Genomic DNA, 57,671 nt, shown 5'->3' with positions numbered 1-57,671 from the left:
GGTCCTAAATCATTCGTAAAAAAGCTCGTGACTGCATCTAGTTTTTCTCCGTTTGCTCGTAAATCAATCACAGAAGGTAAAATAATGATCATCGAAGCACCACCAGCAAGAATTGATGTGATGAAATAAGGAATCACCGCTTTTTTATATAAAGACCAGTCTGTCAGTGCACGAACAAAGAAGTAACAAAAACTAAAAAGCCCTACCATGAACGCCATATAATAATTTGACACAAACAATAAAAAGTAAACTATAAATAATAAACTAGGCTTTTGTTTATCCATCAATCGTTGAATGCCTAGTAAAACAAGTGGAAGGTAAATCAACGCATCCATCCACATCAACATAATCGAATAAGCCACAGTAAAGCTCATCAACGCATAATAAACACTTAATGAGACCTTTACCCATTGCGGGAGACGGAATGTCTGTTGCGCAAAAATCCAAAAGGTCACACCCATGACACCGATTTTTGTCAGTAAGATAACATACATTGCATCCGGCATGTTAAGGTTATCAAAAAAGAACACTAAAAAACTGAACAGACTATTTATGTAATAACTCATCAATGAGACGAAATTCAATCCCAATGACCCATTCCATGTATAAAAGAACGACTGCTCACCATGGAGGAAATTGTTAAAACCAGAATAAAAATTAACCAGTTGACCAAACGCATCGCTTGCCAAAATCGTTCGATCACTTGTTGGATAAATCCCTAATCGATAATAACTCATCGCCATGATCAAAATGGGTATAAAAAAACTAAGAGCTAATGCTAGACTTTTTTTATTTAAAAAAACTTTTTTTACTTGTTGCTTCATTCATTTCCTCACTTTTCTTTACTTAATCAAACCGAGCCGGTTTAATGGATAATACCTAAAGGTCACGACTCCTTCGATCTTATTTTTATCAATCAATCCCAATTCCCGACTATCTGTTGAATGTCTTCGATTATCTCCTAAAACAAAAAATTGATCCTTAGGAATCGTAGAAAGTCCTTCTAATTGAGCGGCAACTTCCCAACTAACACGAATTTTTAATGTCCCATCTGGTAAATCAACGCCAGAAAGGTGTTCTTCATTTGGTGGGGTTGGATTACTTTCGGCCATCTGAAAATTTAAATAAACCGTATTTTGATCCAACCAAATACGATCTCCAGGTAGTCCAATAACTCTTTTAACATAAGATTCATACTTTTTTTCTCTCGGCTGAAAGGTGATCAATGAATAGCGGGTTGGTTCTGCGTTTTTCATACTAAATAAGCGATCCTTATTACGTAAGGTAGGAAGCATAGATTCACCACTGACTACGTGCGGCTTTATCTTTACTAAAAAAATAATGCTAAGAAGCAACACTAGTAAAAAACTGATGCGCCTTAAAACAATCCCTATGTTTTTCTTCGACCGTGACTCTTGTTTACTCATTTGTTTGACGTCTATCGTAACCATCCTTCTTTCATTTTGACTCATCCTATTAAAATTGTTGAATTTGATGAATAGGGAGTACTCTCATTTCGACAACTCCTACAATCTCTTTTTCGTCGATATAGCCATATTCCCGACTATCCGCCGCATAGGGACGATTGTCACCTAAAACGAGGTACTTTCCTTTCGGTATCGTGGCGATTTTAGGGAACCAATCTTCAGTAAAGGAACTTTTCGCACTCTTTGCCCGTTGAATTTCTGTTTCTAAAAATCGCTCGTAGACTTCAGTATCGTTGATATAAAGCTTATCTTCTTTATAATAGATTGTTTCTTGCGGCATCCCAATGACTCTTCTCACCGATGTTTCCTTGCTTTTAGCATCTTTATATACAATCAGTTTAAACCGTTTTGGCTTTGCTAATTTATTGACAAAAACCCACTCACCATTGTTTAAAGTCGGAATCATAGAATACCCTTTGACTTTGGTAAATGAAAAGGTAAAGACCGATAAAAGAAAAAGTACGATCCCAAGGAAAAATAGACTCAATCCAAATTCTAGTAACATTCGTTTGATACGAGCTTTTCTTTTTTTCTTTTGTCTCTGTTTTCTCTCAAGAAGCCGCTTAGCTTTATTTTTTTTCTTTCTATTTATTGCAGAATTTTTTTTATTTTTAGGGTGTGAGTGATTCGTCATACTACGTTTAGCACTCATATTAAAACCCCTTTGACTGAATTTATTTTTTCTGTTTTAGTGCCGCTTCATCAACGCTAAATTGCTTGAATAACTTGGTTTGTGTCTTCTTGATTCGGTTCAAATCCTCCATATAGGACACAATCGTTTCCTGATTATTTAATTGTTCACTTGTTAAGGAATAGAGATTAGTACCATAATCACGGAGTTGCACATAGTATCGATTAAGTGCCTGTTGCCCCTCTTTAGACAAACTATTAGACGGGGTTGCACTTCCATAAGAAGCCAATAAGGAACTCAATTCCATTAACTTTTCTTTTATTTCATCACCACTTGCACCATTTTGAAGACTGACTAAATTTTTATTTACCTCGTCCGTAATAAAATAGCTTTGTACAATAATATTGCCATCTGTTGAAGAAAGATTCGTCATTTCATAGTGCCGCGCATAAAAACCACTACCTGCAAAAGAAAGACTGATCACTACTAATACGACTGTTCTCCTTAGTTGTGCCTTTTTCTTTTGTTCTACTCTTTTTTTAGCTCTTAGCCAACGTTTCCTTCTTACTTTCTTTTTGGGGCGTTTTCGGTTTAATTCGTTCATCTCTTTGGTTGTTACAAAAAATTGAGCGAAAGAAAAGATACCTAGACAAACACTGATGAAGAAGGCAGAAAAACAGCCAATAAAAACCCAACTTAGTATCGTCATCTTCTAGCTCATCCCCCAGTTATCTTTTCTTTTTTGTCTTTTTACGCTTCTTTTTTTGCTTGTTTGATACAGCTCTAGTCACTAAATAAATGAGTAGGAAAATAACTAAAATCCCGCCAGCAATCATTAAGATCATCTTCCAATTGATTCCTCTATCTTGTATCAAAGAGACATCTTCTGCATTATATTTATCTGCATCTTTTTGCGTGATTTTAAACTCTTCTTGCCACTCCCATTTTTTGTCACCAGCCGTTACACGGATGCGCCCTACATAGTCTCCAGCAATAAAGGATTCTCCATTTAAATTAATTGGAAAAGACATTGCAGAATTTGGAGCCATACGATAATTTTCTTTTTTTGTTTCATATAAAACATCATCTGATCCCTTTTTAAAAATTTGAGCATCAACGGTCATACCTTCTACATATGTGGCTTCAGTATTGGTAAAATCGACTAGAAAAGTATTACGATAATTGGTTAAACCTGCATATATTTTATTGAAAGATAATTCAGGTTGGACTTTTGTATCTGACTCGCTTAACAGCATACCAACAATAAAAGCATACTTATTTACAACTCCCTGAGCGGATTCACTAGCTTTTTTTTCTGCTTCTGTCTCAGATTTTTGTAAATAAATCCCACCTGAAATATACCCATCATATTTCTCCTGTGGCATAGAAATTTCTACCGCGACTTTTTGTGTTACTTTTGGCGGTATCGTCACCTTTTCAGGGACTTTCACAATATCTTTCAAATCATATTTCAAAGAAGGATCGTTTTTTAGCTTCGTCGGACCATATTCAATCACTCCGTTACTATTGGTTTTGGCGCTATGAACTGACAAGTCAACTGAAAGATCTTGATCGGTCATATTGTATAGCTCAATGTCAACGATTTGCTTTTGCTCAGGATTCATCCGCAAATCAAAATATCCTGCATTCCCAACTTGGTTTTCTGGCTTGATGATCTTATAGCTATAGCCGATACTTGATGCATCTTCGTTGGCATATGTAGTTTGTGGTATCAGTATCGTTAAACAAGTTATGTATAATAAAAAATATATACTTCGTTTCAAATATCGTGTCATAATGGTTTCCCTTCTAGTCTTTTAAAAAATAGGTTACCGATCCAGATGGATCGGTAACTCACTTGTTTCTTTTAACAATCAAAAGTCAGTGATTGACTATTTAGCGGCCGTTAATACCCAGGTTACTTCCCCTTTATAGTCGCCTTCAAAGATTGATTTTTCTTTACCAATCGTTAATTTAACGGATTTAGTAGAAGCTTCTTCCCCAGTTGCTGTCAATTTACCAAAGTGGATATATGTTTGCCCTTGACCTTGGTCTTTGTTTACCCCATTATTATCCACTACAATAGCTGGTGCTGCTTCTGCAACTTCCGCAGATGTTTTCACTGCACTTTCAGGTAGAGCGATTTCTTGTGCTACATTTGTTTTACGTCCGATATTTCTATAAAGCAATGTCGCACCATCTAGTTTACGATCTACGCTTTCAGCGCCTTCTTTGACTGTTGTTGTCATTGGTTTCGTGATTTGTGCTGTTAATGTATAGTTATGGTTCAATGTGCTACGGACATCCTTGATTGCAACGTTATTAGCCATTACACCATCTTTTTCTGTATAGTTTTTTGCCCAGAATACACGATCATTTCCATCTGTCACAACCGCATTTTCACCAAAACTTAATGGTGTCACATCTTGGATCCCAAAAACAACTGGTTTAAGTGGACGAGTGATCGTTCCTGATTCGATATCTGTATCTTTTTCACCATTTGAATCCGTCAAACCTGGACGTGTTGTATTTGTATCATCTTCTGTATTACGTGTAAATTGGATATCCATATCACCTTTAAAGGTTGTATCATTTTTAGGCACTTCTGTATCATCCGCTTTTGTGATGCTTGGTAATGCGACTGCAACCCCAACAGCTGCTAATAGTGCAGCACTACATAATTTGTGTGTTAATTTCATTTGTGTTTCCTCCTAGTATTCTTTGTTTTATTTATGGTAGCTCGGAAATAATCCAAGTTAACACCGTTGAGTAAGTTCCTGGCTCTTTTTTTGTGCCGCCAGGAAGTGATAAACGAACTGCTTCGTTCATATAAACAGCTTGATTTTCCTTAGAAACATCAATAACTGGTTTTCCATGTTCATCCAAACGAGGATTTAACGTGGCTGTTTCTTCATTTAGATTATCTTTTGATGCGCCAAAAACCACACTCCAAGTTCCTCCGCCTGTTCCTTTAGATGCTTGTGCTAAGGTATACGTTTCCCCAATATTGTTCAAGCGAATCACCTCTTTGGATACTGAAGGTGAATGGCTTGCTCCATTGAACGTATTGACCCAAGATTTATCAAAGGAAAGAACGGCACCATCAAGCTGACTGCCCGCTTTTTTTTGGTTGGTGAATTGTTGTTCTTGTCGTACTTGTAGACTCCACCCGGTTTGATTTTCTCGATAATCCGACACTTGAATAAATTGCCCTCTAGGAGCAATAGCTCCTTTAAATAGCAACGCATCGGAAGAATAGGTACTATCATTTACGGTAATTTTGTTACGACTAAAATAAAAATTTGGAACAAAATCGATTCGTAAGGCGCCTGTCGTATGACCATAGTCACCCTCAGGTTCCAGCTCTTTACTTGGATTTTCTGGATCTAACACCCCATACTCTGGGTCTATCAGCCCTTTAAACGAAATACCCATATCTCCTTTTTCTGGCGTTTCGGCATAACTCGGACTAACAGGACTGCTCAGCCCAACCGCGACAAAGAGGAACGTAGGGATCCAATGAATTTTTTTCATAGACTCATTGCTCCTTCCCTTTATTTCGATCTCGTTTTCTTAGCAGATACAAGAAAATCACTAAAAGAAGTAAGAGACTTCCACCAATCGAAACACCGTATTTGACTAACTCCCCAGTCGATGGGAACCTGCCCTTAGGCTTGGTTACGTTCTCTGAAGAACTAGAGGGCGGCGGTTGACTACTGCTTGACGTTTCATCATCAAATAAGACAATTTCTCCTTTTGTTGGAACTTCTGCCCCTTCTTGGGCAAATGCAACTCTTCCATTGATCATTACAAGAAAGAGTAAAAGAAGAGAGGAGATGATGAATCTTGTAACATTATTTTCTTTCATTCGTTTCCTCCATCCTTTTATTTTGCATTTTCCAAAGTAATCGTGATTTGTGCTTGGTATTTTCCAAGTGCTTTAATGGCACCTGGTGCAAGATCCAACATGAAGCCGTCCCCTTTAGACCAGCGTTCTTGTGTGATATCATAACGTCCTGAAACTGTATTTAAGTGACTGAAAATCACGCTACTCTCATCCGTCAATGTCAACTCATCTTCTTGATACTTGTACTTGATCGAATCAGGAAGTTTCACTCGTTCATCCTCTAAACTCGTTAAAGGTTGATCGACTTTTGCCTTGAGGTTCCATTTCACTTTATCTGCTCGTGTGTCGGATACAACCAAGGGGTTCCCTATGATTTTAGGGTCTTTAAATTTCACCGCATTGATCGTCGCTTTTTTCGTTTCAAAATCTAACACATCTGGTGCCGATAGAATTTTTAGAGAGCCATTGAATTGATAGCTCACTTTATTTTCACCGTCCACAATCGTCATGATTTCGTTATCCGGTTTTTTCACTAAATCATAATTTTCTTCCTTTAATGTATTCAAAATATCCGTGATCGCTGTGATTTTAGTCAGATCGACAGTTGTATCCAATGCTTTTACATCCGTATACGCTTCATGTAATGGATTCCCATTTTCATCCAAGAAGTTTACGGTTAGTTTTGCATTAACCCGAATTTGAATCGTTGTTGTTTTAATTGTCGTTCCTTTTTTTGCTTGAATCGTAGCTGTATGTGTTTTTGTAGTGTCCGGATCATTCGTCAATGATGTTTCCGTAATGGACAACTCCACCCCTTCACTCAAGCCTGTCGCAACATCCCACGCTATAGCACCGGATTTTTTTAGAATAAAGGATTTCAACTGTTCATCTGTCAAGCCCAAAACTTCTGCTTTTTTGACCGCAATATCTTCGGCTCCGATTATTAATCCAGATGTTGGTGGTGTTCCTTCTACAACCATGACAGGTACTTTGATCACTGTCGTTTGCGAGGGATCCTGTTTATCTGTCATCCGAACTTCTGCATATTGCAGACCAACTTTCGAGGTATCAACAGGTTTGGTTGGATTGACATATTCAAAGGTTGCTGTATGACCTACCATAACAATAGGGTCTTTGATCAATCCCTGAGCTGTCTTACTCCAAACACTGTCTTTTCTGATTGTTTGGGCAATTGGTGTTCCGCCTAATTTGTATACATTGACTTTGATAGAGTAGTCTTGAGAAGGTAAACCATTCATCGGACTGTCTGTTTCATCAACTGCTTGCATCAATGTCTCGTATTTATGAATAGATCCATATTTTTCATTCTCTTGTTTCGGCAAAGTACTTAACGGAATTGTTAAACTGCCATCGAACTCTTTGACATTATTCGATGCAAAAGGAAATCTAGCTTCCTCCCCATTAGGATACGTTACATAAATCGTGCCCTGCTCGTTTACAGTTGGAATTTTACTTAACTTATAATCTGTCTTTAGCTCTTCAGTAGAATCTGAATAAATGTTGAACACTTCCGGATTTGCCTTTAGTTGCATATAAGGGATTTCTTGTCCCGCAAAAACTTCATAACCTGTTTTCAACGCTTCATCAGGAGCAATGTTTTTCCACGGCGCACCTAATTGATATCCCGAATCGACACCTGATGCAATAACTTGTCCTTCACTATAGTTTCTACTTTCAGTACCGTTTGTAAGAAAAGAGTTTCCAAAATAATTTGTGCCTTGTGATACACCAATAAGTGAATAAGCCCCAGCAATATACTTGCTATAATCTGATAGCCAATTTCCTCTACCATCTTTTAGCTTGACTGTAAATCGATTACCTGATGATGGCTGCATATAAAATCCACTATTATTTCTCAGCGCATATATCGGTACACTATCCACATAGTAATCGGTATCTACACTTTCTAACATTGAAAAACTCTTCGTAGTATTCGAAAGGTTATACATATCCAGCTTGACTGAAAAGTTTAAATTACGGCTAATCGATAAATTGTAGACATACATAATATTGTTAGTCTCGTCAACTAACACTTCTTTCAATTCATTTCCTTTACGTAGGAAATATTTAGTGGATATATTTGTAGCTGCTACAGACCAACCTAAGCCAGCTGTTCTCTCCCAAATGGTTCTGTATAATACCTGGTTGTTCACTCCTGGAATAGTAGCTACTCTACCTGTACCAGCAGAGTATACATATCCCCTATTTGATTGATCTTGAATTCTAAATCCTACATCATTTGCGATACTATCCGTTAATCCCCTGTTAAGAAAGCCTATCTTAGACCCATTGATTGGGTTGGTGATTACACCATCAGTAGAATTCAATGGAAGATTTTGCCACTCTTGTATATCAGCTGCCCCAAGGACAGCATCAGGAACAACCAATACACTGATATTTTGTTTCAGTAACTCTGTTCCTAGCACAACTGTTACAACGACTTCATTTTTCCCTCGACTAGAGCTATTGATTGAAGAGCTGGTGATTCTTGCATCTAAATTTTCACCTGTGGTTGTATCCCACGCTTTCAAAGATATTTTTTGTGTTAATATACTGATAATTTGTGGAATTGTTTTCCCTTTTGTTTCACTAACTTTTAGGATTGGTACATCATAACTTACTCCTACTTTTGAACTGACAATCACTGTTTGATTTTCTAATGTTACAGTCACTGGAATTGGAATCACAGTTGAAACTGCTGTATTAGTTTTCTCAGTCATTTTTATATAAGCCCAATGAAACCCCGTATTACTAGAATCAAACTTATTAACAGGTACTGTTGGCGTTCCCGCTTCATCCGCTACCCATTCATAGGTTGCGTTACTGGCGGTTGTCGTACTTAATGTTTGATATTTCGAAAAAATACTAGCAGCATTGGTTCCCATCGCCAAATTTCCCTTTTGTACAATTGTAAAATAATTAGGTGCTTTTATATCAGCACCAAATACCAACACATCTCTTTGAGTTGTTGCCTTTTTTTCTCCTGTTTCTGAACCTAGCGTTACTTCAAATTCTGCTTTATAGGTCCCAACAGATTTAGTAGCAATCGTAGTGCTCAGAACATCTACTGCTACTTCTTCTCCTGTTTCTGTGCTCCAAGCCTTAACATTCGATCTAGTTTTTACTAGTTGTTGCAATTGTTCCGCTGTTTTGTTTTTTACCTCATCTGGATATAAAATAATTTTTCCATTGACATTACTTGTTTGAATGCCTACTTGATTATCTAATAATAAGGTAGTTGATGTATCCGTAATGGTTACTGGAATAGGCACACGTATACTCGATAAACTATAGCTTTCAGTAATTTCCACATAAATTAGTTTAAATCCTGTCTCGGCGCTACTTGGTGTAGCTGGAGAACCATCTGCAGTCACATATTCATAATGAGCACCAAATTGTGGATTTGGGATGACCAATTCTGAAAAAAGTGTCTTACGCCCAGCTTCCGTAGTTAAATTGGGAAAAGGTGTATTTTTAGCTAAAGTGAAAACCTTTGGCGTAGCTTTCAAACCTTCTGGATTTTCAACTGGGTCCAATGCTCTTAAGCTAGAACTAGCTTTGACTAACGAATTTTGCTCATCAACAGATTCCTTATTCGTTTCAGGCTTATTTAGACTTTTTTCACTCTTCTTATCTGGACTCGCTAAGATAGGTGCAACTGGTTTGAACATAATGTTTAGTAGAACGATCCCTAACAATGCTACCCCAATAGTGACACCCACTATTTTCTTTTTTGGGCTATTCATTTTCTTCTCCTTTCTTTAAAATTATGGTATTGATTGAATCATTGAATTTCTTAAGCCACCACCTCCTTGATTCCCTTCAATATTTTATTGATACTTTTAAGATCTTCAAGGTTTCGTTACAAAAGCATAGCCTTTTGTTCGAATGGTTTTGATATAACTTTGACCAAAACTATTTTTGCCTATTTTTGTCCGTATTTTGAAAATACTGTTGGCAATCAAATATTGACGCATTTCATCTGCTTTTTTATCTTGCCCCCAAACTTCTTGATAGAGTTCATCATAGGGGACCGTGCTCCCCTTATTTACCATCAACGTATTTAAAATTTGATATTCTGTATTCGTCAATTGTATTTCTTCATCACCGTTTTTAATGAAACTATTGTTTTTTAAGTTAAGCTTCACCGTTTCATGTATTACTTTTTTAGAATCTACTTTTAATTGAATCACATCTAACAAACGTCTTAATTGAATAAAAGTCACTTCATAGTCCACATCTTCTCTTACTATGCCATCTACTCCTAGCTGCAAATATACTAAATCAATTGTTTTTATTTTATTTTTCGTTAACAATAATAGGTAGCCATCAAACCTACTTCTGACTTTCAGAATCGTTTCATAACTTCCTACAGAATCAGAACTATCTATTTCATCAATCATTAAGATGTTCAAATGCTCAATTTTATACTCAAAATTTTCCAATTGAAGAAACTGAGGATCAAAATTCAATTTTTTCAATGCATTTAAATATGGTTTTTTGGTACTATTTGATGTAGAGAGGATACCGATAGCACACATGATTAGCTCCACCTTTCTATTATGGTTTTCATTAAAAATATTTTTTGCGTTTACTTTATAAAATGGTATTCGTTTAAAGCTAAATCAGTTAATACAGTAACTTTTAATAAATCCATTGCGCTTTGATAAAATCTTAGACAAATCTTTTTGTTTCACTTTAATTATAATTACTTATTTTTATTTACAAATAATATAAAAATATTTTGTTTTAATTCGATATATTAAATGATAAATCATAAAAAAGAGTTTGTGACTCATGTTTTTTTATTAAATATAAAAATTTTTAAGTTGATAAAATGCATACACATCGCTGTTTATCTGAAAATCCAACAAAAAAAGACTGATTTCCAAATCAGTCTACTATTTAACATTTATTTAATATTTTTATTTTTTAACATACTAATTATTTTTCTAATAGTAACTAAAATACTAAAAAGGCATTCTATAGAACTATCCACATTAATTCGTCTGATCGAAACAGCCACACTTACTAAATCTGTTTTAAAGTAGACTTGTATTCTAGTCTATCTTTAATAGCTAAATCATCGAAAAATAATAGTAACTATCTGATTTCCTGACATTTTAATTAAATTTTCTGCTCTATTTCCTTCTCTGTAAAGGAACTATATTTCTTTATCCATTGAATCATAAGTGAAATATGCTCTTGTTGTGGTTGGATAATTTCCCCATGCGGCATGTCATGCAGAACTAGCATATCTAGATTATTCTTTTTTGAAAGATTATCCCTAAAATAGTTTAGAGAAGTTTCTATGTGCACTCGTTGATCATTTGCTCCATGTATTATTAAACTAAGCGAACAAGCTAAGGGTAGATGATGAATGGGAGACGCTTGTTTCAACAACTCATCCGAAGCAAATTGCCCATAATACTCTGTTACAGCACTATCTCCTAAATTTTTGTCACGAGTATAGATTAAGTCTGTAACTGGCGCCAACCCAATCACCTTATCAACGATATCCGCATTCAACAATGAAAGTTGTCCGCCTACCGAATGACCTATTAAAATAATTGACAGGGCTTTAAACCTATCTTTAATTTGAGTTATTGCATTTCGCACATCCTTTAACGGAGTTGGCCATGGCGATTTTTTCCCTCTTCTGTATTCCACATTACAGCAAATAAATCCTTCACTAGCTATTTTTTGTTGTAAAGGTGTTAAGGTCGCATTCGTAAGTTCCGTTCTCCAGTATCCTCCATGTATTAGTACAATAATGGGACCACAAACTTGTTCTTCATTGGGAATCATTAAATCAAAAAAACACTCTTCGCTTGCTGCATAACTAATTTTCTGTGTTTTCATTTTGAATTATCCTCCTACTTTTAGACTTACAAAACCTACAGATAAAGAGTATGAAATGATTTCTATTACAGTATTTAAGGTCTTGTCTCTGATGGCTGAAACGTTTAGTTCGTTTTTCTTTGACTCTAATCAAACTATTCTTTTGGCTTTATTTAATAATAAATCATCAAAACGAGCTCGTGCATCATACTTTTTTTATTAAATATAAAAATTTTTAAGTTACTACCAGACAGAAAGATTCCTATTTAACGTATCAATCCAATAAAAAAATAGTTTGAATTAAATTCAAAAGAAGTCAGTTCAAACCAATACTTAAAGATTAAAATAGTCAGTTCTTATATATTAATATTCACATAAATTTTATCTAAAAAAATAAAAGGGTAAAGCTGAACTTCGCTATTCCCTACTATACAAATCAAAAAAGCCAACTTCCATTACGAAGTTGACTTTTTCAGATTAATATCCAAACTTAATCTTCATCCCATTTGGATCTTGGATTACTACTTGCTCATTTTCCTTCACATACTCAACAGAAGTTTCACCAAGCTGCTTAACAAACAACTCAAACGCTTCTCTAGAAGGCAACTGGAACGTATACCACGCTAAGCCTAACTGATTCTCACCAATTAAAGCTACATGTTCTCCATTCCAAGTATTCGTCCCGATATGATGATGATACTCACCTGCGGCAAAGAATTTCGCACGTCTGCCAAAATTTGATTTTAAAGAAAACCCAAGTTTTTCATAGAACGTCTCCGTCTCCTCTAAATCTGCAACTTGTAAATGAACATGTCCAATTCTTGATCCTGGTGCCATACCTAACCATTGACCATCAGCTTCTGCAACCACAGCATCACCATCTAACTCCTCGGTTACACCAATGATTTCTCCATCTGCTCGAATATCCCATTCTGTCATTGGTTTATCTCGATAGATTTCGATACCATTGCCTTCTGGATCGCTTAGATAGATTGCTTCGCTGTAACCATGATCAGCTGCACCGATTTCAATATTATTTTGTAATAGCCATAACAAGCTATTCCCTAAATCTTTACGCGTTGGTAAGAGAAAAGCGGTATGGTACAATCCTGTTGTTTTATCATTTAGGATAGGATCAACAAGCTCTTCCAGAATCACAATTGCTTCAGAAGAATTCTGTGCACCTAAGAAAGCTGTATTTTGTTCTTTGTTCAATAAAACAAGGCCAATCATTTGTGTATAAAATTCTGTCATTACATCCAGATTTTCCACTTTCAACTTCACTTGTTTTACGATCGTTTCTTTAGGTAATGTGTACACCATACTTTTCTCCCCCATTTGCTTTTAATTAGTTAAATTCTAAGAAACGCGCGCTATCTTCCATGTATTCTTTTTCGCCAGCTTCAGCTTCGATTGAACCGAAAACAAGTTGTGCTCTTAATTTCCATTGACTTGGAATAGACCATTCTTTCGCAACTGCTTCATCGATTACTGGGTTGTAATGTTGTAAGTTTGCACCGATATTTTTTTGTGCTAATGCAGTCCAAACGTTGGCTTGTGTCAACCCACTTGCTTGTTCTGACCATACTGGGAAGTTATCTGCATATAATTCAAATTGTTCTTGTAAGTTTTTAACGATATCCATATCTTCAAAGAAAAGCAATGTACCCGTTCCAGCTGCAAAGCTTTGTAATTTCGCTTGTGTATTTGGGAAAGCTTCTGCAGGTGTTAAAGGTTTCAACGCTTCTTCTGTGATTGACCATAATTTTTTATGCGCATCGCCGAATAAGAAAACCACACGTTGTGTTTGTGAGTTAAAAGATGTTGGGCTTTCTCTAACAATCTCTTTCACTAAAGCTGTAATTTCTTCTTGTGATTGAGGTAGGTTATCTCCTAAAGCGTAGATTGAACGGCGTTTTTTTAATGCTTGAATAAATTCTGTCATGTGTATTGCTCCTTTTCGATTCGAATTAGTTTTTAGATTACTTTCACAGTATATCGTCTTACTAAAAGTAAGTAAAGAGATTTGACTTACTTTTTATAAGTTTTTTCAAAATAAAAGAAAAAAGCCTAAGACAAGAGATTTCTCGCCTTAAACTTTTCTTTTTTTATCTAAAAATCAAAAGTGCTAGCAACGTAATCATTGCTGGAATACCTTGTTTTATTAAAATCGATTTGGATGAAGTCAGTCCACCATATACGGCAGCAACAACCACACAAACGATGAAAAACGTTACCACACTCCAGCTATTCGCCGCGAAAAATGCACCCCATAAAATTCCTGTAGCTAAAAAACCGTTATATAGTCCTTGGTTTTTGAACAAAGTTTGTACTCTTGGATCGGCCAAAAATTCTTTATCTAGACCAAAGCTACGTTGTGCTGCAGGAGACGTTGTCTGAAACATTTCTAGATATAAAATGTAATAATGTTCAACTGCAACGATCACAGCTAGAACTAATGGAATAATCTGCATAAATTTTTTCCTCCTATTTCCAATTTGTAATGTCAGTTGCTGGTAAGCGATAAGACGGATAACCTTCTTCATTTGCTTTACCGATTGAAACAATCATCACTGGATAATAACGTTCTTTATCCATATCTAGCGCTTCAGCAATTTTTTCACGTTCAAAGCCGCCGATAGGATTGGTATCATAACCATAAGCACGGGCAACTAACATTAAGTTCATCGCAGCTAATGCGCCATCAATAATTGCCATTTCTTTTTTATCCTCTGTAGACATTTGCTCAAATAAAGGACTCAGTGCTTCTAATTGGCGCTCCTTCACTTCTGGGGGCATTAGGTTTTGCTCAACAGCCGTACCGTAAATTTTTTCGGCATGTTCAAAGCTATTTAAATCACCAAAAATCACGATCATTGCAGCTGATGTTTCATTTTGCACTTTATTAAAACGAACAAGAGGTGCTAACGCTTCTTTTCCTTCATCACTTTCAACAACAGTAAAGCGCCAAGGCTGCATATTCACTGAAGATGGTGCTTTAACAGTATCATTGATGATTTGTTCCATTTCTTCTCGGCTGATTTTAACTGTCGGATCATAGTTACGAATCGATCTTCTGCCTTTCATAATCGTATCAAAATTATTTTCTTTATATGTGTTTTCCATAATATCCCTCATCTCTCTCTTTCGTTCGATTATTTTCGAACATTAAAAATATATCATTCCCTCCGTGATATGTAAAGTAGTATGTTTATGTTATAATCTGTTTATGAAAAATAAAATAGTCGACAACAACCACGATCCTGTTCTTCAAGCGCTTCAAGCAGTTAGTGATCCAATTCGTTTGAATATCCTTACTTGCTTATTACTTGATGGTGAAAAACGAATTACTTCAGAGAAATATAATATTGTAAAATCCACTTTATCTCACCACATAAAGTTACTGAAGGATGCTCTGCTGATTCAAGAAATTAAAATCGGAACTGCGAAAACCTATGTTTTAAATCAAGAGTACATCCAGCAAGAGTTGCCTGGATTAATAGAATTGATCCGCTTTAGAGCAGGAAACACAACTAAATAGACCATCCTCAACATATTCACCTGTTGGGGATGGTCTATTTTATTTAGTCAGCCATTTTGATAACAATTTTCCCTACAGCATGGTGTGTTTCACTTAATGCATGGGCATCATAAACACCTTGTCTAGAAAAAGGGAAAACTTCTCCGACTACTGAAATCACTTTTCCAGCAGCTATTAAATCAGCAATTTCTTGTAATTGTTTCCCGTTTGTTTGAAGCCAGATACTTTCGGCTTTGATGTTTTTTTCTTTCGCTAACGCTTCGTCTGCAATCCCAACGATCGAAATCAAACGTCCTGTATTTGGTTTTAGAACTGAAAAGCTAGATTTTTGGATATCGCCACCCATTGTATCAAATACTAGATCGATATCAGTTAGAACATCTGCAAAATTTGTTGTATGATAATCGATTATTTCATCTGCACCTAGTTTTTCTAACAACTCATGATTTTTTTCACTTGCTGTTGTAATGACGTAAGCGCCCGCTTGTTTCGCTAGTTGGATTGCATACGTTCCTACACCACCAGCTCCAGCATGAATCAAGACTTTTTCGCCTTTTTGAAGTTTTCCATGATCAAAAAGTGCTTGTAAAGCTGTCAATCCAGCTAAAGGAACAGCTGCGGCTTCTTCAAAAGAAACATTTTCAGGGATTTTCGCTAACAAATCAGCATCAACGATCGTTTCCTCTGCATACGTACCAAAACGTGTGGTTTCTGGACGAGCGAAAACTTTATCGCCAACTTTCCAGTCAGTTACATCGCTACCAACTTCTGTGATAACACCTGCAACGTCCCAGCCTAAAATAATCGGGAATGGCCAGTCAAACATTTGTTTTAAATAGCCTTCTCTTAATTTCCAGTCGATTGGGTTGATGGATGTGGCATGCTCTTTAACAAGCACTTGGTTTGCTTTTAACTCAGGTAAAGTTACGTCTTGTTCCGTTAGTTCTTCTTTACTGCCATATTGATTGATGACTACTGCTTTCATATTTAAAATTCCTCCGTTTTTAACTAAATGTGAACTCAGTATACTCCTTATTTTTTATTTAGGTAAAAAATATGCTTACAAAAAATAAGAATTTAGGACAACAGTGCCGATTTGCGAAGCTTTTTCACTACCGTTTATTCAAATTTTAAGGGGCTGAGCTATAACTCTTCGAGTTATAGCTCAGCCCCTAATACATTAGTTCTTATTCATAACGCAGTGATTCAATCGGATCTAATTTTGCTGCTCTACGTGCTGGTAATGTTCCTGCAAGAAATGCGATTCCCATGATTACCAAAATGATCACAGCTGATGAAGAGGCTGAAAATTGAATCAAGGTAAAGCCTGTTAATGATTTCAAGAAAGAGTCAGCTGCGATTTGGTTGATCAGCGCACCTGCTCCAACTGCTCCTAAGATCCCTAAAAGAGAACCCAGGAAGCCAATCAACGCTGCTTCTACACTAAAAATCGTAAAAACTTTCCCACTGCTAAGTCCCATTGCTTTCATCAAACCGATTTCTCTTGTACGTTCTTGAACTGACATATACAACGTGTTAATGATTCCAAAACTTGCTGCTAATAAGGCAATCGCACCAAACATTGTTAGAACACCTGTAATTGCATTGATCACATTTCTGATCATGCCGATTTGATCTTCTACTGTTTGTCCCATGTAACCCGCTTTATCTAACCGTTCTTTTACATCTGCGATTTCTGTCTTGGTTACATCTTTGCTCATTTCACCCATAATCAAACCATATTGTCCAGTCATTGCTTCTGGTAATCCTGCTTCATTGATTTTTGAAATTTCATCAACAAGAGAGCGATTCAATAATGACATTCCACCTTGGATCAAACTAGTATTACGTACACCAACGATGGTCGCTTCAACTATTTTTTCTTCTCCAGTAGCAGCAGAAGGTGCTGCGATTTTAACGGTTTTACCAATAGCTTCTTCACTTGATTTATAGCCTAAAGATTTCACATATTCTGGCGCTAAATTGAGTTGGAATTTTGAACTATTTTGGTCAAGCTCTTTGCCTGCTTCCAGATCTACATTCAATTCTTCCACCATCGGCATTCCTGAAAAGACATATTTTTCATCGTTCTTTCCTGAAATATAACTTGTCGAAACAGATTTCATTGCTTCTGCGTTTTTGATCCCTTTGATCTTTTTGATTTTCTCAAGATCTTTGCTATCTAAGGCTTCCTGTTGTTGCATTGAGCTTGTTTTTTTGTTTTCATCGTATTTTTCAGGTTCGCCATCTTCACTAGGTCCTCCAGTCATTTTAGGTTGGATTATGATTTGATTTTGACCGCCTACACTGCCGACTTGTTTATCAATATAATCATTGACTCCAATATTAACGCCTGTTGTAAGCGAAATGGTAAATGCCCCAATAAAGATGGCTACTATTGTTAAAATTGTCCGCCCTTTATTCCGCATTAAATTTGAACTGGCTGATTTTAAAATATCACTAAATTTCATCTACTCGTTCCCTCCCACAATTAATCCGTCACGCACATGGATTTGTCGATCACAGCGTGCTGCAAGTTCTGGATCATGTGTGACAATAATCAGTGTGATCCCTTTTTCTTTATTTAAATCAAATAACAACTGTTCAATCTTCTCACCCGTCGTGGAATCTAAGTTTCCTGTAGGTTCATCTGCAAAAATGATTTTAGGGTTGTTCACTAGCGCTCGGGCGATACAAACACGCTGTTTTTGACCACCTGATAAATTATTAGCTTTATTATTGATTTTATCCTCTAATTCAACAGCTTTTAACGCTTCAAGTGCCATTTCTTTTCGTTTGCCATTTGAAATACCGCCAATTTTTAGTGGTAACATGACATTATTTAAGACCGTATCTTTAGAATTCATGAAAAATTGCTGAAACACAAAGCCAAATTGTTTGTTTCTTGTTTTATCTAACTCTTTTTTGCTGATGCTGGTTACATCTTGATTGTTTAATAAAATTTCTCCTGATGTTGGTTTATCTAATAATGCCAAAATATGCATAAATGTTGATTTACCTGACCCACTTTTTCCGATGATCGCAACGGATTCACCTTCTTCAATTTTTAAAGTTACACCTTTTAAGGCATCAAATTTTGATTCATTACGACCGTAGCTTTTTTTTATATTTCTTGCTTCTATTACAGACATGTTTTCCCCTCCATTGATTCTGACGCTTTGTTATATAATATAGTGCTATTTCCCAAGCTTTTCCCCCTATTTTCATTTACTCCTTTCTATTTATTTCTCTTACCATTTTGCGGTAGTTCTCCTCACTTGTCATGGTACCTAAGACCTATATTTTATAGACTTAAGGTTGATAAAAAAACAACACTCATTAGCTGATAGCGCCAACAAGTGTTATTTACAGTGCTTTTTTTATAACAAAATAAAGTTCTACTAGTTCTCATATTTTTTCATCAACAACAATAATTCCAACGTACGATTTACTGCTTTGTATAAATTTATTTTCGCTTCCTTCATCGCTTCATCCAATGATGTGATATGATCAATAATTGGTATGATCACTGAAACGCCTTCTTTACTAAATTGTTTTTGATCGCCTTTAAAACTTCCTACGAATGCAATCACTGGTACATTGTATTTTTTGGCAATTCGTCCGATCCCAACGGGTACTTTCCCTTGAAGGCTCTGATCATCCATCTGACCTTCACCAGTAATAACTAAATCGGCATGTTCAATCGCTTGTTCTAAGTCTGTTTGTTCTGAAATAAACTCAAAACCAGAACGAAATGTTCCATTTAGAAATACCCTGATAGCAAAACCAAGTCCTCCAGCAGCTCCATCTCCAGCAATCAATCGGGCGGTCCTACTTACTACTTCTTGATAATGCTTCATGCCAGATTCATATTGAGCTAACTCGTTTTCAGTTAAGCCTTTTTGGCGGCCAAACATGTAAACAGCACCTGACTCACCTAATAATGGGCTGACAACATCAGAAGCAATCAAAAAAGTGGTTTCAGCTAAGCGTGGGTCTAAATGTTCAACAGAAAAATGAGCGATGTTTGCTAAACTGCTTCCTTTTGCTGGCAATCGTTGTCCAGTTTGATCAAAAAATTCAACCCCCAATGCAATTAGTAAGCCAATTCCACCATCGATTGTCCCCGTTCCCCCCAAACCTATAACAATTGTTTTAGCGCCTAGATTCATTGCAGCCAAAATCAGTTCCCCAGTACCATACGAGGAAGTATTTTGTGGGTGGGTCTTTTCTGTTCCGTCTAAATATTGAATACCAGAAGCTGCAGCCGATTCAATCACAGCTACTCTTTCAGAGTCAAACCAGCCAAAATCGACTGTCACCGATTGCCCATTTAAAGCCTTTACTTGTGCTTGAATTTTCTGACCAGCACTATTTTTTACAATAGCTGCTACCGTTCCTTCACCACCATCTGCGATAGCTACTTCTTTTACAACATGGCCTTGTGCTCTAAATACATCAGCAGTAATTTGGTTCGCTTCAATACTGGATAATGAACCTTTCATGGAATCAATAGCTGTTACAATGTTCATTTTCTCTCCTCCATCTAATTCCCTTATTTTACCATCTTTTAATCCTTAGTATGTACGATTAACTCTATCATTTTTGCACTAAAAAAAGCTAGGAGATAACTCTAAGAGTCTCATCCTAGCCTTTTGGAAACGAAGTGATCATTAGAGCAGAAGCAACCTCTTGCTCCAAACTATTTTTCAAGCATACGATAGCCGATCCCGATTTCTGTTAAAATATATTCTGGTTCAACAGGATTATCTTCGATTTTCTTGCGAATGTTCGACATATTGACTCTAAGTGTTTGGCTTTCATTACTATATGGTCCCCAAACTTTTTGAGAAATATAGGTATGTGTCAGTACTTTTCCAACATTTTCACCAAGAACCTGGATGATTTTGTATTCATTGGGAGTCAGATGGATCACTTGCCCTCTTTTGCTAACGGTGTGGTGTTCTATATCGATACATAAGTCACCATTATTGATTTGCTTCACTTCTATTTGAGCACCAGAATTACTTGCAGCATGCCTCAAAGCAGTTCTGATTCTAGCAAGTAATTCTGGTGTACCAAACGGCTTGGTGATATAGTCGTCGGCTCCTAAATCTAATGCTTCAACCTTATTATTTTCATGATCACGGGCTGAAATAATAATAATTGGCACAGGAGATGTTTCACGAATTTTCTTCAATACTTCAATGCCATCTTGATCAGGCAATCCTAAATCAAGCAAAATCAAGTCTACCGACCACATCCGAAATGTTGATAATCCTTCCAATGCCGAATGAGCTAAATGAATGACATGCTTCTCTTTTTCTAAAACAGCGCCCATAAAATCAGCAATCACATCATCATCTTCAATAATCAAAATCGTTGCCATTACTTTTGCTCCTTTCTCTCCAGTGGTAACGTGAACGTAAATATAGCTCCACCTTGAGGTCTGTTTTCAGCATTAAGTGTTCCATCATGAGCCATAATGATTGTTTTAACAATCGATAAACCGATGCCCATTCCACTTTTAGAATCGACTGGCGTATTTTGTTTAGTCATCCCGCTAAATAACAGCTTAAGTTGCTCTGGGGTCAACCCTTTCCCTTGATCGGCAATTTCAAAAGTAATTTCTTTTTCCGTTAAGCCAACTGTGACAAAAATTGGAGAATCGCTCTCTGAGTGTCGAATAGCATTTTCCATCAAATTAAACAGCACCTGCTCTATCAAAATCGAATCCATCGGTACTAGTACAAACTCGTCAGGTAAGGTTACCTTGATTTCACTGTTGGGGTAGCTTTTTCTAATACGTTGGATTGCGGTTGAAACAACTTCCTCGGCAGCCTCTTTGCTTTTAGCCACTTTCATTGTTTCTTCATTGATTCGAGTAATCGACAATAAATTTTCTACCATACGGATCAGCCAATCTGCATCTTCCTTGATTCCAACTAATAATTTACGCTTAGTGTCTTCTGGAAGTTTAGCTGTATCATTATCATTTAAAATCGTTTCAACAGATCCCGATATCCCTGTAAGCGGTGTGCGTAAATCATGGGAGATCGCTCGTAATAAGTTCCCGCGCATCCGTTCTTTTTCGCTTTCGAATAATATTAACTGGCGCTCTGATGTTAGTTTATTTTGTTCAATTGCTAATGAAAGTTGTGTAGAGATCAACTCTAAAAAGCTGATGATTTCATCTGTGATCGGATTCTCTTTGCTTTTTTCGATTCCAATCACTGCCAACGTAACACCATTTGATAGGACTGGTAAATAAAGTGCTTTCGCCCCCATCAACGTATCGGTTCCATAGCCTGCTTCTTTTTGGTTCACGAAGACCCAATTAGCAACTGCCAATTCTTCTAAACTTCTTAATGGTCCTTTGATTGGTGCACCTTCTGGATATTTTAGCTCTTGTTCACCATATAAAACGACTTCCCTATCTAACATATTAGATAAGTATTCAGCTGTAGTTGATAGGATTTCTTTTTTATCATGAGTGATTAGATATTTTTTATTTAGTTCGTACAAAATCTCTAGTTGATGCTCACGTTTCATTGCATAGAACGCTTGTTTTTTGATTTGCATCATTAAATTACTCACTAATAAAGCAACTAGCAGCATAAAAATCAAAGTGACTGGATAGCCTTGTTTATAGACTGTCAAAGAAAAGAGTGGTTCAACAAAAAACCAGTTAAACATCAAAACGCTAGCAATTGAGGCTAAAGCTGCCCATAGATACCCCGTTGTTATCCTAGCTACTAGTAGCACAAACAGAATATAAATGAGGATCAAATTCTGATCACCAATATGAAAATAAGAACCTAATTCGGAAAGCAATGTCGCTACCACCAGCAAGCCAATCGTCATATAAAAGTCTTTCCAAGTAAATATACTGTGTAAGTTCTTTTTCTTAACAGTATACTTATTGAGTAAATACTTATTGGATTGATATGGAACTAAATGGATATCGACATCTGGGATAAAAGCAACCAGCTCATCTTCCAAATCCGGTCGATACAGACGGATAAAGCGCGAACGCTTGATAACTTTCCCCATCACCAGATCGGTAACGCCTCGCATTTTCACATACTGAACAATTGTATCTCGCTGATTATCACTTTCTAACGTAACAACCTCACCGCCAAGTTTAGCTGCGAGTTTTGAGTTTTCGGATTCTGAATGCTCAGACGTATCTTCTAAAATTTCCAAAGCAATCCATTCAGTACCTAAAGCTTGTGCTAAGCGAGCAGTCCAACGTAGACATTTTTTCGTCATGTCGGGATTTTTTTCATCAATGATTGTGAGTAGTTTAGAATGGATACCTGTATTTTTTTGTGTTTCTTGCTGATTCGTCGTATTAATGTGATCTGATGCTTTTCGAATTGCTAAACCTCGTAATAAGGTTAAATTATCTGTTTTGAAAAAGTTTGCCATGGCTTTTTTTGCATTTTCGGAATGGTAAATTTTTCCTTGTTTCAGTCGTTCCAGTAATTCTTCTGTTTCAATATCCACTACTTTTAATGAACTAGTCTCAAAAAATGTATCGGGTACTGTTTCAGTAATATGGACACCTGTCACTTGTTCCACTACATCGTTCAAACTTTCGATATGCTGAACATTGACCGTGGTATAAACATCAATACCAGCTTTTAATAATTCTTCAATATCTTGATATCTTTTTCTATTTCTCGCACCAATTGCATTTGTATGAGCAAGTTCATCCACCAAAATAATAGATGGCTTTGCCTGTAAAGCAGCATCTACATCAAATTCGTTAATCACGATGCCTTTATATTCATATTTTTTAGTTGGTAACATGGGTAATCCTGCAACTAAACTTTCAGTTTCAGGACGAGCATGGGGTTCTACATAGCCAACTAAAACTGTTTTTCCTTCTGCTAGTTGTTCATGGGCTTCTTTTAACATAGCATATGTTTTCCCAACCCCTGCCGCATAGCCGAAGAAAACCTTCAGTCGACCAGACCGGAGGCTTTGTTCGTTTTTCTTCCATTTTTCTAGTAACTGTTCGGGATCTAAACGTTCATCTTCCAATAGTTTTCCATCCTTTTATTCAGATTCATCTAGTGATTGGTTAACGCCTAAAACATTCACACGTCGTGAATCGACGGGTCCGATTTTAAGTCCAGTGATGTTTTGTTTGATTATAGCACGTACTTCGCTATTTTTCATATTTCTAGTGGTAGCAATTCGATTAGCTTGTGCCATTGCAGCAGCTATTGAAATCTCCGGATCGATACCACTTGCGGATGCTGTGACTAAATCAAGAGGAACTTCTTCCATATCGGCTTCTTGCACACGTTTTTCAACACGAGATTTTTGTTCTTTAGAAACAGGTGATAATTGGCTGACTTGTACCGGACGTCCGTGCAAGTATTTTTCTCCTGAGAATGTTTGTCCGATCAATTTTGAACCTGTAATAACTGTTTTATTTGCTTTTTCCTCTTTGAGCAGACTGCCATTTGCTTGCGTTGGAAATAGCACTTGCCCAACAGCTGTAACAGCTGCGGTATAGATCACACCGCAGATTACAGTAAATAACAAAATACTTTTTAGTGAAGCAATCATTATTTTTTTCATGTGTTTTTCTCCTTAAATTTAAAAGTGAATAGGCTTGCCTATAGACCTGGATAGAATTAAAAGCATAGTGGACTCGTTCAGCTTCACTGCACCTTTTATTTTTTAATATAAAACAAATGTCAATACGATATCAATCAACTTAATCGCGATAAAAGGAGCTATAACACCACCCAAACCATATACAAGTAAATTGTGACTTAAGATTTTGCTAGCTGGTTTTTCTTTATAGGAAACACCTTTTAATGCTAACGGAATCAATGCTACGATGATAAATGCATTGTAGATGATCGCAGATAAAATCGCTGTTGTTGGGCTAGTTAGTTTCATGATGTTCAACGCATCTAAAGCTGGATAGATACTGAAAAACAAGACTGGAATAATCGCAAAATATTTAGCAATATCATTGGCGATACTAAATGTCGTCAATGCACCTCGTGTCATCAATAACTGTTTCCCAATTTTAACAATACTGATTAATTTAGTTGGGCTAGAATCTAAATCAATCATATTACCAGCTTCTTTAGCAGCTTGTGTCCCCGTATTCATTGCCACAGCAACGTCTGCTTGAGCTAATGCTGGTGCATCATTCGTACCATCACCAGTCATTGCAACAAGATGTCCTTTTTCTTGATAGTCACGGATCAAACTCATTTTATTTTCAGGGGTTGCTTCTGCCAAGAAATCATCAACACCAGCTTCCGCGGCAATTGCGGCAGCTGTCATAGGATTATCTCCAGTGATCATGATGGTTTTGATACCCATTTTACGCATATCTTCAAATTTTTCTTTTACACCATTTTTGACGATATCTTTTAAATAAATCACGCCGAAGACTTGATTATTTTTGACTACAACTAAAGGTGTCCCACCTTCGTTTGCAACACGTTGAACGATCGTATCACATTCTTCTGGATAAAGATTCCCTTTTTCTTCTACATACTGCTTCATCGTATCCGCAGCACCTTTGCGGATCTCATCCCCTTGGTAGTTGATCCCACTCATCCGAGTTTTTGCTGTAAATTCGATAAATTCAACTTCCATATGGTTTAATTCACGACCACGGATATCAAATTTTTCTTTTGCTAAAATGACAATACTACGCCCTTCCGCTGTTTCATCTGCTAACGATGATAATTGTGCAGCATCAGCTAAATCATATTCACTTATACCTGTGACTGGAATAAATTCACTTGCTCGACGATTGCCTAATGTAATTGTTCCTGTTTTATCTAATAATAAAATATCTACATCTCCAGCAGCTTCAATCGCACGTCCACTCATTGCAATCACATTTTCTTTGTTCAAGCGACTCATTCCAGCAATGCCAATGGAAGAAACCAATGCGCCAATTGTCGTTGGGGCCAAACAAACAAGTAAAGCGATGATTGTTGTTAAGGCTAAAGCTGAACCATTCCCTACAAGTTCACTTGAGAACTTGGTAAAAGGCAATAAGGTTGCTGAAACAACTAAGAAAATAATCGTCAACATGATCAAAATAATTTGTAAACCAATTTCATTTGGCGTTTTTTTCCGTTCAGTTCCTTCTACCATAGAAATCATTTTGTCTAAGAAGGATTCTCCATTTTCAGCTGTCACTTTGATCACTAAATAATCAGAAACGACAGTTGTTCCACCAGTAACAGCACTGCGGTCGCCACCTGACTCTCGAATCACAGGTGCAGATTCCCCTGTGATAGCACTTTCGTCAACTGAAGCTGCACCATCGATCACATCCCCATCCATTGGGATTTGTTCATTGACTGCTACATAAACGAGATCACCCTTTTTTAATTCAGATGACTTGATTTGAGTGAATTTTTTTGTTGCGACATCTTCAACTGACTCAACTTTATGAGCTATGACATCTTTCTTCGCTTGTTTTAAACTTTCTGCTTGTGCTTTCCCCCGACCTTCGGCAATGGCTTCGGCAAAATTAGCGAATAAAATCGTCAACCATAAAATAATAGTGATCGCCAAAATAAAGAATGGCTCTGTATCTGTATATCCTGCAAAGGTTAAAAAATAAAGGATCGTCGTTAAAATAGCGCCTAGATAAACAACTAACATAACTGGATTTTTTAGTTGAATCGTTGGTGCAAGTTTTTTAAATGAAGACCTGAATGCATCTATATAAACATGGCGTTTACTTTGTGTATTTTTCACTTGTTTCCCCTTCTTTTACTTTATTTTGTCATAAAGTGTTCTGCGATTGGTCCTAATGCCATAGAAGGCAGGAAGCTTAGAGCACCAATCACTAAAATCACAATGATCAACATCGTTACAAAAGTTGCATTTGTCGTTGAAAGTGTTCCTGATCCGGTTGCAACAACTTTCTTTTTCCCTAAGTTAGAGGCTAGATAAATCACTGCTAACATCGGAATAAAACGAGAAAGAATCATGATGATTCCACCTAGTATATTTAAAAATGTTGTATCTGTTGTCAATCCTGCAAAGGCACTTCCATTATTATTCGCTAGTGAAGAAAAAGCATAGAGAATTTCAGAAAATCCATGTGGACCTTGATTATTTAACCAAGACATTGCTTGTGGATTCAAAATAAACAACATCGTTCCAATCAATGTCAGCAACAACGGCGTCAAGATAACTAAACAAGCCATTTTCATATCGAAAGGTTCGATTTTTTTGCCTAAATATTCGGGTGTTCTTCCCACTAATAAACCAGCGATAAAAATAGCGAGCAAGATAAAAACGATCATCCCATATAGTCCACTACCAGCTCCGCCAAAGATGATTTCACCCAACTGCATTAAGAACATTGGAATCAAACCGCCAAGTGGTGTAAAGCTATCCAACATAGCATTGATAGAACCATTAGAAGCTGCTGTCGTACTGACTGCCCAAAGACTAGACCAGCCGATACCAAAACGTGTTTCTTTTCCTTCCAAATTCATTTGTCCAATCACATGAGCAAACTGTGGTCCGTAGTATTCGCTTAACGTCACTCCGACCAGTGCAGCGATCAAAAAGCCAAGTGAAACGATCATGATTGTTCTACCTTGTTTCCAATCTTTTACAAACAGACCGAAGGCAACGATCAACGCTGCTGGAATCAAGAGGATCGAAATGTTTTCGATAAAATTACTGATCAAATTAGGATTTTCAAACGGATGTGCAGAGTTAGCTCCAAAATAACCACCGCCATTAGTTCCTAATTGTTTAATCGCTACTTGACTAGCAACTGTACCCAGAGGTAAAAAGATTTTTTGTCCTAGTTCCAAACTCGTCGTTTCAACAGAACTAGCAAATGTTTGAACAACACCTTGGGAAATCAATACTAAGGAAACGATAAATGAAACCGGTACTAACACATACAAAATAATTTTCGTTAAATCTTGCCAGAAATTCCCGATATGTTTTGTTGTCCGATTGGTAAACCCTCGAAGTAAAACAAATAATACGGCAATCCCAACTCCTGCTGACACAAAATTTTGAACAGTTAATCCAAAAGCTTGTGTAAAAATCGATAACGTCTCTTCACCTGAATAGGCTTGCCAGTTGGTATTGGTAATAAAACTTGCAGCTGTATTAAAAGCTAATGAAAAACTTGTTCCAGGAAGTTTTTCCGGATTCAGTGGTAAAAATCCCTGTCCCAAAAGCATAGCCATCAAAATAACAAATGAAAAGAAGCTAAAAAATAGAACGCTCAAACCGTATTGTTTAGCGGTCATTTCTTTTTGTGCTGGCATTCCTAAAAATTGATAAATCTTTGTTTCGATTGGGCTGATCATTCTTGTTAAAAATGTCTTTTGATTTGTCATCACTTTATGGATATAAAAACCTAATGGAATAGCTAAACCAATCAAAGCAATAAAAAAGATTGCTTGTTGAATAATAATTGCACTCACTGTTGATCCCCCCAAAGTAGTTGGTAAAATAAGTAAATAAGCAGTAATCCTGCGATAATTCCAGAAATAATCGTCATGAAAATTCCTCTCCTTCATTTGATGAGATTAGGATATCAAATTTTATATAAAGATAGTGTTAAAATTGGGGTTGGATCTTTATACAATCTTTATACGTTTACAGGGAAAAAAGGACATCAATCAGAATAAATCTGACAGATGTCCTTTTTATCTTAAAAATCATCAATTAGGCTTTCTAGAGTCCTTTTATATGTCCTATTTTCATTCAAAAACTGATCTTTCCAGCCTATCAAGTATTCATATCTTGGTTTTATCCAACAATCACACCAAGCGACAAAGATTTCGGAAATTGGTTTGCATTTTCTTATTTCCTCTATAGTTACTTCAAAACTATATTCATTCACCATATCGTCCAATTGATCTATCAGCTGATTCTCAATGTCATCACGTGTTATATCTATTTTATCTAAGGTTATATTTTTTTCTATATTCCTCAGTGTCAAAAAGAATATTGAAAAGAACTGTCTATATAAAACTGATATTCCGATTCCAATAGAAAATGCATCTGTATCTTCATCAGGATAAATATTTAAAGAATCAAGACAAGAAAAGTAAAGCTTATGAAAATCACTATTAAATTTATCTTTAAAAGTACTTTCAAAACAATCAATTACAGGAAAAATAAAGTTCTCAATAAACCTCCTTTGTTGTTTGTAAATCAAAGTGTTGATAAAAGTAGAATTAGTTTGTATAACTCTAGGATCATTACTAATCCAAGCTTTAAATAATTTTTGTTGCATATCATCTTTTAATGTTTCAACATATAATGCTGAAAAATATTCTTGAAAAGAACGATGAGAGAATTTGTAATACTCACCTTCTTGAACTAACAAACAAACAGATTTAACAGCATCTTCTACAAAATCCGATGGACTGAATTGAATATGTTCTTTACACCTGTATTTTTCTAAATATCCGAATAATTCTCCTTTTTTCATATTTATGGATGATTTAAAGAATGATTTAAAAGCGATATATGCTAAAATTTTTTTAAACTGCTCAATGTCCAATATATTTTTTGTTTTCATATTTCTTGTAAAACCTGATTTTGAAGCATCATGTTGATAAAATAAAGCAACATAAGCCTGTTCATAAAAACCAATAAGATTACTCGGAATTTCTCCACCATCAGTATAAGTAAGTAACATTATAATCAATAGCAACGGTATTGATGCAAATGATTCATGTTCTTCATACAGATTATTTTTAAGTTGTTGATAAAATTTTCGCTTAATAGAGGTGTCAAACTCTAACTTATTGATTAATGAGAGAGCCTGTTTTTTATCAAGTTTTTCAATTTTATATTCATGAAATTCATTCCAACCGATAATGTTATCAACTGGTCGTGAAGAAACTATAAAATTATTACTATCATATTTATCCGAAAATTTTTTAAGATTTCTTTCTATATTTTGATAATATTGTGGATCTACTTCGTCTAATCCATCAAATAAAAATAAGTATTTTCCTAATGTTAGTGTATATTCAAACTGCTCGAATGAAATATTCAATTTTATTTGATTTATTGAACTATATACAAATTCCTCTACAGAACTGTCAGGATCGTTATTCAATTCCTTTAATTCAATAAAAATTGGAATAAAAGTTTCATTTTTTATTGTATCTAATAAAATATGTTTCATCATCATTGATTTGCCGATTCCACCAGTCCCCGTTATAAATAGTTTTTTATTTATTCGAACAATGTTTTCAGAATTACTAGTATCAGTAATGATTTTCTTACCTAATCGTAGATTCATAGGCTCAAAAAAGCTATATAAATTTTTAGGTGTATTTTTATATAAAAGAGTTTTAACTTTACTGTATTTATCAAAAGATTTTTCTAAATATTCAAAATAAATGGTACCAAATTCTTCTTCTGTCTTAAAATTCAAATGATCAAACTTCTCTTTTAATTTTTTGAAAATAAATGGAACAGCTTTATCAAACACCATAGTTGTAGCTTTTACAAAAACAACATTTTCCATAATTTAACCTCCTACAATTATTATTTATAACTTATGACAAAAATACGTAAACTAACAATCACCAGATAAAATCATATGATTCAAAAGCTATTAATCATTATTATACCATAAAAAGAAACAAAAAGATAACTTAAAGAATGTTATATATAATTATTTGCATAATACCGTTTCGTTATTTGAATATTGGCTGAATAATAAATACAAGAAGAAGTAGTAGATATGGTCACATTAGTTGAAAAAAGCCCATAGAGAGCTAAATTCTCCATGGGCTTACTCTTCATCTTTTTTCTTAGTAAAATCATTACACCCTAAGATGACTCTTGGCACTAAGCACTAAAAAGTATTTTTTACAACAATTTCTCAATATCCCCAGCAATTTTTTCCGGTTCAACAGTTGGTGCAAAGCGTTTTACAACATTGCCGTCACGATCTACTAAAAACTTAGTAAAGTTCCACTTGATCGCGCCACCTAAAAGTCCGCCTTTTTCACCTTTTAAATAATCATACAAAGGATCAGCATTCTCTCCATTCACATCGATTTTTCCAAACGTTTGAAACGTCGTTTGATACGTCAACTGACAAAAATCACTGATTTCTTGATTGGTTCCAGGTGCTTGATGCCCAAATTGGTTACAAGGGAAATCTAAGATTTCTAACCCTTGCTCACGGTATTTTTTATATAACTCTTCTAAGCCTTCATATTGAGGTGTAAAACCGCAACCTGTCGCTGTATTTACAATCAGAAGTACTTTTCCTCGATAATCTTCCAAAGAAACTGTCTCATCATTTGTTGTTTTCACTTGAAAATCATAAATACTCATGTTACTTCTTCCTCTCCAATTACCTGTCTTAATTAAATACTAGCTAGTAGAGGGATTTTCGTCAAGGAAACGACCTTTGATTTGTCATGAAATGGGTGTCAATTCCAATAGCACGATACCGTTTGTATCAAGCGTTACATAATAATTAAACATATCTTCAATTTGAGTATCAAAGACTTTGATCTTCGGTTTGGTACTATCTACAACATATTTTTGAGTTTCAAAATCAAGTGCTTCGGCATTACGGAATTCTTCATACGTGTAAAATAATGCTCCATTATGACGGTTGAAGTCAATTTGCTTGATTTGATAATGAGCTGATTTAATAGCTGCTAATTCAATTTCAAATGTTACTGCCTGACTTTCAAGAAACGCCTCTTCTGAAGAAAGGTGTGGATCAAAATAATTCGTATTAAACAACAATAACTGATACTTGCCATCAACATAAGTCAACAAATATTCTTCCCCTTGCGCCAGTACTTTACCTTCCATCCTCCTAGCAAGCAACAAACAAAAATAAGCAGGTCTTTTTCCACTGTAAAAATGAAATAGCTCCAACCCATCATTTTTTAGCGGTCGTTCTTGTGTTTGTTTCTCATACAACTCGATATTCAGCCAAAATCCGAACCCAGATACTAATGTATCCAACATTAAAAGATCTTTTAAGATAATCGCTCCTCTAAAGAATGTTCCGTTACTATTTCTCGTCATCCCCGTCAAGGTGTTCCATTCAGTAAGATAAAGCGGCAACTTGATCTCATATTCTTTTAGAATATGCTTGATATGCAGAGTTTTATTCAGCACATATTGATGATAATTTTTTAAATCTGGAAAGGTGCTATCTAAATTTTGAAACACATAATTAGGCTCGGCAGAAAATGATAAAAAATCACACTTTGCCGCAATCGTCTCGCAAAAAAATTGCGTTTGTTCTGTATCTCTTTGTTCAAAGAATGGATCAGGCAAAGGAATTTCTGCACCTACGACTATTTTAGGAGAGACCTCAAAAAGGGTTTTTTTCACTTCTAGAAATTCAGGATAATAGTCAGCAAGATTTTGCCCTTTAAATAGACAATTGACCTTCCATTGCTCCGTCAATTTTGTTCCAAACTTATTTTGAACATGTCGAAAAAATTTACGACAAATCTCTTTCACACTCACACTTAGTTGGTTAAATTCTACAAGAGACAACTGGAAAAAAATATTCAGCCGAGCATCTTCTAAAAATGTCAGAATATAGTCCCACTGTTCAAATGCAGGAAATGAGTTCATTCCGGCTTCTTGATGGATCTGAACCGTTAAAGGAATTTGTGTAAATAAAGATTGGATACTAATATACCTGATTCCAATATGCTTTTTTATATCTAGAATTTCACTTTGGATTTTTTTAGAGGCTAATGCTTCCCACGAACCAACGTGAATGATCACGTCTTTTTTTAGGTAATCGGCTTCATATTGTTCTGTTGTAATATGGAGCTGTTTAGTCTTTAGCGATAATTCTGAAGGGCGAGATTCTTCCAACCCTGTTTGAATATAACTGTACAATGGGACCAAAATTTCTTTGATTTGAAGCTCTGTCGTTTGAACGACTTGTTTGATTTTCTGTGGTGCCTTTGTCTGCTCTAAGTGAGATGAGCGATAACTGGTTGGCGAATCGTTAAAGATTTTTTTAAAGTGTTGACGATAGGTTTTACTATTACTAAATCCACTATCCAAGGCAATTTGCTCGATACTTTTTTTCGTATACAGCAACTCTGATAAACTGTGCTTCACACAAATCGTCCGCACATAATGAGAAAAGTAATCGCCCGTTTCCTTCTTAAAAAACTTCGATAAAGAGGATTCCGACATAAAAAAATATTCTGCCGCATCTGATAATAATATCCCCTCGTGGTAATGTTCTTCGATATATTCCAAGATCTCTCTTAATTTTTGATTGTCAGAAGGATGATACTCCGTGACTTCTTCTTTTTGAAAATGATGAACCAAGGACAAAATAATCTGTGTTAAAAATAAAGTGATCTTGAGTTTTTTTGAAGGGTCATCGCTAAATTCAACTAAACACAACTCCGCAACTTGTCTTCTCAAAGCTGCGATCGCAGGCATTTTCCCATGTTCTTTTTGGATGGGTGTACAGTCAAAGCGCGTATAGAAAAACGCAGAAAATTGAGCCGCAAAGAAAACACTATTAATTCTCAACTCTAAATAAGTACAATTTTGTTCTAAATCGCCACTCAAAAGAAAATGATCCCCTGCATTGATTACAAACAGTTCTCCTGCACTTACTCGATCAGTTGTTTCTTCTATAGTAATAAACATGTTTCCTTTTAAGACCATCAAAATGGTCGTTTCTTTACATAGTACATCTTGTTTCGTCAGCAATTGTTGATAATTGATCTGATAATTTTCATTTACAATCATTTACTTACCTCTTTTGTTTATTTCCTTTTCATTATAACACTCATTTCAGAAAATATCGTTCGTTTATCAACCTTATAGTTTCCAATCCATCTATTCTAAAAGGGATTTCTGTAATTTAGAAATTTCTAGCATTGTGAAGTTTTTAATTAAGAATAGAATATGTAGTGTATTTGAAAGGAGCATTTAAAATGGACGATTTACGTACGCAATTATTTACGAAGATTCAACAAAAAGAAGCCGACATGATCAAGATTCGCCGACATTTTCATGAGAATCCAGAGCTATCTTTTCATGAAACAGAAACAGCAAAATATATCGCTGATTTTTACGCTGGCAAAGACTGTGACGTTCAAACAAAGGTGGGCGGCGGCAATGGTATTTTAGTCGATATTCATGGTGGTAAAAAAGGACCTTTCTTAGCAATTCGAGCGGATTTCGATGCTTTGCCAATTCAAGAAGATACAGGTCTACCCTTTTCATCAAAAACAGCTAGTGTCATGCATGCTTGCGGACACGATGGTCACACAGCTTATATGATGATTTTAGCTGATTCACTGATTGAATTAAAAGATCAATTAGCTGGAACAATTCGCGTCATTCATCAACCTGCTGAAGAAGTACCACCTGGTGGTGCGAAAGGAATGATCGAAGCCGGTTGTTTAGATGGTGTAGATCATGTACTAGGTATTCACGTTATGAGTATGATGCCGCTTGGTGATGTACTTTACCATGCAGGACCTGTCCACACTGGTCGTGCAACGTTTAAAGTAATTATGCATGGTAAAGGTGGACATGGTTCAACACCACAAGATGCCAACGATACGATCGTAGCGGCTTCTCAATTTGTAACCGCCGTTCAAACTATCGTCAGCCGTAGAATCGATCCTTTTGATACTGCAACCGTTACGATTGGATCATTTGATGGCAAAGGTTCAGCGAATGTTATCAAAGATTCTGTCATCCTTGAAGGGGATGTACGGATCATGAAAGAAGAAACACGAGCAGTCGTGGAAAAAGAATTCAAACAAATTCTAGATGGTATTTGTCAAACTTTCGGCATCCGCTATGAACTTGAGTATGGCAATGATTATCCTGTTTGTGTCAACGACAAAGAAACCACTGAAATGGTGGCAAAAGCTTTGACTGAAGTACAAATTCCAGAAATCAAACAACTAATTGAATGTGGTCCACAAACCCCTTCTGAGGATTTCGCTTATTATGCTAAGGAACGTCCAAGTTGTTTCTTTTTCGTTGGTGCTCACAAAGAAGGAACCCCGATGTATCCACATCATCATCCAAAATTTTATATAGACGAAGATTGTCTATTAATTGCTGCAAAATCAATGGGCGCAGCTGTTTTACATTATTTATCTGAAGGAGTTTAATCATGAAAGCAACAACACATACAGCAGCAGATGCTGCAACATATAAAGGGACAAACAAATTATTGATAGGAATTGTTTTAAGCGTTTTGACCTATTGGTTATTTGCTCAATCTTTACTGAATATGGCGCCAGCCGTTCAAAGTGATTTGGGTATTTCTTCTGGCGTTTTAAACATAGGAATTTCTATGACTGGTTTATTCTCGGGGATTTTTATCGTCGTAGCCGGTGGCTTAGCAGATAAATTGGGTAGAATGAAGTTAACGTATATTGGACTTATTTTAAGTGTTATCGGTTCAGCAGCTTTAGTGGTCGCACATGGACCTGTATTATTTGTGGGCGGTAGAATCTTACAAGGTTTATCAGCTGCTTGTATCATGCCTGCTACAATGGCACTAGTTAAAACATACTACGAAGGGAAAGATCGACAACGTGCGTTAAGTTACTGGTCAATTGGTTCTTGGGGCGGTTCTGGCTTATGTTCTTTCTTCGGTGGTGCTATTGCTAGCTCTTTAGGATGGCGTTATGTATTTATTTTTTCGATCATTATTTCGATTTGCAGCGCACTATTGATTTTTGGTACGCCCGAAAGTAAAGTGGTCAATGATAATAACAGTAAATTTGACTCAATTGGTTTGCTTTTGTTTATCGTTTCAATGGTTGCTTTAAATATTGTCGTTTCTAAAGGTTCTGAGTTAGGTTGGACAAGTCCTATCGTACTTATTTTGGCTGTAATCGTGATTGTCGGGTTGATTACTTTTTATAAAGTAGAGCAAGCGATCGATAATAGTTTTGTTGAATTTTCTTTATTTGAAAACCGTGGTTACCTTGGCGCAACAATTTCTAATTTCTTGCTTAATGCAGTCGCTGGAACCTTGATCGTAATCAATACCTACGTTCAACAAGGTCGCGGTCTTTCTTCTGCTAAAACAGGGATGCTATCAATCGGTTACTTGTGCCTAGTCTTGATTACGATTCGAATCGGTGAAAAATTATTGCAAACGATCGGCGCAAAAAAACCAATGTTATGGGGAACGATTCTTTCTGGTACTGGTGTTGGTTTGATGGCTTTGACCATGGTCACAGGCACTGCTTATTTCATATTAGTTTTTATTGGCTATAGTTTATTTGGAATGGGGCTGGGTATGTATGCAACACCTTCTACAGACACAGCGATTTCCAGTGTGCCAAATGAAAAAGCTGGAGTGGCTTCTGGTATTTATAAAATGGCCAGCTCTCTTGGCGGTGCTTTAGGAGTAGCAATTTCAGCTGCTGTTTATAATGGCTTTAGTGCTGGTGGAAATTATACACAAGGCGCAACATTTGGATTGTTAACGAATATTTTATTCTGCGTTGTCGCATTAGGCTCTATCGTATTTATTATTCCAAAAGAAAAAACGAAAGAAGGATCTATCAATGAATGATCAAGCAGCATTACAATTACTAAAGGAAGTCGTACAAATCAAAAGTATTCTAGGAAATGAAAAATTAGTTGCGGACAAATTACAAACTCTTTTTGAAAAATATGATATTCCTTGTGAACAAGTAGAATATAGCGAAGGAAGAAATCAATTAGTTGCAACGTTGAAAGGGAATGAGAACGGACTGGTTTTAGGCTTTTCGGGTCATATGGATGTGGTGCCTGTGGGAGAAATCCCTTGGGATGAAGATCCCTTTGCAGCATTTGAAAAAGACGGTTTACTCTACGGTCGTGGAACCTGTGATATGAAATCAGGTTTGATCGCCGCAGTTGTTGCAATGATTCGTTTAAAAGAAGACGGTTCAAACTTTAAAGGAACCATCAAACTTTTAGCAACCGTAGGAGAAGAAACGAGCGCTATCGGTTCTGGTCAATTAGTTGATAAAGGCTATGCAGATGATTTAGATGCGCTTGTGATCGGTGAACCAACAAATGTTGAGATCGGTGTGGCTCACAAAGGAGCTTTATGGCCTCGGATCACAACTTACGGAAAAACTGCTCATGGCTCAATGCCAGATCAAGGAGTGAATGCGATCGAGCATATGCTTTTGGTTTTGAACGCCTTTAAAGAAACATTCGATTTTTCTCAATCAGTAGACGAACTAGTCGGCGCATCCACTTCTAGCCTTGATATTATTAATGGCGGTAATGGAACAAATGTTGTTCCTGATAAATGTACTGTAGAAATTGATATTCGTACAATCAAAGCACAAGATCATTCTGAACTAAAACAACAATTCAAAACGATGTTAGATAAATTAACAGCAACCGTTCCAGATTTTAAAGCAGAAATCGAATTTATCAATGACTTGCCTTCCATGAAGACAGAACTTGACGATCCTTTTACTGTGTTAACACAAAAAGTTGTATCAGATGTTACAGGTAAAACAGCAAATACATTTGGCATGACTGGCTATACAGATGGCTCACAATTTGGGCGTGTCAAAAAAGAATTCCCTATTTTGATTCTTGGTCCAGGTGAAACAAAATACGCTCATCAACCAAATGAATTTGTTGATATAAATGACTTTTACCAAATGATCACTATCAACGAAAACATTGCAAAATCATTTTTAAACTAAGTAAGTACTAAGGAACGTCAATTCATACCTCATCGTTTTATAAAACAATAATAGGAAATCCGCAAAAATTATTCTTCAAATTTTTGTGGATTTCCTATTATCTCTGAAGGGACTGCTCTACTCCACCGTTTATCTATGTTCTAAGTAAATAGGACATAACTCACATTCATTTACTAATCAACAAGCTCTTTTAATTCTACCATCTTTTCATTTACCTCTTGCCAATCACTGGTTACTTTTTTATAGCGATAACGGATGATCACAGCTGCCACGACACCGATCGCGGTTAATGCAATATTTAGTCCAAAAATCATCGATACATTTATTTTCTCCAACTGACCCGTGATATAAGGAATAATCATCACTGAAACAGATGTAGCAATCGAATAATAGCTAGTAATTCGACCTTTTCCTTTTGAAAACAGCTCTAATAACACAGCTAATCCTAACTGCCAGATTCCTCCGGCAGCAAAAACACCAATACCGATGGAACCGACTAAAAACATTGGAATACTTGGAAAAAGTGTCATGCCAATCAACAAGAATAATGAAATCAATGTACACCAGACAAGTAATAACGTTGGTGCAACACCACGTTTTACAATCAATGACGTTAAAAATACAGAGGCAAAAGAACCAATACTATACGCGCTCACCAAAACCAAACTATTTGAATGATTCATAAGATTCAATGACTCAGCAAAAGAAGGTACCCACAAAATAAAAATATTAAAGGTTGAAACACAAGTAAAACTAAAGACTAACAACGCTAACCCTTCCACCTTAAATAGCGGTTGTTTCCCTTTAATGGTTGCTTCATGTTCATTCACCAGTGATGACTGCTCCTCAATGACTACTCTTTCTGGAAAACTAAGCCTAGAAATATACAGTAAATTAAGAAATAAGCCCAGCGCACATCCAATAAAAACAAGTCCGAAATAAATCTCATGATCCAACATAAATCTCGTAAGCAGCGGTAAAATAAACTGCCCTAACGAAATAAAAGCTTTATTCAAAACACTAAGCGAACTATTGTCTTTTTCATTTGGATAAGCTTCCATCAGCGTTGGATAGGTACTGGTATCCAAAAATGCGTTGCTAAATCCAGCAAACAAGGCAAAAAAGAGACCTTGCAAATAATTTTGACTCATTAAAATCCCCATAAAAAAAATCAAATAACTGATAATACCCAACTGTACTGTTTTCTTTCGTCCAAACTTATCCGAAAAATATCCGGCAAAATACAAAATTAGCACACGGCCCAATCCAATACCACTAATCACTAATGTCACTTGTTGAACCGTTGCCTGCCAGCTGTCTCTTAACGCATTAAGATTCTGCGATAAAATAATTGCCGCCATACCTTGAAAAATAAAATTTGTATATAAAGAACCTATCAAAGGGGTGTAATTTTTTTTCTTTGTTTCCATTGCCATTCTCCTAGCTATTTCGATTTAACTTTGCTCAATATTTCACTATCTATAGTTTAAAAAGAAATCCTTATAATATCTAATGCTTTATTTTTATCCAATTGATAAATAAAATTTATCGATTGGGTAAAAAAAAGACATTTAAGCTCTACTTTCATAGAATTTATCCTATTATTACGTAGACCTTAAAACAAGTCAACAGTTAATTTGCTGAATATACAAATAAGGTGGGAAATGACTTTATACGTCACATCCCTACCTTATGGAATTCTATAGGCACGACAAAAAGAACAATACTTTCGAAAAAAAGAAATACACAAAATTGGAAGAACCTTTTCGTGTATTTCAGCCTTTTCTCAACGTTAAGGACCTCTATCCCACTTTCAACAAATCAATCAGTTACTACTTACGTTTAATATAAATAGCTCAAATCACTAGAAACAGTTGGATAAAGCATGATCATTTCGTTGATTTTGTCAGAAACTACTTTTTGATTGATCATCAATGTAAATAAATTGATCAATTGTTCTGCTTCGTTTCCTAAAACCGTTGCGCCAACCAATAGCCCCGTATCCTTATCAGTGATGATCTTAGCCTTGACTAATGACTCATTGAGGTGTTTGTACGTAAACCATTGGGATAAGTCTATATTTTGTTGTTCGTATTTTTCATTTTCTAACACTTCACCCTCTTTTAAACCAACTTGAGCCAACTTAGGTGAACTAAAAATAATAGTTGGGATTTCAGGATAGTGAATGGCTTCTTGCAAAGTGCCACTAAGAAGTTTAGCAAGATAGCTTCCTTCAAAGCTAGATACTGGCGTTAGTTTAGGCGTATTTTTTTGCAAGCAGTCTCCTAATGCATAGATATTGTCCACAGTTGTTTGTAAATGATCATTCACAACAATCCCCTTATGAGTAAAATCAACACCTATTTCTTCTAAATTCAGCCCTTCTACATTAGGTATTCGTCCTGTTGCACAAAATACTCGATCTGCCAGTAATATCTCTTTACTAGTCAACACTATGTTATAGTGATCATTTTCCTTAGAAATCGACTCTGCTGACTCATTGAAATGAAACTGTATCCCTCGAGCTTTAAGATTATCAATTAAAGCAATCGTTAGCTCTTCGTCAAACCCTTTTAAGGGTCGAGTATTATGATGTAATACGTGAACTTCACTACCGCTACTAGTGGCAATATTCGCAAGTTCCAGAGAAATGTAGCCGCCGCCAACAAAAACAATTTTTTCAGGCAACTCTTTCATATTTAGAAAATCGGTACTCGTCTCAAAATTCTCTTTTCCTGGAATATCTAAAATAGCAGGTCGCTGCCCTGTTGCAATGATAATCTGGTCTGCTTGATATTCTTGATTTTCTACTATGATTGTATGCCTGTCTTTAAAAATGGCTTTTCCTTTGATCGTTTGGATTCCAGCGCTTATCAAGCCTTGTTGTTGTTCGCCAGATACTGGTTGAGTGAATGTTTCTTTAAACGTCATCAGCTCCGACCAATTGATTGCAGGAACTGTTTCAAAACCATGATGTTTCAATTGTGTCAGATTGTCTTGTGCCTCAATGGCACCATAAAGAACCTTTTTTGGATCACAGCCTCGATTCGGACAGGTTCCACCCCACAAATCAGTTTCTACTACTGCTACTTTTTTCCCTTTTGCAGCTAAATCATACGCCGCTGCCAAACCACCTGGTCCACTACCGATAATAATTATTTCAACTATTTCCACCTTAGTCCCCTCCTTGGCTTTCATTCGTCATTAAAATAAGTCTACAAGCAAAAGAATAAAAAGTAAAAAATACTGTTTGTTTGGAATCGCCCGCTTAGTTAAAATAGCCCAAAGCAATCTGACTATCTTCTTCAGACTACTTTGGACTATCATTTGGGCAAATACTCTAAAACTTTCATCCAAGGATTCTTAGTTCTTTCGTTCGCCTTATTTAGGTTTCCAGTCACGATTGCTCTACTTATCAAATTCAAACGGAACACGTTCAGATGAAAAATAAGCATGATTTAAATAAAGTACCTGTTTGCTTTTCTCAAACGAGATTGGTTCTAATGTGAAATGAAAGTAATCATCAATATTTTTTCTACCAAATATCTTTTTCATTCCAGCTTCAGTGTATTCAATGTGCAGGATTTTTTTATCGTCTGCAATTTTTTTATACAGAGGATTTTCTTTTTGTAATGAAGAAATTTCCGTTTCTGGAATCTTTTTTTTGTCTAAAATGATTTGTACTTTTGTTTGTTTTCCATCATACGTATTGATACCAGCAGCTTGCCACTGACCTTTATAAAGGAATGTATACCCTTCGATACCTTGATAATTTTCTATTTTAGCCGTCCATGATTTTCCTTCACTTGATAAATTCATTCCAAGTTCAGGATTGCCCCAGGTTCCACTGATTTTAGATGAAAAAGGGTAAGAGAGGTAACTTCCGATACCAAGCCCGATAAGCACCATAGCCAATAACCCAAGCAATACATAAAACATTGTTGGCCTAACTAAAACTTCTTCAAATGACTCATCATCCATATTCATTTCATCTTCCAACAAATCTTCTTCAGCTAACGTTCTTTCTTCAAAACCACTATCTTTTTCGTTTTCCAGACGGTGTGGATGATTTGCCAGCTGGTTTTCTTTTTGCTCCTGATGATTGTTTTCCTGATCCATTACTTGCTTCCTTTCCTTTTTTATTGGCTGGTCGTTTACCTTTACCTTTTTTTCTACGTTGCTTTTTCTTACGTTTTTTTGATAAAGTAACCAATAAAATAATGATTAGCAGTAATAAAATAGCGGTCCCGATTGCTCCGTAAATGATATATTTCGTATAATCTTTTTCTAGATCAACCGCTTTGTCGTTTAATTCTTTGGCTTCTTTAGCGCTGATCGTAAAGTTCTGTTTAAAGTTCCATGTTTGGCCAGTGACTTCTGATTTTGCAGTCATTTCTAATTGATAACTACCAGCTTCAAATGGTTTATTATCCCATGAAATCGCATAGTCAAAATTTGTATTTGGTGCTACTCGATAATCGTTGACCTTATGTTCATGAAGTACATCAGAACTGCCTTTTTTCATGATTTTGGCATCATAGGTTACTTTATCAATAATGGTCGGTGTAGGATTTTGTAAATTAACTTTTACTGCATTTCTTCCAACTACTTGTGAAGCTACAATTTTCTTCACTTTTAGATCTGATTTTGGAAGTTCCTCATTTTCGCGTATTCTCATGGCAATTGTATATGCATACTTATTCGCTATGCTAAAGCCGCTATCTTCTTTTTCTGATTTTGAGTTACCTTCCTTTTCTCCTTCAGCATCTGTTACTCGAATACCACCATATATAATCCCCTCAAAAGGTTCTGTTGGAATCGTTAGATTAATTTTAACATCCGCTTCACTTTTAGCAGGTATACTTATAAATTCATCGGTTTTAGCAATATCTGATAACGGTATTTTCATACTTTCATCCCGTTTTGAAGCATCTAAAGCATAGACAAACGAACCACTTGCTCCTGTATAAGCAGGATTAATTTCAATTTTTGCTGTTGTTTCTTTATCGCCCATATTATAGACTTTCAACGTTAATTCTTGTGTTTGTCCTGGTTTTACCTCTAAGTCATAATACCCCGCATCTTTTGTCAGTTGATTATCTGGTAATTCTGCTTTAACAGATAAATTAGATTCTTCGCCTTCTGCATAGGCATTTGCTGGAATAAAAAAACAAAGTGCAGCTATTAAACAAATTAAAAAAAAGCTCTTCTTAGCTAAAGAAGTATGTATTTTCTGAGTTACGTTTTGCATAATTACTTTCCTCTCAGTTGCTTGATTTACGAATGAAAAAGGTAGGTGTGAAAAGGTAAAACTTCTCGCTTTCACACCACCATTTATTCGTATTTAGAGGCTGTAGTGAAACTATTTTAACGTTTCACCACAGCCCTCTTAACTGTTTATTTCCTATTCTCTTTTACGGCTCTACAGTTAATGACCATGTAAGTTTTGTTGAGTAGGCTTTAGCTTGTGCTTTATCTGATGCTGGAACATTTAACTGAACATCATCATATCGTGCATCTAAAGCTGGTGCTGAAGTTGCATTTGGACCATAATTGCTTTCATCATAGTTCTCTTTGAAAACAACCGATGAAATCGAACCATTCGTTGTTCCTTCATCTGTATCTACCTTTTTTGAAGCAAATACACCTAGTGAGTCTGGTTTATCACCAGCTACAGGAATCACAGCGTGTCCACTTTCAGGAATTGTCACACCTGTTACCATATTACTAGCATTAGAATTATTTAAATTATTTGTAAATGATTGTTTGAAAATGCGAATACGTGAATTAGTCAGCTCATGACCACCCGTTTCTTTGCCACTTTCTTTGAACGTTGTATCTTGTGTTACTGAGACCTTCCAATCTGTTGCACGTTTTCCTGAAAAATCTCCAACTTGGACAAATAATGGTATAGCGTACTTAGTGTCTGTACTGCCACTGTATGCATATGCTTCATGGACAACTTTTAAGTCATCCCCTTTTGCTTTTAATTCATTTGTACCAAAATCAAATGTTGGAACATGCAGTAATTGTACACCTTTAACGCCTACTTTTTCACCACCGATCACGATCTCGTCGTCTGTTCCTGGCTTGACAGGATTCTCAAGACCCTCTGGCACTTTAAAATTTGCCTTCCCATCTGATTTTACAGAATTTGTTTCTGGTGCTGCAGATGCGATTTGTGCTGTTGCAAATAAACTTGTTAATGCCATTGCACAAATTCCACTATATATAATTGATTTTTTCATTTTTTTCCTCCTTGATTTTAAACCTCTTAAAATAAATACCCCTTTTGTTTGTAACTACTTTCTATTCTTCAGATGGTGCTTCCTCTGGTGTTCCTGGTTCTACAGCTAGTGTCCAAGTTAATTGTGTTGTATACTTTTTAGCTTTTGCTTGATCACTTGCTGGAACGTTTAGTTTTACGCCATTATAAGCGGCTGTTTCTTTTGTTTTTTCTGGATTATAATTGTTTGCATCATAACCATTACTGAAAACAGCTGAAGTTGTTGAAGCGTTAGTAAAACCAGGTTTATTGTTCTTCAATACAGTTAGTGATCCTTCTGTAGTGCCAGCTAATGGAATAGCAGAGTGCTTGCCAAAAACTGCATCTTCTGTCTCTAATCCAACCCCTGTAATTTCCGCTGCTAATGCTTCACTATTATGCAATGTATTGGTAAATGTGTTCTCAAAAATACGAATTCGTGCATTTGATAATTTTGATCTAGAAACTACATCAGATTCACCAGATTCAAATGGTGCATCTTGTACAACAGATAAGCTCCAAGTTGCCTTTTCATTCCCAGAAACATCACTTACTTGAACTGAATGAGGCATGTAGAAAACCGCTGGATCAGTTTTTTCGTCAGTTTTTTCCAAGTTGTCTTCTTTAATAGTTTTTAATTTGCGTTCTTCTGTATAAGCTGGGTATTCTACAGTCTTGACACTTGTTTTGTTCTTTGTCCCAAAGTTGAAGTTTGGTAAATGAGTAACATAGATTCCACCATTATTTGGTAATGGGACAATATTTCCTTTATCGTCTTTATCCTCTTCAAGCTCTTCTCCATCCTTAGGACCCTCTTCTGGTTTTACGGTTCCTGGTTTATCCCCATGAATAAAACCAACTTCCCCAGTTGTTTTGCTACTTGTTAATTCTTCAGCAGAAGCCACTTGTGCTCCAACTGATAAGATCATAGTGCTTAATAGTAAACTTGCTAACATTTTTTTCTTCATTCTATACTCCTCTTTCTTCTCTTTTATTATTGTTAAACTAGACGTGTTGTCTACGAGCAACCCTGGTTGTTTCGCCTCTTTATTACGATAATAATCGCTGTTACTACCAAGGAAATCATTCCAATAATAGTTAAGTATCTCAGAAATTCTTCTCCGGTTTTTGGTAACAGTCCACTACTTTGTTTTTTAGGTTTTTCTTGATTGATTGGCGATTCTGATTCTTTTGTTCCATCTTCATTGCCATCAATAAACCCGATTTCTCCACCTGTTTTTCCATTTGATTGAGCCGCCATTGCTGTCACACTGTTTACAAGAAATACACTAATCAACAGAAGGAACAGTAAACAAATTTTTTTCTTTTTCATTTTTTGATCCCCTTGTCTCATGGTTCCTGAACTAATTCCCAAGTGATTTCAGCTTTGTAGCTTCCTTTAATTGCACCGCTACCTTTAGGAACAAGTAGTTTCAAGCCTTCTTTTTTATCTGTCTGATTTGCCAATTCTAATTCATAATTCGTTTGTGGACGTGCTGTTTTATTACTGTAAATCTCTACTCCATTCTTATCAGATATAACGTGATCCGTTTCACCATTGTTGTATATGATTTGGGCATCTTTTAATACATCACCACTTATTTCATGTTTAAAAGGTTTAGACAACGAGCCATTAATTGTAAATTGTCCTCGCTTAAATCCTTCATTCGGAGCTGTTCGTCCACGCTTATCTGCAATATTTAACTTAAATGGACCTGTAGAAGCATATTCTAATTCTTGATCGCGGGACTGAATCACTCCTGTTTTAAAGAGCATTTCATTTGTAGCTCCTATAGCTACTTGCCCCTTAAAGATATAGGTTCTCTCATTTTCGCCCACTAGTATTTCGACGTTTTTCTCATCATCTGGTGGTGTCAGTAATTCATACAAATCATCAGTGATTGCTTTCACAACCGTTGAAACCTCTGTTTCAGCAGTTAAGTCAACAACTTCTTTAGGCTTTTTCAACAACGTAACGACAGGGCTGATCTCATTTCCATCTTCATCTTTAAAGTAAACTTTTAACTCAACTTCACTTTTACGGTAGAATAACTTGATCGTTTGGACTTCTTTTTTGATACTGCCTGTTAATGGTGCACCTTCAGAACGCACATAATCAAAGTCCGGTACTACTTCAGTAAGCGGATCGATTGTATAGGAATCCCCAATGATTCCAGGAATCGTTTTCTCTTCTTTAAGCTTTATGTTCGTTGAATCTTCATAATATTCAACTACCACATTTGATTCATTTGATTCTGCATAAACTTTATAGACATTTTTAGCAGCATCAAATGTTACTTTATGGGTTGCCGCAGTCAAAGAACTAGCGCCTGAGCCAGTAAAATCTAATTTGTTGTATTCTGCTACGCCAAGTCTCGTACTCACGATTTTCAAAGCCTGAGCCTTAGTCAAACTTGCTCCATACTTCAAAGAAGACAACGCAGGGTCTTTTAATGCATAATCCTTACCACTATATAATTGATAATTGGAACCAACAATCGTTTGGTTCAATTCATAATTAGTCGCACTAGTAGTAGCTCCTGTTCCTTTATACTTATAAACTTCTATAGCCGCTTCCGTATAAGGATGGAACAAGTTCGGTAATGTTTTGAATGGGCTGTTATGCTCTTGATATTCTGGCGCTGAAAAACTTACTCCGTTCGTTTTCGTTCCTAAAGTACTTGTTGTTCCCATTACAGAAGAAGTTGTATCATCAAAAACAGCTTTAAAGACACCTGAATCTGCAACATCTGTATCACCATCATTCTTGTTTGCAATCGTTAGTGATTTTTTCGTGGGTGATGTTAGAACAGGATTATTCTTTGATGTTAACGACGATGCAACATAACTATACTTTCCGAAATTTAAATCTGCTTGGTATGCTCGTGACGGGTTAACTGGTAACGAGTCGGTAAATAGCTTCATAAATGTAGTGGTTGCTTCTGAGGCCTGAACAGCGTGTGGATCTGTACTTGTTCTATTTGTCTCTGTCACAGCCATCCAATTCCAGAACTTCCGATCTTTTACCACATCATCTTGTAAACTATTGTAAGTTCCAGTTTGACCAGGGCTTTCAATTGCTCCACCAGCCCAACGTGGAAGTCCCGTTTTAGGATTGTAATTGCCTGAATGATCGTACCTAACCGCAATATAAATAGGACCTTGATCACCAGCAACAGGTATGTTGTTAAATCGTGTTAAGATATCCTTGTAGTCAGTAACTACGTTTTTAGTGAGACTATTAACCGGTCGAGCTGCAAGCTGAAAATCAGACAAATAGACAATAACAGGAATAGCATCAGGATTCTTTTCTCTTTCCATGATTGGCACTACATACTCTAGATTACCAACTTGATTGTCTTCATTGTAGGTCTTATCTTTTTCAAATGATTTGTCTACCATTTGTTCCCAACCTGGGACTTTTTCTAAAAATCCTTTTTGATTAACATCATCATTGATTGTTGTATTGTTTCGAGTAGGTGAATTTAGACCAAAGATTCGGATTCGACTTCCAGTGTAATCATTTAGCACTAGTTTCGACAGGTTTAAGATCATTTCTTTCCCGTGAAAACGAGGAATTGCAGGATCTAACCCCGCAATTGGACTATCCATTGAACCCGACCAATCCAAGACAAACATTACATCATATTTTACTTTTTTATTTGCAGGCAACCCTAAAACTGTTGGCAAGTCATATTCCAATTCATACTGACCATCAGTATTCGGAAAGTTGTTCAAAGATTTAACTGACGGATCTAATTTACCTAGCACAGTAACTGTTTCTAACTTTCTCACAGTCTCTATCAGCAACATTCTAGATAAATCTGAACTAATACCTGACTCAGCAGCCAAACTTGATTGGTAGGCTTTATCTAACGCTGCTAATGAACCTTCTGTCCAAACCTTATTTCCTTTATAAGGTCTGTTTTTATCTGTTCCTTTTTGTTTGTCTAAAAAACTTTTGACTTCGCTTTTTGCTGTAGATAAATCGCCAGATTCCCAATTTTTATAGTTAGTATTTTCAATAATTCTTGCTGTAGGACTGTCTTCTGCTTTGATTTGTGTCACATTTTTCGAGATAAATAAACCAATGAATAAGATACATATAATACTTACCGCTATGATTGAAATAGTTTTAACACCCTTTTTATTTCCAGTATTGCTCATTTTCTCCTCCTTTCCATCCAACATTTCATGTATAATATACAAATATTACACAAATCTATTTCAATTTTATACTAAAAGTAAAAAATGAAATACTATGTTACTAAATCAGTAATTGATTGTAATATAAATCGTTTTCTCTATTATTTTTAACAAAATTATATCTTTTTTACTTCTTTTTATTTATACACTTTTTTTTTGCAAAAAAAAAATCATCATTTCCTCTATGTAAAGGAAACAATGATTTTCATATTTTTAAAATACATGATAGTATAGTAATTTTATTTCTTACAACCACGTATGATTCTTTACCAAGATTTATTCTGACTGATTTTTTTGGTTATTTCTTTAAGTATTGTTTCGCATAAAATATCGAAATATTGCGCATCCGAAAATGTTGGGACATAAATTCTTAATGAATGCTCTTTTTGATTTGAATAATTTTTATCTGAAACAATCAAGTCAGTTGATTCGTCATAAAAATTGACAAGTTCTACATTTTCAGCAAATACTTGTTTTATTTTTGCTTTTAAAATGTCCGCTACATATACTTTAGAAATTTGAACATGTACGCGAACAGTGACAATATTTTCTAACTCTACTCTAGATACAAGACTATACACCAATAAGAACAGTTGGTTTATCAATACATCTCCTTTTTCCCCATGAAACCACTCCTTAAAAAATAGATTATTCCGGATTTTTTGTTTAGTAGGAGACATAATGCCTTTGATTTTATCCAACAACTCTTTTTCATAATTGGTTCTAGAATAATAATTTTCTTCATCATATACATACAAAAATTTTCTAGAATCAATAAAACTAAAATACACATATAACAAAAACATTGTTACGTCTTGGTTGACTAATTGTCGGCGCTCATTATCATCATCAAAAAATTCTGAGAGTATATTTTGAACTAGATAGTCTCTCGTCTCCTTGAAATGTTCGAAACGATCAATATCAATAATCATCTCTTCCTCTAAGTAAGGATTTGGTACAATTAGTTGCCCCCGAATCGAAAAGAAAAAAAGAAACTGCGTTTCCTCTGCTTTATTTTTAAAATAAGGACAATATGTATTTATATAATTAGCAATCTCCTTATAAATCCGTTCATAACTCCCATTTTTTTTGAATTGAATCGGTGTTTTTTGATCTACGTAAAAGCCTTGAGTATTTCTGATTTTACAAATAAACACCAATAAACACACCATACTTTTTTTGGATGTATCAAATTTTGTATTCTCAAAAAAAGAAGTTGATAACGATCGCTCTATGTCACTATAGCTTTCTTCTGAAAAAAACCATTTTGAATGGGCAAATGAAAAAAACAAGAAATAGAAATTACGAATCCGATATTCGTCTCCAATCAAAAAATTTTCTTTAGACAGCGTAAAATGAAATGTTTGCAATATGTTCTTCAGCTGATTTTTATATCGTGTAAATGTTGCTTCACTGATAAAATTGGTCGTGCAAATTTTATTCTTATCGAGGTATCCTCGTAAGAATAGCTCTTTGATCATAATGTAAATAACTGATTTTTCCAAATAAAAAAACGCTGCATCTGCTAAAGAAATATTAGATACAATAATCGAAATTATTTTACCATTCTCATTATAATTAATGGTCATTTTTGTTTCATCAAGATACGGGTTATCTTTTAAAGACAGTACAATTCCTCTAACTGTTTTATCTGATAAACCGGTAGCTACGACTAAATCTGATATTTTTACTTCTTTTAATTCCTTGATTAAATATGCAAGTACCTCTATTTTTCTATTGTCAATATCGCTGATAAACAACTTCATGAATTCCCCTCCTATTCAACAAGCTTAAGTCTAATTTGTTTGTCCTAAATTAGTGTAGTCTTTCACTAATGATCACTTTGATAACGTGACATAACAAAGAAAGACTCTTTCTCTTAACTCTATTTTCTCCATTGCCCATGTTTATCAATCCTTACTCATTATATAGTTAATAAACCAAATAAGCACTAGTCTATACTAAAAAAATATTTTTTTACTACTAAATAATAAATCGAACGAAAACGATTATCATATAAATATTTAATATTAGATATATAATTAACGAATAAACAAAATGAACGATCGGTCACCATATCAAAAAATAAGAAAATAAACCCATTTATTAAATAAACAAAAAAAACAGCCGTTTCTTTATAAACAAAAAGTGTTCTTTTATAATTTGTTTTTTCCTCACGTAAATTCTAGTCAACACTTTTTTACGTTTTGCCCTTTGAGACAGCTACAACATTGTGATATACTAATAATGCTTTGTTTATAGTATTCATCTCATAAATTTGTTATGAAAGGAGTGAAACTATTTTGGAAGAAGAATACTCACGACGGAAACAACAACGTCCACCAGCAACTTCAAAGAAAACGATTGTTATTGTTATTTTATTGTTATTTTTAAATACTCTTGCATTAGGCTTATTGCTCTTTTTAAATGTTCAAGCAAGCTCGAAACAAGAAGAACAATTATACAATATAGAAAAACAAGTCAGCCAACTTGACAAAGCAAAGGTAGTTGATGACCCTTCAACAGAAACTGACAGTACAGAGCATAACGTTCCTCTAAGAGAAAGTTCTACTCAAGTAAGTAGCGCGGTTGAATCTAGCTCAAGTGTTGAATCTTCTACACAGCCAATTCAAACAACCCCTTCATCAGAGGTTACCGAACGCTCAACAGAACCTGTGGCTACGCCAACAGCAACGACATATGTTGTTCAGTCAGGCGACACCCTTTCTGTGATTGCTGAGAAGAATAAAATTTCGTTGCAAGATTTAATGCAAAAAAATAATTTGACTGATTCAACAGTTTACATTGGACAAGTGTTATCGTTGCAATAATTCACTATTTCCCCTACATAAACTTATCCAAATGACGACAAAAAAGAGGATGCTGTAAAACGTTTAGTTTTACAGCATCCTCTTTTGGTTATCACAAAACAAATGGCGATCACTTGCATGAATGAGTTATTTTGTAGTCCAACATTTTAGGTAGGTCGATTTCCTCTTGTGACTGTATATACGTCACAATGGATTCCACAATTTCCTGTGCACCTTCGTTTATTACAGGACATTCAAGGTAGGTTGGAAAACCACCGCCACCACTTGCCCGATAATCGCTTAAAGCAATCGTGAATTCATCCTCCTCTTCAATCAATTGATTTTTGTAGCGTAAAGCATTCACTCGATTTCCTAACTTTTGGCAAAGATCAACAGTGTATTCAACCCCAATAAAAAAGTCAAAATGATAATGTTCAACTTTAGGGTATAAATAACTAGGAGAAATAATTACTTGATTTTGATCATCGATACTAAAGTAATTCGTATTTTTTTCGATAACTTCTTTCAATTGTTTACCAGTGATTCTTAAGGTAATCAGGTGATTCGTGTATGGATATGTTGCAATCACATCACGCATCGTGACTTCTTTATGGAATCCTGGTGATGTGTTGGCTAAAGAGACAACTGCTATCTGCGCTTGGCTCTCAGCCAGTTGAACAGCTCCAATCAGTTCGACAACTGGACTTCCACGCAATGCCATCTCTAATTTATCACCTGCCAATGCGTCACTGTTTAACTTACCAATGGTTTGATCTAACCAGCTTTGTACTTTGGTTTCCAAGGGTTGTAATTGTTCTAGCAACTCTACTTCTGGTTGAACACTAGGTTTACCAACTGTTGAGGTTATTTTAATGTTATTTTCTACTTTTTCAATATCGATTTCAAAATAGGTCGTTGCATTAGCAGATGGTTGGACGATGTATGTACCATGCAATAGTTGACCTTCGATCAATAAATGTTGATGACCTGTTAATAGTAGATCAAACTCAAGTTCTTCACAAATTTTATATCCTACATTTTCGCTGGTTTTAGACAATTGTTTTCCTGACTTTACGTCTCTTTCAAATCCACCATGATAAATGCAGATGGTTAGATCAACTTGGGGTTTTACTTCCTCAAGTGCTTGTTTAGCTGTTTCAAAGGGATCTGAAACTATAATATCTTTGATATTGTCCTCTTTTTCCCAAACATTGATATAGTCTGTCACTACACCAACAATACCGACCTTTAGTCCATTTCCTAAGGTTTTGATTGTCCATGGAAATTTTTTTGTTTGATCCTTAGCATCTAGTATATTTTCACAAACACATACTGCATCTAGCGCTTCTAGATAGCGATACAGATAACTTGTACCAAAGTTTACATCATGGTTGCCTAAAGTAACAAAATCATAGCCTGTTTGATTCAGTACTTTCGCTTGAGGAAACCCTTCTTCTGGATGCGCTTGGCTATATGAAGCCAATGCTGAACCTTGAAGCATATCCCCGCCATCGATAATCAATGTGTTCTGATCTTTTTTAAAATTAGGTATGCATTTTAAAAGGCCCATTTCTTTTTCTTGTGTATCAGCATAATTGGTTGGAAATAAATAGCCGTGAACATCCGATGTATAATAAATTTTCAATTGTTGTTTCATCTAATTTCACCTCAAGTCTAACTTCTTTTTATTCTGATTAACTTTAGCTAATGCTTGCAATATATTCGTCGAACACATTATAAATATAATTCATTTCTAAGCGATAACTTGGAAAAAGTGCTGTATTCGTTGTTATTCGATAATCAGATTGCTTAGGTATTAGTTGATCCTGCTCTACTTTGATTCCTTGAATTTCTTGGCTTATCAGTAACTGTCTTAACTCATTATGTGATACATGGTATGTTGACAGTGTATACGGCGGCATAAAACTTGCCAAGAAATCTCTGATTGTTTTTCCTTTAAGTTTCACCGCATAAAAAGTACCAGGTATTTTTCTCGATAAATATTGATGCAAGAAACTTACATCTAGTTCTTGATCCAGCCAATTCTCATAATCAGCTTCGTCACCGAAAGCTGAAACAACTGTTGGATAGCCTGTAGTCGCAACTAATTGTGCCTGTTTTTCGACTACTTGATTATCTTGAACAGAAAAACACAACTCTCCAACATAATTTCCGCGATATCCTGGTTGCACAAAAGCCGTTTCCTTTAGAATACCTGTATTGATTCGATGCTGATGTCCGCAAATCACCCCATCGATTCCAGTAAGTTCATCAATAATACGATACGTCTGATCTTCTCCCGTATCGTATTGAGTTGGCTGCCCTGTGATCATGTCTCGTTCAATTCCTCCATGATAGCTTACAATCAAGACATCAACTTGTGCTCTTACAATTGGTACCCAGTGCTTTAAACTCTCGATCACATTAACAAATTTTACATCTTTGATTTGATCATAATCAGTAATTTGCGGCATTGCGCTAGTGATCACACCGATCACACCCACTTTATGATTTCCTCGTTCAATAATTGTATACGGTTCAAAAATTGGTTGATCTGCTAGATCCAAAACATTAGCACAAAGATATTTCCCTTTAAAGGCAGCTGCTTGTCTTTTTAAAAAAGCTATTCCGTAATCAAAATCATGATTGCCTGGCACCATAACGTCAAACCCAATTGTATTTGCCAACTCGATCAAAGGGGAGATTTCTTTAGTTGTATTAAAAAAAGTAGTTTCAGGACTTCCTACCAAAAAATCGCCGTTATCAATCAAGATCGGTTCATGATAATTTCCAGCAATTGCTGGAAGAGAGCCTAGACCGTTCTCTTCCTTAGCAGAAGCTGTTAAAAAACCATGGATGTCTGATGTGCTTAAGATTGTTAATTTATCCATTATTTACCTCACGAATTACTGTAATTTTTTACGCAAATAGCCAGTACCCGCATCGATCAAGAACACGGTAATAATAATGCCAAATAAAATGATACCAACTTTATCCCACGCTCTTGATTGAATCGCAAAAATCATTGGTGCACCGATTCCCCCAGCACCGACCAATCCAAGTGTTGCTGCGCTACGAACTGCGATTTCAAAATGATTCAATGCTAGTGATAAAAAGGTTGGGATCAATTGTGGTAGACGCGCATAAAACATCGTTTGCCAAAAATTAGCGCCCACTGCTGTCATCGATTCTACTGGCGCTTCATCCATTGACTCGATTTCCTCTGTATATAATTTACCTAGCATCCCGATTTGATGAACACCGATCGCTAACACCCCAGCGAAAGGACCAGGTCCAACCATTTTTACAAAAATAATGGCATACACAAGCTCTGGAAAAGCTCTCAATACATTACATATGAATTTTCCAAGTTTAGAAACGACCGTATTTGATTTCCAAAGATTATGCGCACTGATAAACGTCAATGGTAACGCCAAAACAGTTGCAATCACAGTTCCCAAAAAGGCAATTCCAATTGTTAATAGTAACAAACTTAGTAAATCTTCCCCGCTGCCATCGTAAACATAACCCCAATCTGGCTGAAACAACCCAGAAAGAACAGATTTGACCATATCAAAAGACATATTCCCAGCTTCTGAATAATCGATACCAACAGCTGAGTACAGAATAATCGCTAAAACAACGATAATTGGTAAATAGCTTTTTAACTTCCGATTTGTGCTCATTATACCAACCTCTTTCTGATAATTTCACTGATCCAGTCGATCGTGATCACCACGACTAAAATAGACAAGATAATGATCGATACACGATCATAGCGCATTAAACTTAATGAAGAGTTCAAGATCACGCCAATACCGCCAGCTCCAACATAACCTAAAATCGTCGATGCACGGATATTGACTTCAAATGCATATAAAGAATAGCTGGCAATCTGATGCGAAATTTGCGGTGCAATCGACCAAAATGCAATCTGGGACTTGGTAGCCCCCACAGATTCAGCTGCTTCGATTGGTCCATGATCAATCGTTTCGATGGCTTCATAAACAAGCTGGGAAACCATACCAAATGTAAACACAGCAATCGTCAGCACACCTGTAAACTCTCCAATCCCAAACATAGCTACAAATAAGGCTGCCAACAATAAGTTCGGAATCGTCCGAATAATACTCATTAAAAAGCGAATGATCGTTGTTATAAAAAAGTTTCTAGTGACAACGGTTGTTGCTAGAAATGCGAACGGCACGGCAAAAATTACGCCAAGCGTTGTGCCAACGACTGACATTTGGATTGTCTTCAACATCGGTTCAATTATTTTTGGAATATAACGCCAATCAGGACTGAGAAAACGTTGTAAAAAAATACCCATCTGATCTAAATTATTAAAGACATCCGCCATTTGTGCTCCAGTTATTTTGGCACTTGAAAATATACATAGAAAGACCAAAGCTACTATAAATAAGTGCTTATATAAATCACGGTGAATCGTATCTTTTAACTTCATTACGCAACACCTTCAGTTTGTTTCAAAATATCTGCACCATAAATACTGGTCAACACTTCATCTGTCGCCTCTTCCGCTGTCCCATCAAACACCACTTCACCATCACGCAAACCAATGATACGACTTGAAAATTCCCGAGCTAGCTCAACAGAGTGAAGATTGATCACCACAGTATGATTTAATTCCTGATTGATTTTTTTCAAGTCTTTCATAATTTTTTGTGTTGTAATCGGATCTAATGAAGCAACAGGTTCATCCGCTAAAATAATCGAGGCTTGTTGCACCAATGTTCTTGCAATCGACACACGTTGTTGTTGTCCGCCACTTAGCTCATCACTTCTTGAATGTAGCTTATCAGCTAAACCAACACGCCCTAAAGCATCATTTACTAATGCATAATCATCTTTAGAGAAAATTCCGAAGATACTTTTAAATGTTGAATAATAGCCTAACCTACCTGAAATAACATTTTTTTGAACTGAACTTTTTTTCACTAAATTAAAGTGTTGAAAAATCATACCGATATTTCTGCGAATTTTTCGTAAATCTCTTTTGTTTGCTTTGGTTATCGAAGCACCATCGATGATAATATTTCCTTCACTGATTTCATTTAAGCGATTGATTGAACGCAATAAGGTGCTTTTTCCTGCACCACTTAGTCCGATCACTGAAACAAACTCACCATCTTCAATTGTTAAATTGATATTTTTAAGTCCTTTGACCCCATTATTATAGGTTTTTGTTACATTTTCAAACTGAATCATGATTTCTCCTTTTGATAATATAAAATAGAAAAGCTGAACAATTTTTGTTCAGCTTTTAAGTCACTCATTCTCGTAGCAAAGCTTTATTCTGCTGCTTTTTCTGTATATTCTTCAACTGTATCGTAATTTTTATCATCAGCTTCGACATAGCCTTTGTGTCCCCACATCGCCATCGCTTGTGCACCTTCTGCATCTTTTGGTATTGCCAAGAAAACATCTTTGACTTTTGCTTGCAAATCTTTGTCCATTTTTGGTTGAACCGCGATCGCATCATTTGGAATATCGCCTTTTGTTAGATATAAGACTTTTAAATCTTTAAATAAATCGTCTTTTTCAAATTTTGAAGCAAACACATTACGGGCTCCTTCAAAAACAAAACAAGCATCTTGTTGACCATTTAAAACAGCGGTGATTTCACTTGGGATGTCATTTACAGTTGTTAACGTTACATCTTTGGTTGGATCGATGCCTATTTCTTTCATTTCAACGACTGGATAGATATAGCCACTAGCTGAATTTGGACTTAAGCTCGCAATTTTTTTTCCTTTTAAGTCTTTCAAAGAGTTGATTCCACTATCTGCCCTAACTAGAACTTCACCTTTAAACGTACTAGAGAGCTTATCTGCTTCTGGTTTTCCAGTTTCACGATTAAAAGCACCTAATTCAGAAGACAAAATCGCTGTTGCCGCTTTTTGATTGCGCGCTTGAACATATGCGGATGGCGGCATGATCCCAATATCTACTTTACCTGATGCCATTGCTTCAACGATCGTTGAATAATCTGTCGCCAAGGTAACATTGACATCACGGCCTAATTTTTCAGTTAAATATTTTGCGAAAGGTTTCGCTTTTGCTTCCATTGAGCCATCGTTGTTGGTTGGGACAAATTGTAATTCTAGTGGTTTCGTATCATCGGCAGCTTTTTTATCGCCTGAACCTCCGCAACCTGTAAGTAATCCTACACTCAAACCAATAACAGACAGCAATCCTAACAATTTCGTTCTCTTTTTCACTCTTTCCATCCCTTCGCATGTTTGGTATAACTCAAGCAAGAAATTATTCCTATGCTCTAGCTATACCTATTGTATTTTAGTGGTGTAAATTTACCATAATAATGACGTAAACATTGTGTAAATATTTTAAGTCCACTTCATTATCAGTAGATAAAACAATGGAGCAAATGCTTGATACTTTTCAGTAAATTTCAGTGTTACTCTCATAAAAAAATGAACGTACCAAACTAAAATCAGTATAGCATAAATTCTATTTTTTTCTAGACTAGTTTTCATTTTTTGCTTATTTTATTCTCATTTCTATTTCATGAAAAAAGGTAAATAAAACCTTTATTCATAAGGTTTTGAATGTTTCCTACTAATTGTCATTGTTCGATTACATTAAATTCTCGTTATGTTTTAATCTAAAAATCGATTTCTGAAAAGATGTCAAATAAACGGATAAATTTCCTCACTTTAATTGCTGAATCAGTTAAAAACAATAGTTAAATATTCCACTACAAAAATCATATTTTTTTTACACTTCGTTCAATATATACTGTTCTCAATGAAGCTAATATAGATGAAATTTTCATGTTCTACAAGATTCAATGAACTATTTTTATTGGAGAAACAGTACAACCTTATCGGTTATAAAAATAATTATGTACATAGTGATCGACTACTGACATTGTGAGTAATCTATAGTTATTTTTTATAATAAACGTTCAACATTGGTAAACTAAAAATTAGGAGGCTATTTATGAAACTTTTCAAAAAATTATTTATTGTAAGTACCATGTTAGTATTTTTCGGCACATTCTTTTCTAGTTCTGCACATGCAGAGAGCACAGATTCACCGCGTTCTGGTGCGTACACCTCAACTACAGCGTTTTTATCAAACCTTGATATGAACATCGATGGTGAAGTCTACGAGGGTAAAATGAATGATTTATTATTAAATGTGGACAAAGAATCATTTACTCTTACCTTTAAGTTGAACAATGAGACACATGCTTTTAAAGGAAAACGTGATCCAAGCAACTCTGTATTCACAGCTTGTGATCGTTTCTTGATCGATACGATCG

General features: G+C 35.7%; 48 protein-coding genes (2 of these 48 cut by a window edge). 6 read left to right on the top strand and 42 right to left on the bottom strand.

Annotation, left to right across the window (positions count from 1 at the left end; genetic code table 11):
• The 15 genes from I580_RS15250 to I580_RS15180 all read right to left on the bottom strand — a co-directional run.
• A protein-coding gene (locus I580_RS15250; protein WP_010770793.1) for a YfhO family protein crosses the window boundary here: on the bottom strand, positions 1-824 show its start. It extends 1,780 nt beyond the left edge of the window; the window shows 824 of its 2,604 coding nt (coding positions 1-824); its start codon is at positions 822-824; its stop codon lies beyond the left edge, outside the window.
• 18 nt (positions 825-842) lie between these two features.
• Positions 843-1,427 (bottom strand): signal peptidase I, encoded by a 585-nt coding sequence (gene lepB / locus I580_RS15245; RefSeq protein WP_143141713.1) that lies wholly within the window; start codon positions 1,425-1,427, stop codon positions 843-845.
• A 49-nt stretch (positions 1,428-1,476) separates the two neighbouring features.
• Positions 1,477-2,139 carry a signal peptidase I gene (lepB, locus tag I580_RS15240; RefSeq protein ID WP_010770791.1) on the bottom strand — a complete coding sequence of 221 codons (663 nt, stop codon included), beginning with the start codon at positions 2,137-2,139 and terminating at the stop codon, positions 1,477-1,479.
• Positions 2,140-2,161: 22 nt separating this feature from the next.
• Positions 2,162-2,827: a hypothetical protein gene (locus tag I580_RS15235; RefSeq protein WP_010770790.1), complete on the bottom strand. Its 666-nt coding sequence runs from the start codon at positions 2,825-2,827 to the stop codon at positions 2,162-2,164.
• A gap of 19 nt (positions 2,828-2,846) precedes the next feature.
• Positions 2,847-3,914 carry a WxLIP family cell surface protein gene (locus I580_RS15230; RefSeq protein WP_010770789.1) on the bottom strand — a complete coding sequence of 356 codons (1,068 nt, stop codon included), beginning with the start codon at positions 3,912-3,914 and terminating at the stop codon, positions 2,847-2,849.
• 96 nt (positions 3,915-4,010) lie between these two features.
• On the bottom strand, positions 4,011-4,817 hold the full coding sequence (locus I580_RS15225; protein ID WP_010770788.1) for a WxL domain-containing protein: 807 nt from the start codon (positions 4,815-4,817) through the stop codon (positions 4,011-4,013).
• A 31-nt stretch (positions 4,818-4,848) separates the two neighbouring features.
• The gene (locus tag I580_RS15220) at positions 4,849-5,652 is read right to left on the bottom strand and encodes a WxL domain-containing protein (protein ID WP_010770787.1); all 804 of its coding nucleotides are present in this window, start codon (positions 5,650-5,652) and stop codon (positions 4,849-4,851) included.
• A gap of 4 nt (positions 5,653-5,656) precedes the next feature.
• Positions 5,657-5,986 (bottom strand): EF2685/EF0750 family sortase-dependent surface protein, encoded by a 330-nt coding sequence (locus I580_RS15215; RefSeq protein WP_010770786.1) that lies wholly within the window; start codon positions 5,984-5,986, stop codon positions 5,657-5,659.
• Positions 5,987-6,003: 17 nt separating this feature from the next.
• The gene (locus I580_RS15210) at positions 6,004-9,732 is read right to left on the bottom strand and encodes a hypothetical protein (RefSeq protein ID WP_010770785.1); all 3,729 of its coding nucleotides are present in this window, start codon (positions 9,730-9,732) and stop codon (positions 6,004-6,006) included.
• A 105-nt stretch (positions 9,733-9,837) separates the two neighbouring features.
• Positions 9,838-10,527, bottom strand: a complete 690-nt coding sequence (locus tag I580_RS15205; RefSeq protein WP_010770784.1) for a winged helix-turn-helix domain-containing protein — start codon at positions 10,525-10,527, stop codon at positions 9,838-9,840.
• 586 nt (positions 10,528-11,113) lie between these two features.
• Positions 11,114-11,848, bottom strand: a complete 735-nt coding sequence (locus I580_RS15200; protein WP_010770783.1) for an alpha/beta hydrolase family protein — start codon at positions 11,846-11,848, stop codon at positions 11,114-11,116.
• 456 nt (positions 11,849-12,304) lie between these two features.
• The gene (locus I580_RS15195; RefSeq protein ID WP_010770782.1) at positions 12,305-13,150 is read right to left on the bottom strand and encodes a VOC family protein; all 846 of its coding nucleotides are present in this window, start codon (positions 13,148-13,150) and stop codon (positions 12,305-12,307) included.
• 25 nt (positions 13,151-13,175) lie between these two features.
• Positions 13,176-13,772: a nitroreductase family protein gene (locus tag I580_RS15190; RefSeq protein WP_010770781.1), complete on the bottom strand. Its 597-nt coding sequence runs from the start codon at positions 13,770-13,772 to the stop codon at positions 13,176-13,178.
• Positions 13,773-13,935: 163 nt separating this feature from the next.
• Entirely contained in the window at positions 13,936-14,301 is a 366-nt protein-coding gene (locus tag I580_RS15185) for a DUF1304 domain-containing protein (protein ID WP_010770780.1), read from the bottom strand.
• Positions 14,302-14,314: 13 nt separating this feature from the next.
• Positions 14,315-14,953: a nitroreductase family protein gene (locus I580_RS15180; protein WP_010770779.1), complete on the bottom strand. Its 639-nt coding sequence runs from the start codon at positions 14,951-14,953 to the stop codon at positions 14,315-14,317.
• Positions 14,954-15,056: 103 nt separating this feature from the next.
• On the opposite strand from I580_RS15180, the gene I580_RS15175 reads away from it, so the two are divergent.
• Positions 15,057-15,368, top strand: a complete 312-nt coding sequence (locus I580_RS15175; protein ID WP_010770778.1) for an ArsR/SmtB family transcription factor — start codon at positions 15,057-15,059, stop codon at positions 15,366-15,368.
• A gap of 43 nt (positions 15,369-15,411) precedes the next feature.
• On the opposite strand, the gene I580_RS15170 is transcribed toward I580_RS15175, so the two are convergent.
• The 12 genes from I580_RS15170 to I580_RS15115 form a co-directional block, all read right to left on the bottom strand.
• On the bottom strand, positions 15,412-16,353 hold the full coding sequence (locus tag I580_RS15170) for an NADP-dependent oxidoreductase (protein WP_010770777.1): 942 nt from the start codon (positions 16,351-16,353) through the stop codon (positions 15,412-15,414).
• Between the two features lie 202 nt (positions 16,354-16,555).
• A complete protein-coding gene (locus tag I580_RS15165) occupies positions 16,556-17,839 on the bottom strand; it encodes an ABC transporter permease (protein WP_010770776.1) in 1,284 nt (427 codons plus the stop codon).
• A complete protein-coding gene (locus I580_RS15160) occupies positions 17,840-18,520 on the bottom strand; it encodes an ABC transporter ATP-binding protein (protein ID WP_010770775.1) in 681 nt (226 codons plus the stop codon).
• Between the two features lie 249 nt (positions 18,521-18,769).
• Positions 18,770-19,900, bottom strand: a complete 1,131-nt coding sequence (locus I580_RS15155) for a glycerate kinase (RefSeq protein WP_010770774.1) — start codon at positions 19,898-19,900, stop codon at positions 18,770-18,772.
• 170 nt (positions 19,901-20,070) lie between these two features.
• On the bottom strand, positions 20,071-20,757 hold the full coding sequence (locus I580_RS15150; protein ID WP_010770773.1) for a response regulator transcription factor: 687 nt from the start codon (positions 20,755-20,757) through the stop codon (positions 20,071-20,073).
• Positions 20,757-23,417, bottom strand: coding sequence for a sensor histidine kinase (locus I580_RS15145; RefSeq protein ID WP_010770772.1), 2,661 nt, complete (start codon positions 23,415-23,417; stop codon positions 20,757-20,759). Before I580_RS15145 ends, I580_RS15150 begins: the two co-directional genes overlap by 1 nt.
• Positions 23,418-23,432: 15 nt before the next feature.
• Complete coding sequence (locus tag I580_RS15140; protein ID WP_010770771.1) at positions 23,433-23,963, bottom strand: potassium-transporting ATPase subunit C; 531 nt, start codon at positions 23,961-23,963, stop codon at positions 23,433-23,435.
• A gap of 102 nt (positions 23,964-24,065) precedes the next feature.
• Positions 24,066-26,126, bottom strand: coding sequence for a potassium-transporting ATPase subunit KdpB (gene kdpB / locus I580_RS15135; protein WP_010770770.1), 2,061 nt, complete (start codon positions 26,124-26,126; stop codon positions 24,066-24,068).
• Between the two features lie 20 nt (positions 26,127-26,146).
• Complete coding sequence (kdpA, locus tag I580_RS15130; protein WP_010770769.1) at positions 26,147-27,829, bottom strand: potassium-transporting ATPase subunit KdpA; 1,683 nt, start codon at positions 27,827-27,829, stop codon at positions 26,147-26,149.
• Between the two features lie 230 nt (positions 27,830-28,059).
• Positions 28,060-29,895, bottom strand: a complete 1,836-nt coding sequence (locus I580_RS15125; protein ID WP_010770768.1) for an NACHT domain-containing protein — start codon at positions 29,893-29,895, stop codon at positions 28,060-28,062.
• 347 nt (positions 29,896-30,242) lie between these two features.
• A complete protein-coding gene (locus tag I580_RS15120) occupies positions 30,243-30,716 on the bottom strand; it encodes a glutathione peroxidase (protein ID WP_010770767.1) in 474 nt (157 codons plus the stop codon).
• An 84-nt stretch (positions 30,717-30,800) separates the two neighbouring features.
• Positions 30,801-33,137 carry a helix-turn-helix domain-containing protein gene (locus I580_RS15115; RefSeq protein ID WP_010770766.1) on the bottom strand — a complete coding sequence of 779 codons (2,337 nt, stop codon included), beginning with the start codon at positions 33,135-33,137 and terminating at the stop codon, positions 30,801-30,803.
• Between the two features lie 188 nt (positions 33,138-33,325).
• Here I580_RS15115 and I580_RS15110 point away from each other — a divergent pair, with 188 nt between their 5' ends.
• From I580_RS15110 to I580_RS15100, 3 genes are read left to right on the top strand one after another with little or no spacing between them, the layout of a single operon-like run.
• Complete coding sequence (locus I580_RS15110; protein ID WP_010770765.1) at positions 33,326-34,522, top strand: M20 family metallopeptidase; 1,197 nt, start codon at positions 33,326-33,328, stop codon at positions 34,520-34,522.
• A 2-nt stretch (positions 34,523-34,524) separates the two neighbouring features.
• On the top strand, positions 34,525-35,943 hold the full coding sequence (locus I580_RS15105; protein WP_010770764.1) for an MFS transporter: 1,419 nt from the start codon (positions 34,525-34,527) through the stop codon (positions 35,941-35,943).
• Positions 35,936-37,081, top strand: coding sequence for an ArgE/DapE family deacylase (locus I580_RS15100; protein WP_010770763.1), 1,146 nt, complete (start codon positions 35,936-35,938; stop codon positions 37,079-37,081). The genes I580_RS15105 and I580_RS15100 overlap by 8 nt, the downstream gene beginning before the upstream one ends.
• Positions 37,082-37,254: 173 nt before the next feature.
• Here I580_RS15100 and I580_RS15095 read toward each other — a convergent pair whose 3' ends face one another.
• The 9 genes from I580_RS15095 to I580_RS15055 all read right to left on the bottom strand — a co-directional run bounded on the left by I580_RS15095 (position 37,255) and on the right by I580_RS15055 (position 49,318).
• Positions 37,255-38,511, bottom strand: a complete 1,257-nt coding sequence (locus tag I580_RS15095; protein WP_010770762.1) for an MFS transporter — start codon at positions 38,509-38,511, stop codon at positions 37,255-37,257.
• A 412-nt stretch (positions 38,512-38,923) separates the two neighbouring features.
• Positions 38,924-40,255 carry a dihydrolipoyl dehydrogenase family protein gene (locus I580_RS15090; RefSeq protein ID WP_010770761.1) on the bottom strand — a complete coding sequence of 444 codons (1,332 nt, stop codon included), beginning with the start codon at positions 40,253-40,255 and terminating at the stop codon, positions 38,924-38,926.
• Positions 40,256-40,489: 234 nt separating this feature from the next.
• Complete coding sequence (locus I580_RS15085; protein WP_245558632.1) at positions 40,490-41,200, bottom strand: hypothetical protein; 711 nt, start codon at positions 41,198-41,200, stop codon at positions 40,490-40,492.
• A complete protein-coding gene (locus I580_RS15080; protein WP_010770759.1) occupies positions 41,118-42,332 on the bottom strand; it encodes a WxLIP family cell surface protein in 1,215 nt (404 codons plus the stop codon). Before I580_RS15080 ends, I580_RS15085 begins: the two co-directional genes overlap by 83 nt.
• A gap of 163 nt (positions 42,333-42,495) precedes the next feature.
• Positions 42,496-43,329: a WxL domain-containing protein gene (locus I580_RS15075; RefSeq protein ID WP_010770758.1), complete on the bottom strand. Its 834-nt coding sequence runs from the start codon at positions 43,327-43,329 to the stop codon at positions 42,496-42,498.
• A gap of 61 nt (positions 43,330-43,390) precedes the next feature.
• A complete protein-coding gene (locus I580_RS15070; RefSeq protein WP_010770757.1) occupies positions 43,391-44,314 on the bottom strand; it encodes a WxL domain-containing protein in 924 nt (307 codons plus the stop codon).
• A 50-nt stretch (positions 44,315-44,364) separates the two neighbouring features.
• Positions 44,365-44,679, bottom strand: a complete 315-nt coding sequence (locus I580_RS15065; protein WP_242586582.1) for an LPXTG cell wall anchor domain-containing protein — start codon at positions 44,677-44,679, stop codon at positions 44,365-44,367.
• Between the two features lie 17 nt (positions 44,680-44,696).
• Positions 44,697-47,513: a MucBP domain-containing protein gene (locus I580_RS15060; protein WP_010770755.1), complete on the bottom strand. Its 2,817-nt coding sequence runs from the start codon at positions 47,511-47,513 to the stop codon at positions 44,697-44,699.
• A 305-nt stretch (positions 47,514-47,818) separates the two neighbouring features.
• Positions 47,819-49,318 (bottom strand): helix-turn-helix domain-containing protein, encoded by a 1,500-nt coding sequence (locus tag I580_RS15055; protein ID WP_010770754.1) that lies wholly within the window; start codon positions 49,316-49,318, stop codon positions 47,819-47,821.
• Between the two features lie 537 nt (positions 49,319-49,855).
• On the opposite strand from I580_RS15055, the gene I580_RS15050 reads away from it, so the two are divergent.
• The gene (locus tag I580_RS15050) at positions 49,856-50,383 is read left to right on the top strand and encodes a LysM peptidoglycan-binding domain-containing protein (protein ID WP_010770753.1); all 528 of its coding nucleotides are present in this window, start codon (positions 49,856-49,858) and stop codon (positions 50,381-50,383) included.
• 109 nt (positions 50,384-50,492) lie between these two features.
• Here the strand turns inward: I580_RS15050 and I580_RS15045 are convergent, their stop codons facing one another.
• The 6 genes from I580_RS15045 to I580_RS15020 form a co-directional block, all read right to left on the bottom strand.
• A complete protein-coding gene (locus I580_RS15045; RefSeq protein ID WP_010770752.1) occupies positions 50,493-52,019 on the bottom strand; it encodes a bifunctional metallophosphatase/5'-nucleotidase in 1,527 nt (508 codons plus the stop codon).
• A gap of 43 nt (positions 52,020-52,062) precedes the next feature.
• A complete protein-coding gene (locus tag I580_RS15040) occupies positions 52,063-53,253 on the bottom strand; it encodes a bifunctional metallophosphatase/5'-nucleotidase (protein ID WP_010770751.1) in 1,191 nt (396 codons plus the stop codon).
• Between the two features lie 15 nt (positions 53,254-53,268).
• On the bottom strand, positions 53,269-54,048 hold the full coding sequence (phnE, locus tag I580_RS15035) for a phosphonate ABC transporter, permease protein PhnE (RefSeq protein ID WP_010770750.1): 780 nt from the start codon (positions 54,046-54,048) through the stop codon (positions 53,269-53,271).
• The gene (phnE, locus tag I580_RS15030; protein WP_010770749.1) at positions 54,048-54,827 is read right to left on the bottom strand and encodes a phosphonate ABC transporter, permease protein PhnE; all 780 of its coding nucleotides are present in this window, start codon (positions 54,825-54,827) and stop codon (positions 54,048-54,050) included. Before phnE (I580_RS15030) ends, phnE (I580_RS15035) begins: the two co-directional genes overlap by 1 nt.
• A complete protein-coding gene (gene phnC / locus I580_RS15025) occupies positions 54,827-55,591 on the bottom strand; it encodes a phosphonate ABC transporter ATP-binding protein (protein ID WP_010770748.1) in 765 nt (254 codons plus the stop codon). The genes phnE (I580_RS15030) and phnC overlap by 1 nt, the downstream gene beginning before the upstream one ends.
• A gap of 83 nt (positions 55,592-55,674) precedes the next feature.
• Positions 55,675-56,613 carry a phosphate/phosphite/phosphonate ABC transporter substrate-binding protein gene (locus tag I580_RS15020; protein ID WP_034860085.1) on the bottom strand — a complete coding sequence of 313 codons (939 nt, stop codon included), beginning with the start codon at positions 56,611-56,613 and terminating at the stop codon, positions 55,675-55,677.
• Positions 56,614-57,346: 733 nt separating this feature from the next.
• Here I580_RS15020 and I580_RS15015 point away from each other — a divergent pair.
• On the top strand, positions 57,347-57,671 hold the 5' portion of the coding sequence (locus I580_RS15015; protein ID WP_010770746.1) for a hypothetical protein. It continues 155 nt past the right edge of the window; only the first 325 of its 480 coding nucleotides appear in the window; its start codon is at positions 57,347-57,349; its stop codon lies beyond the right edge, outside the window.

This window comes from Enterococcus caccae ATCC BAA-1240 (assembly GCF_000407145.1).
Classification (GTDB): domain Bacteria; phylum Bacillota; class Bacilli; order Lactobacillales; family Enterococcaceae; genus Enterococcus_L; species Enterococcus_L caccae.
Note: the sequence above shows the minus strand (reverse complement) of the source record. Positions and strands in the feature narration are given on the sequence as shown.

Excerpts from the sequence above, each read along its gene's own strand:
- I580_RS15140 (WP_010770771.1), bottom strand. The coding sequence starts at position 23,963 with ATGAAAAAAATAATGATTGCTTCACTAAAAAGTATTTTGTTATTTACT.
- I580_RS15195 (WP_010770782.1), bottom strand. The coding sequence starts at position 13,150 with ATGGTGTACACATTACCTAAAGAAACGATCGTAAAACAAGTGAAGTTG.
- I580_RS15180 (WP_010770779.1), bottom strand. The coding sequence starts at position 14,953 with ATGGAAAACACATATAAAGAAAATAATTTTGATACGATTATGAAAGGC.
- I580_RS15230 (WP_010770789.1), bottom strand. The coding sequence starts at position 3,914 with ATGACACGATATTTGAAACGAAGTATATATTTTTTATTATACATAACT.
- I580_RS15125 (WP_010770768.1), bottom strand. The coding sequence starts at position 29,895 with ATGGAAAATGTTGTTTTTGTAAAAGCTACAACTATGGTGTTTGATAAA.
- I580_RS15165 (WP_010770776.1), bottom strand. The coding sequence starts at position 17,839 with ATGAAATTTAGTGATATTTTAAAATCAGCCAGTTCAAATTTAATGCGG.
- I580_RS15210 (WP_010770785.1), bottom strand. The coding sequence starts at position 9,732 with ATGAATAGCCCAAAAAAGAAAATAGTGGGTGTCACTATTGGGGTAGCA.
- phnE (WP_010770749.1), bottom strand. The coding sequence starts at position 54,827 with ATGAAGTTAAAAGATACGATTCACCGTGATTTATATAAGCACTTATTT.
- I580_RS15070 (WP_010770757.1), bottom strand. The coding sequence starts at position 44,314 with ATGAAGAAAAAAATGTTAGCAAGTTTACTATTAAGCACTATGATCTTA.
- I580_RS15220 (WP_010770787.1), bottom strand. The coding sequence starts at position 5,652 with ATGAAAAAAATTCATTGGATCCCTACGTTCCTCTTTGTCGCGGTTGGG.
- I580_RS15185 (WP_010770780.1), bottom strand. The coding sequence starts at position 14,301 with ATGCAGATTATTCCATTAGTTCTAGCTGTGATCGTTGCAGTTGAACAT.
- lepB (WP_010770791.1), bottom strand. The coding sequence starts at position 2,139 with ATGAGTGCTAAACGTAGTATGACGAATCACTCACACCCTAAAAATAAA.
- I580_RS15235 (WP_010770790.1), bottom strand. The coding sequence starts at position 2,827 with ATGACGATACTAAGTTGGGTTTTTATTGGCTGTTTTTCTGCCTTCTTC.
- I580_RS15075 (WP_010770758.1), bottom strand. The coding sequence starts at position 43,329 with ATGAAAAAATCAATTATATATAGTGGAATTTGTGCAATGGCATTAACA.
- I580_RS15155 (WP_010770774.1), bottom strand. The coding sequence starts at position 19,900 with ATGAACATTGTAACAGCTATTGATTCCATGAAAGGTTCATTATCCAGT.
- I580_RS15095 (WP_010770762.1), bottom strand. The coding sequence starts at position 38,511 with ATGGAAACAAAGAAAAAAAATTACACCCCTTTGATAGGTTCTTTATAT.
- I580_RS15215 (WP_010770786.1), bottom strand. The coding sequence starts at position 5,986 with ATGAAAGAAAATAATGTTACAAGATTCATCATCTCCTCTCTTCTTTTA.
- I580_RS15020 (WP_034860085.1), bottom strand. The coding sequence starts at position 56,613 with ATGGAAAGAGTGAAAAAGAGAACGAAATTGTTAGGATTGCTGTCTGTT.
- I580_RS15200 (WP_010770783.1), bottom strand. The coding sequence starts at position 11,848 with ATGAAAACACAGAAAATTAGTTATGCAGCAAGCGAAGAGTGTTTTTTT.
- I580_RS15115 (WP_010770766.1), bottom strand. The coding sequence starts at position 33,137 with ATGATTGTAAATGAAAATTATCAGATCAATTATCAACAATTGCTGACG.
- I580_RS15105 (WP_010770764.1), top strand. The coding sequence starts at position 34,525 with ATGAAAGCAACAACACATACAGCAGCAGATGCTGCAACATATAAAGGG.
- I580_RS15225 (WP_010770788.1), bottom strand. The coding sequence starts at position 4,817 with ATGAAATTAACACACAAATTATGTAGTGCTGCACTATTAGCAGCTGTT.
- I580_RS15120 (WP_010770767.1), bottom strand. The coding sequence starts at position 30,716 with ATGAGTATTTATGATTTTCAAGTGAAAACAACAAATGATGAGACAGTT.
- I580_RS15160 (WP_010770775.1), bottom strand. The coding sequence starts at position 18,520 with ATGTCTGTAATAGAAGCAAGAAATATAAAAAAAAGCTACGGTCGTAAT.
- phnC (WP_010770748.1), bottom strand. The coding sequence starts at position 55,591 with ATGATTCAGTTTGAAAATGTAACAAAAACCTATAATAATGGGGTCAAA.
- I580_RS15045 (WP_010770752.1), bottom strand. The coding sequence starts at position 52,019 with ATGAAACAACAATTGAAAATTTATTATACATCGGATGTTCACGGCTAT.
- I580_RS15055 (WP_010770754.1), bottom strand. The coding sequence starts at position 49,318 with ATGAAGTTGTTTATCAGCGATATTGACAATAGAAAAATAGAGGTACTT.
- I580_RS15085 (WP_245558632.1), bottom strand. The coding sequence starts at position 41,200 with ATGGATCAGGAAAACAATCATCAGGAGCAAAAAGAAAACCAGCTGGCA.
- I580_RS15060 (WP_010770755.1), bottom strand. The coding sequence starts at position 47,513 with ATGAGCAATACTGGAAATAAAAAGGGTGTTAAAACTATTTCAATCATA.
- I580_RS15150 (WP_010770773.1), bottom strand. The coding sequence starts at position 20,757 with ATGGCAACGATTTTGATTATTGAAGATGATGATGTGATTGCTGATTTT.
- I580_RS15190 (WP_010770781.1), bottom strand. The coding sequence starts at position 13,772 with ATGACAGAATTTATTCAAGCATTAAAAAAACGCCGTTCAATCTACGCT.
- I580_RS15100 (WP_010770763.1), top strand. The coding sequence starts at position 35,936 with ATGAATGATCAAGCAGCATTACAATTACTAAAGGAAGTCGTACAAATC.
- I580_RS15065 (WP_242586582.1), bottom strand. The coding sequence starts at position 44,679 with ATGAAAAAGAAAAAAATTTGTTTACTGTTCCTTCTGTTGATTAGTGTA.
- I580_RS15170 (WP_010770777.1), bottom strand. The coding sequence starts at position 16,353 with ATGAAAGCAGTAGTCATCAATCAATATGGCAGTAAAGAAGAACTAACG.
- I580_RS15205 (WP_010770784.1), bottom strand. The coding sequence starts at position 10,527 with ATGTGTGCTATCGGTATCCTCTCTACATCAAATAGTACCAAAAAACCA.
- I580_RS15080 (WP_010770759.1), bottom strand. The coding sequence starts at position 42,332 with ATGCAAAACGTAACTCAGAAAATACATACTTCTTTAGCTAAGAAGAGC.
- I580_RS15175 (WP_010770778.1), top strand. The coding sequence starts at position 15,057 with ATGAAAAATAAAATAGTCGACAACAACCACGATCCTGTTCTTCAAGCG.
- lepB (WP_143141713.1), bottom strand. The coding sequence starts at position 1,427 with ATGAGTAAACAAGAGTCACGGTCGAAGAAAAACATAGGGATTGTTTTA.
- I580_RS15110 (WP_010770765.1), top strand. The coding sequence starts at position 33,326 with ATGGACGATTTACGTACGCAATTATTTACGAAGATTCAACAAAAAGAA.
- I580_RS15040 (WP_010770751.1), bottom strand. The coding sequence starts at position 53,253 with ATGGATAAATTAACAATCTTAAGCACATCAGACATCCATGGTTTTTTA.
- phnE (WP_010770750.1), bottom strand. The coding sequence starts at position 54,048 with ATGAGCACAAATCGGAAGTTAAAAAGCTATTTACCAATTATCGTTGTT.